General features: G+C 60.6%; 45 protein-coding genes, 1 tRNA gene and 1 pseudogene (1 of these 47 running past the window's edge). 19 read left to right on the top strand and 28 right to left on the bottom strand.

All coding sequences use genetic code 11. The features are described 5' to 3' along the window. On the bottom strand, nucleotides 1-780 hold the 5' portion of the coding sequence (locus tag RA20_RS12370; protein ID WP_039128996.1) for an alpha/beta hydrolase. The gene continues 6 nt to the left of window position 1, outside the view; 780 of the gene's 786 nt are visible here — the first part of the coding sequence; it begins with the start codon at nucleotides 778-780; the stop codon falls past the left edge of the window. 185 nt (nucleotides 781-965) lie between these two features. On the opposite strand from RA20_RS12370, the gene RA20_RS12365 reads away from it, so the two are divergent. Beyond that, on the top strand, nucleotides 966-2,438 hold the full coding sequence (locus tag RA20_RS12365; RefSeq protein WP_039128994.1) for an NAD-dependent succinate-semialdehyde dehydrogenase: 1,473 nt from the start codon (nucleotides 966-968) through the stop codon (nucleotides 2,436-2,438). An 18-nt stretch (nucleotides 2,439-2,456) separates the two neighbouring features. Here the strand turns inward: RA20_RS12365 and RA20_RS12360 are convergent, their stop codons facing one another. The 7 genes from RA20_RS12360 to RA20_RS12330 form a co-directional block, all read right to left on the bottom strand. Further along, nucleotides 2,457-2,855, bottom strand: coding sequence for a globin domain-containing protein (locus RA20_RS12360; protein ID WP_039128991.1), 399 nt, complete (start codon nucleotides 2,853-2,855; stop codon nucleotides 2,457-2,459). A gap of 239 nt (nucleotides 2,856-3,094) precedes the next feature. Continuing rightward, entirely contained in the window at nucleotides 3,095-3,559 is a 465-nt protein-coding gene (locus RA20_RS12355; RefSeq protein ID WP_039129043.1) for an Hsp20 family protein, read from the bottom strand. A 132-nt stretch (nucleotides 3,560-3,691) separates the two neighbouring features. Beyond that, entirely contained in the window at nucleotides 3,692-4,507 is an 816-nt protein-coding gene (locus RA20_RS12350) for a trypsin-like serine peptidase (RefSeq protein ID WP_039128988.1), read from the bottom strand. Continuing rightward, entirely contained in the window at nucleotides 4,504-5,313 is an 810-nt protein-coding gene (locus RA20_RS12345; RefSeq protein WP_039128985.1) for a trypsin-like serine peptidase, read from the bottom strand. Before RA20_RS12345 ends, RA20_RS12350 begins: the two co-directional genes overlap by 4 nt. Nucleotides 5,314-5,423: 110 nt before the next feature. Continuing rightward, complete coding sequence (glcF, locus tag RA20_RS12340; protein WP_039128981.1) at nucleotides 5,424-6,746, bottom strand: glycolate oxidase subunit GlcF; 1,323 nt, start codon at nucleotides 6,744-6,746, stop codon at nucleotides 5,424-5,426. 3 nt (nucleotides 6,747-6,749) lie between these two features. Beyond that, on the bottom strand, nucleotides 6,750-7,847 hold the full coding sequence (locus tag RA20_RS12335; RefSeq protein WP_039129041.1) for an FAD-binding protein: 1,098 nt from the start codon (nucleotides 7,845-7,847) through the stop codon (nucleotides 6,750-6,752). Nucleotides 7,848-7,900: 53 nt separating this feature from the next. Further along, nucleotides 7,901-9,349, bottom strand: coding sequence for an FAD-linked oxidase C-terminal domain-containing protein (locus RA20_RS12330; protein ID WP_039128978.1), 1,449 nt, complete (start codon nucleotides 9,347-9,349; stop codon nucleotides 7,901-7,903). Between the two features lie 80 nt (nucleotides 9,350-9,429). Between RA20_RS12330 and RA20_RS12325 the strand changes: the two genes are divergently transcribed. Together RA20_RS12325 and RA20_RS12320 are read left to right on the top strand one after the other, a co-directional pair. Continuing rightward, nucleotides 9,430-10,152, top strand: a complete 723-nt coding sequence (locus tag RA20_RS12325) for a DUF599 domain-containing protein (protein WP_039128975.1) — start codon at nucleotides 9,430-9,432, stop codon at nucleotides 10,150-10,152. Nucleotides 10,153-10,187: 35 nt separating this feature from the next. Beyond that, complete coding sequence (locus tag RA20_RS12320) at nucleotides 10,188-10,541, top strand: hypothetical protein (protein WP_039128972.1); 354 nt, start codon at nucleotides 10,188-10,190, stop codon at nucleotides 10,539-10,541. 104 nt (nucleotides 10,542-10,645) lie between these two features. Here RA20_RS12320 and rlmH read toward each other — a convergent pair whose 3' ends face one another. The 3 genes from rlmH to RA20_RS12305 form a co-directional block, all read right to left on the bottom strand. After that, nucleotides 10,646-11,116 carry a 23S rRNA (pseudouridine(1915)-N(3))-methyltransferase RlmH gene (rlmH, locus tag RA20_RS12315; protein ID WP_039128969.1) on the bottom strand — a complete coding sequence of 157 codons (471 nt, stop codon included), beginning with the start codon at nucleotides 11,114-11,116 and terminating at the stop codon, nucleotides 10,646-10,648. A 62-nt stretch (nucleotides 11,117-11,178) separates the two neighbouring features. Then, entirely contained in the window at nucleotides 11,179-11,541 is a 363-nt protein-coding gene (rsfS, locus tag RA20_RS12310; RefSeq protein WP_039128967.1) for a ribosome silencing factor, read from the bottom strand. A 167-nt stretch (nucleotides 11,542-11,708) separates the two neighbouring features. Next, nucleotides 11,709-13,082: a mechanosensitive ion channel family protein gene (locus RA20_RS12305; RefSeq protein WP_039128964.1), complete on the bottom strand. Its 1,374-nt coding sequence runs from the start codon at nucleotides 13,080-13,082 to the stop codon at nucleotides 11,709-11,711. Between the two features lie 110 nt (nucleotides 13,083-13,192). Between RA20_RS12305 and RA20_RS12300 the strand changes: the two genes are divergently transcribed. The 9 genes from RA20_RS12300 (at nucleotide 13,193) to RA20_RS12260 (ending at nucleotide 20,544) form a co-directional block, all read left to right on the top strand. Continuing rightward, nucleotides 13,193-13,687 (top strand): DUF3592 domain-containing protein, encoded by a 495-nt coding sequence (locus RA20_RS12300; protein WP_039128962.1) that lies wholly within the window; start codon nucleotides 13,193-13,195, stop codon nucleotides 13,685-13,687. Between the two features lie 128 nt (nucleotides 13,688-13,815). Next, nucleotides 13,816-13,914, top strand: coding sequence for an isopropylmalate isomerase (locus RA20_RS12295; RefSeq protein ID WP_241482250.1), 99 nt, complete (start codon nucleotides 13,816-13,818; stop codon nucleotides 13,912-13,914). Between the two features lie 53 nt (nucleotides 13,915-13,967). Beyond that, the gene (gene leuC / locus RA20_RS12290; RefSeq protein ID WP_039128955.1) at nucleotides 13,968-15,374 is read left to right on the top strand and encodes a 3-isopropylmalate dehydratase large subunit; all 1,407 of its coding nucleotides are present in this window, start codon (nucleotides 13,968-13,970) and stop codon (nucleotides 15,372-15,374) included. Nucleotides 15,375-15,391: 17 nt separating this feature from the next. Then, on the top strand, nucleotides 15,392-16,219 hold the full coding sequence (locus tag RA20_RS12285; RefSeq protein ID WP_152618502.1) for a hypothetical protein: 828 nt from the start codon (nucleotides 15,392-15,394) through the stop codon (nucleotides 16,217-16,219). Next, nucleotides 16,219-16,824 (top strand): 3-isopropylmalate dehydratase small subunit, encoded by a 606-nt coding sequence (gene leuD, locus RA20_RS12280; protein WP_039128950.1) that lies wholly within the window; start codon nucleotides 16,219-16,221, stop codon nucleotides 16,822-16,824. The genes RA20_RS12285 and leuD overlap by 1 nt, the downstream gene beginning before the upstream one ends. Nucleotides 16,825-17,201: 377 nt before the next feature. Next, nucleotides 17,202-18,038: a hypothetical protein gene (locus RA20_RS12275; protein WP_039128949.1), complete on the top strand. Its 837-nt coding sequence runs from the start codon at nucleotides 17,202-17,204 to the stop codon at nucleotides 18,036-18,038. Further along, nucleotides 18,035-19,078, top strand: coding sequence for an endonuclease/exonuclease/phosphatase family protein (locus RA20_RS12270; RefSeq protein ID WP_039128946.1), 1,044 nt, complete (start codon nucleotides 18,035-18,037; stop codon nucleotides 19,076-19,078). Before RA20_RS12275 ends, RA20_RS12270 begins: the two co-directional genes overlap by 4 nt. Nucleotides 19,079-19,190: 112 nt before the next feature. Beyond that, nucleotides 19,191-20,294, top strand: a complete 1,104-nt coding sequence (leuB, locus tag RA20_RS12265; RefSeq protein WP_039128944.1) for a 3-isopropylmalate dehydrogenase — start codon at nucleotides 19,191-19,193, stop codon at nucleotides 20,292-20,294. Between the two features lie 173 nt (nucleotides 20,295-20,467). After that, nucleotides 20,468-20,544: transfer RNA gene (locus RA20_RS12260), tRNA-Pro, on the top strand. 106 nt (nucleotides 20,545-20,650) lie between these two features. Here RA20_RS12260 and RA20_RS12255 read toward each other — a convergent pair. Both RA20_RS12255 and RA20_RS26390 read right to left on the bottom strand, forming a co-directional pair. Then, on the bottom strand, nucleotides 20,651-21,670 hold the full coding sequence (locus RA20_RS12255) for a tyrosine-type recombinase/integrase (protein ID WP_039128941.1): 1,020 nt from the start codon (nucleotides 21,668-21,670) through the stop codon (nucleotides 20,651-20,653). A 59-nt stretch (nucleotides 21,671-21,729) separates the two neighbouring features. Then, a pseudogene (locus tag RA20_RS26390) lies at nucleotides 21,730-21,840 on the bottom strand (hypothetical protein); the annotation flags it as partial. 396 nt (nucleotides 21,841-22,236) lie between these two features. Between RA20_RS26390 and RA20_RS12250 the strand changes: the two are divergent. Genes RA20_RS12250 through RA20_RS12235 form a run of 4 tightly spaced genes read left to right on the top strand, consistent with a single transcriptional unit; the run spans nucleotide 22,237 to nucleotide 29,955 of the window. Further along, the gene (locus tag RA20_RS12250) at nucleotides 22,237-24,948 is read left to right on the top strand and encodes a class I SAM-dependent DNA methyltransferase (RefSeq protein WP_039128939.1); all 2,712 of its coding nucleotides are present in this window, start codon (nucleotides 22,237-22,239) and stop codon (nucleotides 24,946-24,948) included. Continuing rightward, a complete protein-coding gene (locus RA20_RS12245) occupies nucleotides 24,949-27,021 on the top strand; it encodes a DEAD/DEAH box helicase (protein WP_039128935.1) in 2,073 nt (690 codons plus the stop codon). It abuts the gene before it with no gap. After that, nucleotides 27,021-28,235, top strand: coding sequence for a GIY-YIG nuclease family protein (locus tag RA20_RS12240; RefSeq protein WP_039128928.1), 1,215 nt, complete (start codon nucleotides 27,021-27,023; stop codon nucleotides 28,233-28,235). Before RA20_RS12245 ends, RA20_RS12240 begins: the two co-directional genes overlap by 1 nt. 43 nt (nucleotides 28,236-28,278) lie before the next feature. Further along, nucleotides 28,279-29,955 (top strand): DUF262 domain-containing protein, encoded by a 1,677-nt coding sequence (locus RA20_RS12235; RefSeq protein WP_039128925.1) that lies wholly within the window; start codon nucleotides 28,279-28,281, stop codon nucleotides 29,953-29,955. A gap of 214 nt (nucleotides 29,956-30,169) precedes the next feature. Here the strand turns inward: RA20_RS12235 and RA20_RS12230 are convergent, their stop codons facing one another. The 3 genes from RA20_RS12230 to RA20_RS12220 all read right to left on the bottom strand — a co-directional run bounded on the left by RA20_RS12230 (nucleotide 30,170) and on the right by RA20_RS12220 (nucleotide 38,893). Then, nucleotides 30,170-35,710, bottom strand: a complete 5,541-nt coding sequence (locus RA20_RS12230) for a DUF4011 domain-containing protein (RefSeq protein WP_052248982.1) — start codon at nucleotides 35,708-35,710, stop codon at nucleotides 30,170-30,172. A 1,054-nt stretch (nucleotides 35,711-36,764) separates the two neighbouring features. Further along, nucleotides 36,765-37,280, bottom strand: coding sequence for a hypothetical protein (locus RA20_RS12225; RefSeq protein ID WP_152618500.1), 516 nt, complete (start codon nucleotides 37,278-37,280; stop codon nucleotides 36,765-36,767). Nucleotides 37,281-38,491: 1,211 nt separating this feature from the next. Then, nucleotides 38,492-38,893, bottom strand: coding sequence for a helix-turn-helix domain-containing protein (locus RA20_RS12220; protein ID WP_039129035.1), 402 nt, complete (start codon nucleotides 38,891-38,893; stop codon nucleotides 38,492-38,494). A 564-nt stretch (nucleotides 38,894-39,457) separates the two neighbouring features. Here RA20_RS12220 and RA20_RS12215 point away from each other — a divergent pair. Beyond that, the gene (locus tag RA20_RS12215; protein ID WP_039128918.1) at nucleotides 39,458-40,831 is read left to right on the top strand and encodes an ammonium transporter; all 1,374 of its coding nucleotides are present in this window, start codon (nucleotides 39,458-39,460) and stop codon (nucleotides 40,829-40,831) included. Between the two features lie 85 nt (nucleotides 40,832-40,916). On the opposite strand, the gene RA20_RS12210 is transcribed toward RA20_RS12215, so the two are convergent. From RA20_RS12210 to RA20_RS12195, 4 genes are all read right to left on the bottom strand, one after another. After that, a complete protein-coding gene (locus RA20_RS12210; protein ID WP_039128917.1) occupies nucleotides 40,917-41,690 on the bottom strand; it encodes an IclR family transcriptional regulator in 774 nt (257 codons plus the stop codon). Between the two features lie 13 nt (nucleotides 41,691-41,703). Then, nucleotides 41,704-43,062, bottom strand: coding sequence for a TRAP transporter large permease (locus RA20_RS12205; protein ID WP_039128914.1), 1,359 nt, complete (start codon nucleotides 43,060-43,062; stop codon nucleotides 41,704-41,706). After that, the gene (locus RA20_RS12200; RefSeq protein WP_039128911.1) at nucleotides 43,062-43,730 is read right to left on the bottom strand and encodes a TRAP transporter small permease; all 669 of its coding nucleotides are present in this window, start codon (nucleotides 43,728-43,730) and stop codon (nucleotides 43,062-43,064) included. Before RA20_RS12200 ends, RA20_RS12205 begins: the two co-directional genes overlap by 1 nt. 98 nt (nucleotides 43,731-43,828) lie before the next feature. Continuing rightward, a complete protein-coding gene (locus RA20_RS12195; protein ID WP_039128908.1) occupies nucleotides 43,829-45,061 on the bottom strand; it encodes a TRAP transporter substrate-binding protein in 1,233 nt (410 codons plus the stop codon). A 108-nt stretch (nucleotides 45,062-45,169) separates the two neighbouring features. On the opposite strand from RA20_RS12195, the gene RA20_RS12190 reads away from it, so the two are divergent. After that, nucleotides 45,170-46,765, top strand: coding sequence for a GMC family oxidoreductase (locus RA20_RS12190; protein WP_039128902.1), 1,596 nt, complete (start codon nucleotides 45,170-45,172; stop codon nucleotides 46,763-46,765). 65 nt (nucleotides 46,766-46,830) lie between these two features. Here RA20_RS12190 and RA20_RS12185 read toward each other — a convergent pair whose 3' ends face one another. From RA20_RS12185 to RA20_RS12150, 8 genes are all read right to left on the bottom strand, one after another. Continuing rightward, nucleotides 46,831-47,751, bottom strand: a complete 921-nt coding sequence (locus RA20_RS12185; protein WP_039128899.1) for a LysR family transcriptional regulator — start codon at nucleotides 47,749-47,751, stop codon at nucleotides 46,831-46,833. A gap of 14 nt (nucleotides 47,752-47,765) precedes the next feature. After that, a complete protein-coding gene (locus tag RA20_RS12180) occupies nucleotides 47,766-48,809 on the bottom strand; it encodes an ABC transporter ATP-binding protein (RefSeq protein WP_039128898.1) in 1,044 nt (347 codons plus the stop codon). Further along, entirely contained in the window at nucleotides 48,806-49,801 is a 996-nt protein-coding gene (locus RA20_RS12175) for an ABC transporter ATP-binding protein (protein ID WP_039128895.1), read from the bottom strand. The genes RA20_RS12180 and RA20_RS12175 overlap by 4 nt, the downstream gene beginning before the upstream one ends. Nucleotides 49,802-49,805: 4 nt before the next feature. After that, nucleotides 49,806-50,756 carry an ABC transporter permease gene (locus RA20_RS12170; protein ID WP_039128891.1) on the bottom strand — a complete coding sequence of 317 codons (951 nt, stop codon included), beginning with the start codon at nucleotides 50,754-50,756 and terminating at the stop codon, nucleotides 49,806-49,808. Next, complete coding sequence (locus RA20_RS12165; RefSeq protein ID WP_039128888.1) at nucleotides 50,753-51,733, bottom strand: ABC transporter permease; 981 nt, start codon at nucleotides 51,731-51,733, stop codon at nucleotides 50,753-50,755. Before RA20_RS12165 ends, RA20_RS12170 begins: the two co-directional genes overlap by 4 nt. Before the next feature lie 146 nt (nucleotides 51,734-51,879). After that, nucleotides 51,880-53,445 (bottom strand): ABC transporter substrate-binding protein, encoded by a 1,566-nt coding sequence (locus RA20_RS12160; protein ID WP_039128885.1) that lies wholly within the window; start codon nucleotides 53,443-53,445, stop codon nucleotides 51,880-51,882. 203 nt (nucleotides 53,446-53,648) lie between these two features. Beyond that, nucleotides 53,649-54,575, bottom strand: coding sequence for a GlxA family transcriptional regulator (locus RA20_RS12155; RefSeq protein WP_241482249.1), 927 nt, complete (start codon nucleotides 54,573-54,575; stop codon nucleotides 53,649-53,651). A gap of 212 nt (nucleotides 54,576-54,787) precedes the next feature. Further along, a complete protein-coding gene (locus RA20_RS12150; RefSeq protein WP_039128883.1) occupies nucleotides 54,788-56,296 on the bottom strand; it encodes a trimethylamine methyltransferase family protein in 1,509 nt (502 codons plus the stop codon). Nucleotides 56,297-56,445: 149 nt separating this feature from the next. Here RA20_RS12150 and RA20_RS12145 point away from each other — a divergent pair, with 149 nt between their 5' ends. Next, nucleotides 56,446-57,651: an aromatic ring-hydroxylating oxygenase subunit alpha gene (locus RA20_RS12145; protein ID WP_052248980.1), complete on the top strand. Its 1,206-nt coding sequence runs from the start codon at nucleotides 56,446-56,448 to the stop codon at nucleotides 57,649-57,651. The last annotated feature ends 20 nt before the right edge of the window (nucleotides 57,652-57,671 follow it).

The following is a 57,671-nucleotide window of genomic DNA, read 5'->3' as shown; positions in this document are numbered from 1 at the left end:
CACTATCAACGCCACCAAGTCGCTCTCAGGGTCCGCCAGCGGATCGATCACGTTGAAATGGTGCTTGCCAAAGGCGATGACGTGATCGGCCTCCCAGGCCTCCACCAGCCAGATCGCCTGATCCAGAAACGCCGGACGCTCCTCGCCGCCGACCCAGACCGTCACCTCGGCCGCGTAGCGCTCGGTCATATCCACCGGGCTTTCGGCAATGGCAGCCGCCGAATCCATCTTGAACTTCTGGTTCATCGAGGTGCGCAGCAGCGGCCGCAGATCCGCCAGCGGCGAGATCGGGATCACCGTCTTGATCCGCTCTCCCACCTCCGCGGGCAGCAGCGCCCTATCCAGCATCCGCGCCACCAGATGGCCGCCTGCGGAATGGCCTGCCAAGGCAATCGGGCCGTTCACCTCACCTGCAATCCGGGTCACCGCTGCGGTGATCTGCCGGGTGATATCGGCAATCCGCACCTCGGGGCACAGGTCATAGGACGGCATCGCCACCGCCCAGCCATGGGATATCGCGCCGCGGGCCAAATGCGACCAGGAGCTTTTGTCGAAAGCCAGCCAGTAGCCGCCATGCACAAAGACAAACACCCCCTTGGGCGTTCCTTCCGGCAGGAACAGGTCAAACTTCTGCCGCTCCCCTTCGCCATAGGGAATGTCCAGCCGGGCGCGCTCATGCAGGCTGTTGCGGAAATCCTCCGCCGAAGCGGCCCAGCGCGGCGGGTAGCTCTCTGCATTTTCGATGTATGCCCCGTTGGCATAGGCATCATCCAATTCCATGCCCAATCTCCCCTGCAAATTTTTATTTTCGGCTACCTGACAGTCTGCCACAGCGCATGTCAAATTGCGCGGCAGAAATGTCTTGCAGGAAAAATTTGATCAAATTCTGGACTCATCAATCCTTCTGGACTTATTTAGGCACAACTGCTTTGCATTCCAGCGACAGAACACCCGGGAGGCCCGCAATGCTCGACGCAACCACAGATCTCAAATCCCTGCTCAAAGACCCCAGCCTGCTGGAGACCCGCGGCTATATCGGCGGCCAGTTTGTTGACGGTGAAAGCACCTTTGACGTGTCCAACCCGGCCCGCGGCGACGTGATTGCCCAGATGGCCGATATCAGCCGCGCCCAGGTGGCCGGTGCCATCGCCCAGGCGGAGGCCGCGCAAAAGGAATGGGCCAAGTGGACCGGCAAGGAACGCGCCGCCGTGCTGCGCAAGTGGTTCGATCTGATGATGGCGAACCAGGAAGACCTGGCGGTGATCCTGACCGCGGAGATGGGCAAGCCGCTGGCGGAATCGCGCGGCGAGATCGCCTATGGCGCCTCCTTCATCGAGTTCTTCGCGGAAGAAGCCAAGCGCATCTACGGCGAAACCATCCCCGGCCACCAGCGCGACAAGCGCATCACCGTGCTGAAGCAGCCGATCGGCGTCGCCGCTTCGATCACGCCGTGGAACTTCCCCAACGCGATGATCACCCGCAAGGCAGGCCCGGCACTGGCCGCTGGCTGCGCCTTTGTTGCCCGCCCGGCAGCTGAGACCCCGCTGTCGGCCACCGTGCTGGCGGTTCTGGCCGAACGCGCAGGCATCCCGGCCGGCGTGTTCAACGTGGTGCCGTCGTCGCGCGCGTCCGAGATCGGCAAGGAGTTCTGCGAGAACGACGCCGTGCGCAAGCTGACCTTCACCGGCTCCACCGAGGTGGGCCGCATCCTGATGCGCCAGGCCGCTGACACCGTGATGAAATGCTCGATGGAGCTGGGCGGCAACGCGCCTTTCATCGTGTTTGACGACGCTGACCTCGACGCTGCAGTTGAAGGCGCCATCATGTGCAAGTTCCGCAACAACGGCCAGACCTGCGTCTGCGCCAACCGGATCTATGTGCAGGCCGGTGTTTACGATGCCTTCGCCGAAAAGCTGAAGGCCGCAGTTGAAGCGATGAACGTGGGCGACGGCCTCAAGGACGGCATCCACTTCGGCCCGCTGATCAACATGGAAGCGGTCGAGAAGGTGCAGGAGCATATCGCCGACGCAACCTCCAAAGGCGGCGAAGTGATCCTGGGCGGAAACCCGTCCGAGCTGGGCGGCAGCTTCTTCCAGCCGACCATCGTCAAGGGCGCAACCCAAGAGATGGCCTTTGCCACCGACGAGACCTTTGGTCCGCTGGCGCCGCTGTTCAAGTTCGAGGATGAGGATGAAGTCATTGCCATGGCCAATGACACCATCTTTGGCCTGGCATCCTACTTCTACGCCAAGGACCTGAGCCGCGTGTACAAAGTGGCCGAGGCGCTGGAATACGGGATTGTCGGCGTCAACACCGGCATCATCTCGACCGAAGTGGCCCCGTTTGGCGGCGTCAAGCAGTCCGGCCTGGGCCGCGAAGGCAGCCATCACGGCATCGAGGATTACCTGGAGATGAAATACATCTGCATGTCGGTCTGATCCGGCCGCGGACGGCCTTCAGTGCCGCGTCATTGTGCCTGCCACCAGGCCGATGGCGCGGCCCCAGGCGGCTTCGGTCACGGGGTCCAGCTCCGCTCCCAAGACATCGCGCAAAGCGGCAATCAGCGACCGCTTTGCTGCCTCGGTCTCCCGCACATCAAGATTCAGATGCGCGTGCACCTCAATCAGCTTTTTTCCGAGATCCTGCAGTGTCCTGCCGTCCTCAAGATTGCCCACGCACGCGGCAATCATGGCGGTCAGCATGGTCTTCTGCTTGATGAAGTCGCCGCGAAACAAGGCGCGGGCTTCGGGCATCCGGGCAAAGAGATGCACATAGAACCGCTCAGCCAGCTCTGCCTTGCGGGCAAAAACCTTGGCAAAGCTCTGCTGAACACAATCAATTTCCTGAGTATTCATCCGCCCGTCCTGAAATCAAATTTTCTGCACCGGAAGGCAGACCCGGCGCAAAATCACGCAACTCGCAAACATTAACATGCGAAAATTAAGATATAATTTAGTTACCGAAAAATCCCGGAATTCCGCATTAATACCCCTTGAGGCCCGACACCCAACCGCACGGGGACAGGTCATCAAAACGGCAAAGCCCCCCGGGCAGGGCCAGGGGGGCAGGTGCACTCAAACCTTGCCGAAAGGGATCAGTTGACCGCTTTGGCCTCGATCTCGGCCCGGTTTGAGCGGGAGGAGGAGATTTCGATCCGGCGCGGCTTCAGCGCCTCGGGCACCTCGCGGTGCAGATCGATATGCAGCATGCCGTTTTCATGGCTGGCACCGGTCACGCGGACGTGGTCAGCCAGGGTGAAACGGCGTTCAAAGGCACGGGTGGCGATGCCGCGGTGCAGGAAGGTGCGCTCATCTTTGCTCTCACCTTTCTTGGCGGCCACCACGAGGGCGTTTTCCTTTACTTCGACGCTGAGGTCGTCCTCAGCAAAACCGGCAACAGCAATCGAGATGCGGTAGCTGTCGGCGTCGGTTTTTTCGATGTTGTAGGGCGGGTAGCTCGGCTGCGCGGCATCGGCGCTGAGCGCGCGGTCCATCAGGCTGGCAATCTGGTCAAAACCGATTGTGGCCCGGTGCAGCGGTGCAAAATCAAACGTACGCATAGTGTCATCCTCATTCATGAGCGATTTCAGGGCGCCTTCCCCGCGGGGACAGGCTGGGATTTCCGGGCCCCAATCAGCGGCTGCCCGGATACACTCGAGATAGGAATGGAAAATGCGCCTTCAAGAGGGGGATCATTCACCCACGCGCACAAATTTCGCGCCGCCTGCGGCAGAGCCGCCGCCGACCCGGATCCGTTTGATCCGCCGGTCCGGCGCCGCCACCGGGTTGCGGCGCAGCTGCGCCTTAAGTTCGGCCACGCGCTCGGGCAGTTTCATGCCAAAGGCCACCTGCCGGCCCTGGTATGCGCCGCCGCCGGAAACCAGCGCCAGGATACGCCCACGCCCGCCCACCTGGGACAGCACAGGCGCGCCGGAGGAGCCGAAGGTAACGTTGCAGTCGATCATCAGCACGTCCTGATGTTCGCCCATCAGGTTGCACTGGCGCTGCCGCGACAAAGCCTCGGCCCGGCCCATGCCGTAAGAGGTGACCGAAATATCGCTGCCGTAGTCCCGGCCCGAGTGCAGCGCAAAGGCATCCGCCTCGCCGCTCAGGATCGGCTCCGCAAGCCGGATCAGAGCGACGTCGTGGCGGATGTTTTCCAGGTCGAGCCGAGTTCCCGGTCTGAATCCCGGGTGCGCGGCGATCTGCAGCGCCTGGCGTTCGGCAATGGCCACGCCGTCGCGCAGCCCTGCGCGGAAGGTGATCTGCTCAGCCGGGCGCGGAGCGTTATTGCGGTCGTAGACGCAATGCGCTGCAGTCAGCACCAGATCCGGCGCGATCAATGTGCCGGTGCAAAATCCCTGGCGGTTCAGCTCCAGCCTCCCGACAGCCTCCCAGCCCAGCAGGTCATCCCGGTCTGTCAGCCGCCTCAGGCCGCTGTTCTGCGCCGTTGCGCTGCCTGCGTACGCCAGCATGGCAACAGCCGTCATCAGCGCCCGCCAGATCATTGGCTGATGAACTTCGCACCGGAGGAGCTGCGCCCCTCGCCCACTTTCACGCGGCCCACGCCCGGCGGCAGCCGGCCGCCGGTGGCAACGCCGGTCAGCTGCGCCTGCAGCAGCGTCAGCTCTTCAGCCAGGGCAGAGCCAAGCGACACCCGTTCGCCGCTCACTTCGGCCTTGGCCGACACCACCGAGACGATCCGCGGCACATCGCCCTCAAAGGAAAACACCGGTGCCCCGGAAGAGCCGAAATCCACGTCGCAGGACATCACCAGCACGCCTTGCTGGCGCGCCATGACTGCGCAGACCTCCTGCAGAGACGGAGCCTCAGACCGGTCATGGGCATAGGAAACCACACCGATGCTGCCCCCCTTGCGCGGGCGCTCGTCGGTTTCAAAGGGTTTTACCGTGGTGTTGCGGATCGGGCGCTGCAGCTGCAGCAGGGCAATATCGTTGCGCACCCGGTCCGTCGACAGCTCACCGTCATAGACATAGGAAGGATGCTCGACCGCACGCCGCACCGAGCGGTAGGCCGAGGCACGGCCGTTGCGCCAGCCGGCCAGGAATTCGATGGTGGCGGGGTCGATCCGCTCTTTGGTGCGGCTGTCATAAAGGCAATGGGCCGCGGTCAGCACCAGGTCGGGCGCAATCAGCGCACCGGTGCAAAAACCTTCGCCGTTCACGTCCAGGCGCCCGACGGCCTCCCACTGGCGCCCCGCATCCAGCGAATCCATCCGCTGCAGCCGGCTGTCCTGCGCTGCGGCTGCCACCGGCAGCAATGCCGCCAGCCCTGCCAGAATCCACTGCCTCACATGCGTCTCCTCTTATCCACCGGGTGGGAGGTTATTCGTTTGTTCAGGCAAAATTAGGGCAAGCGCACGGTTAATGCAGCCCGATTCTTTGAGGTTCTTTCCGGGCTGTGTCAGCGAAGGATAGGCACCTCCGGCACCCGCTTGCCCGGTGCGGTCAGCGCAGGCGGCTGCGGGCCGCCGGTGGCCCAGTCCAAAAGCTCCACCGTGTGCAAGATGGGCAGCTCTGTTCCTGAGCCGATCTGCATCATGCAGCCGATATTGCCTGCAGCGATCAGGTCCGGCGTCTTGGCTTCCAGCGTCCGGACTTTACGGTCCTTGAGCTGGGCCGAAATTTCCGGCTGCATCAGGTTGTAGGTGCCGGCCGAGCCGCAGCACAGGTGACTGTCGGCGGGTTCCACCACTTTGAAGCCCGCACGCTTCAGCAGGGATTTGGGATGGGTCTTTATCTGCTGGCCGTGCTGCAGCGAGCAGGCGGCGTGGTAGGCCACAGTCAGCCCTTTGTCCGCACCCTCCGGCAGCTCCAGCTGCATCAGCAGTTCCGAGATATCCATCGCAATTGCCGACACCCGTGCGGCATCTGCCGCCAGGGAGTCATTGCGGAACATATGCCCATAATCCTTGACCGTGGTGCCGCAGCCGGAGGTGTTGATGACAATTGCATCCAGCCCCTGCCCGTCCATCTCTGCCGTCCAGGCGCGGATGTTCCTGGCGGCCGTTGCGTGGCTCTCGTCCTCGCGCCCCATGTGATGAGTGAGCGCGCCGCAGCAGCCAGCGCCCTTGGCCACCACCACCTCGCAGCCGAGCCGGGTGAGCAGGCGGATGGTGGCGTCGTTGATGTCGGTGTTGAGCGCCCTCTGCGCACAGCCGGTCATCAGCGCCACGCGTTTCCTTTGCGGTGCGGCAGGCGCAAAACTTTGCGGATCGTCGTTGCGGCTGACCGGCGGAATGGTTTTCGGCGCCATGTCCAGCATCGCCCTGAGCCGCGCATCCGGCATCAGCCCCTTAAGGGGCCTCGCCAGCTTTGCCCCCATCAGCGCCAGCCGGAACCTTGTGGGATAGGGCAGGATCCGCGCCAGCAGCCAGCGCAGGGCGCGATCGCTCCACGGCCGGTCATAGTGTTTCTCGATATAGGCACGGGCGTGGTCGACCAGATGCATGAAATGCACGCCCGAGGGGCAGGTGGTCATGCAGGCAAGGCACGACAGGCAGCGATCGATGTGCTTGACGGTTTTTGCGTCCGGCACCCGCTCGTTCTCCAGCATGTCCTTGATCAGGTAGATGCGGCCGCGGGGGCTGTCGAGCTCATCGCCCAGCACCTGATAGGTGGGGCATGTGGCGGTGCAGAAGCCGCAATGCACACAGGAGCGCAGGATTTCATTGGCGCGCTTGGTGCCGGGGTCCTGCAGCTGCTCATCAGTGAAAGTGGTCTGCATGTCTTACCCCATCAGTCCCGGATTGAAGATGCCTTTCGGGTCGAACTGGCGGCGCAATCCTTCTGAGATCGCAGCCAAGAGGCCAGGCTGCGGCTGGAACACGCCCAGGCGTGACCGGGTGCCCGCGCTGGCACGCACCAGCGTGGCATGACCGGGCACATTGACCCGCGCCCGCAGGTCGTTGCCTTCGGCAACCCGTGCCCAAATCAGCCCGCCGCCCCAGTCGAACTGCAGCGCTTCCGCCTCCAGCCGCGGTGCCAGCTCCACAGCATCAGAGGGTTTCACCGAGATCCGCCAGACATCGCCTTCCCTCCCGTGAAAGGCGGAGACATCACGGATGCCTTGCCAGAGCGGCTCACCCTCCGCGGAAATGCTGGTTTCGCCAAAGCCTGCCAGTTCAGCCGCCAGTTTTTTACTCCGGTAGCTCACCGAGTCCGCAAAGCCTTCCACCCGGACAAAAGCGGTCTTGCTGTCCGGATCATAGGCTGCGCCGGTCACATCATAAGGTGAGCCCAAAGACGCCGACATCGCCGCCACTGCCTGGTTCAAGCCCACGTCTGCCACTGCAACCGTAGCCATCGCTTCGGCCCGCGGCAGCACCTTGAGCGACACTTCTGTCAACACCCCCAGCGCACCATGGGCGCCGCACAAAAGCTTGACCAAGTCATAGCCGGTGACATTCTTCATCACCCGGCCGCCGTTCTTCACCGCCTGGCCGGAGCCATCGACAAAGCGCACGCCCAAGAGATGATCCCGCGCCGCCCCGGTCTGGATGCGCCGGGGGCCGGAGACATTTGCAGCAATCACCCCGCCAATTGTCGGCTCTCCCTCGGTGCCCAGCAGCCCGCGGTGATCCATCGGCTCAAACGCAAGGCGCTGGTTCTCAGCGGCCAGCAGCGCCTCCACCTCGGCCACCGGCGTGCCTGCCTTGACCACCAGCGTCAGCGCACCAGGCTCATAAAGTTCTACACCCGTCAGACTGCAGGTGCTCAGAACATCCCCCTCCACAGTTCGCCCGCGGGTGCCACCGCCCTGAATGCACAAAGGCCCGCTTGCGCCAGCAATGATTTCGGCCAATTCGGCCTCGCTCTGAGGTGTCATCATTTTCATCTTGCCAAAAATACTCTGGGGGTTTGGGGGCCAGCCCCCAAGGTTCACTCAGCTGCCAGCGCCATGCTGCGGCGGCCCTCTGTCACAGACAGCGGAAACACCTTGGCCGGGTTCAGCAGCCACTTCGGATCAAACACATCCTTGATTTTCAGCTGCGCCTCCAAATCCTCAGCCGTGTACTGATGCAGCATCAGGTCGCGTTTCTCGATCCCAACGCCATGTTCGCCTGTCAGGCAGCCGCCTGCCTCGACGCAAAGCTTCAGGATCTCGGCACCAAAGGCCTCGCAGGTTTCCAGGTCGCCGGGCTTGTTGGCGTCAAACAGGATCAGCGGGTGCATATTGCCGTCGCCTGCATGGAAGACATTGGCCACATCCAGCCCGAACTCCTGGCTCATCTCGCCGATCCGGCGCAGCACAAACGGCAGTGAGGACACCGGAATGGTGCCGTCCAGGCACATGTAATCGTTGATCTGCCCCATAGCGCCAAAGGCGGATTTGCGGCCCAGCCAGATACGCCCGGCCTCTTCCGCATCACCAGCCTCGCGCAGCTCCACAGGGTTGTGCGAGCGGGCAATGTCGATGATCAGGCCCAGCTGATGCAGGATTTCCTCTTCACTGCCCTCAACCTCGACAATCAGCAGCGCCTCGCACATCGGGTAGCCCGCCTTGGCAAACGCCTCGCAGGCCTCGATGCAGGGGCGGTCCATGAATTCGATGGCCACCGGCAGCACACCCGCCTTGATAATGTCGCTGACACAGGCGCCCGCCACCTCGTTGCTGTCATAGCCGATCAGCACCGGGCGTGCGCCTTCGGGCTTGCGCAGGATGCGCAGGGTGGCCTCGGTCACCACCCCCAGCTGCCCCTCGCTGCCGCAGATGACGCCAAGCAGGTCCAATTCTCCGGCGTCCAAATGGGCGCCGCCGATCTCGACCACGGTGCCATCCATCATCACCATGGTGACGCCCATGAGGTTGTTCGTCGTCACCCCGTATTTCAGGCAATGCGCCCCGCCGGAGTTCATCGCGATATTGCCCGCAATAGCGCAGGCGAGCTGCGAGGAAGGATCGGGCGCATAGAAGAACTCTTCCTCCTCTACCGCGCCGGAGACGCTGAGGTTGGTGCGCCCGGTCTGCACCCGGATGATGCGGTTCTCATAATCCGTCTCCAGCACTTCATTCATCCGTGCAACGCCCAGGATCACGCAGTCTGCTGTCGGCAGTGCCCCGCCCGCCAGCGAGGTGCCCGCGCCGCGCGGCACCACCGGCACGCCCTCCTCATGGCAGATCCGCAGGATATCCGAGACCTCCTGCGTGGTCCGCGGCAGCACCGCCAGCAGCGGCGGGCACTTGTAGGCGGTCAGCGCATCGCACTCATAGGCCCGGGTTTCCATCTCGTCCTGAATGACCGCATCCGGCGGCAGCGCCTTCAAAAGCCGCGCTGCAAGCGCTTGCTTGCGGGCCAGAATGGCGGGGTTCGGGGATGGCATCTGCATCGGGTTCTCCTATTTGGTAAAATAATATTACCAATTTATCCCATCTGGCAAGGGGCGGATTGCCGCGCTAGGGTCGGGCCATGATTTGGCTCGACCGTTTGACCCAGTTTTCCCTCTTTGACCTTGCTGCCCTTGCCCTGCTGATCAGCGGCTGGCTGTGGATCGGCTGGCGCATCGAGAACCCGCCTGCGGGCAAGCCGTCGGTGTCCTGGCTGATGGCGGATTTCCGGCGTGACTGGATGAAGCAGATGGTGGCGCGCGATCCGCGGATCTTTGATGCCCAGCTAATCGGCAACCTGCGCCAGGGCACAGCGTTTTTCGCATCCGCCTCGATGATCGCCATCGGCGGCGGGCTGGCTCTGATCGGCAATACCGAGCAGCTGGCGGGCGTGGCCCAGGACCTGATCCAGGACAGCGCCCCTGCTTTTGTCTGGGAGGTGAAGATCCTGGTGGTTCTGCTGCTTCTGTCCAATGCTTTCCTGAAATACGTCTGGGCGCACCGGCTGTTCGGCTATTGCTCGGTGCTGATGGCAGCGGTGCCGAATGATCCCGGCGACGCGCTGGCCTATCCGCGTGCGGCGCAGGCGGCCGAGATCAGCATCACCGCCGCGCGCAGCTTCAACCGCGGCATGCGGGCGACCTATTTTGCTCTGGCTGCGGTGGCCTGGCTGGCCGGCGCCGCAGCACTCGCCGGCGCTGTGCTCATCACCTTCGCAGTGCTCTACCGGCGCGAATTTGCCTCGCACTCCCGCATCATTCTGCTGCGCATCCCGCCAAACAGCAAAGGGGACACGGTTTCGTGACTGCCGTTTGGCCTCTCCAGGGATAAGGTGCCGCTATGAAACACCTTCTCTTGCCTCTCACGCTTTCCCTGGCCGCCCCCGCCCTTGCGGAGGAGCCGGTGATCGAAAACGCCACCGCGCGCCAGTCCGGCGACAGCTGGACCTTCAGCGTCACGCTGTCCCATCCCGATACCGGCTGGAAGCATTATGCCGACGGCTGGCGGGTACTGGACATGGACGGCAACGAGCTGGGCCTGCGGGTGCTGGCGCATCCGCACGAGCATGAACAGCCCTTCACCCGGTCCCTGAGCGGCGTGCAGATCCCGCAAGGCACCACGCAGGTTCAAATCCAGGCCCGCTGCCTGGTGGATGGCTGGGGCGAGGCGTTCTACACCCTCACCCTGCCCTGATTTCATCTTGCCTTAAACACTCCCGTCCCGCTGCCCGGCAGGCGGCTATGCTGCCGAGAGGGGAGGCATGCGCCGCAAGGCGCATTCATACCCGCTGAGAAGGCTCACACCCTGTGATACGGGCTCCCGGCCAGAATGGTGGCCGCACGGTAGATCTGCTCGGCCAGCATCACCCGCACCAGCATATGCGGCCAGACCATCTTGCCGAAAGAAATCGAGAAATCGGCTTCGGCACGCAAAGACGGGTCGATCCCGTCAGCGCCGCCGATGATCAGGGCCAGGTCCTGGCGGCCGCTGTCGCGCCAGCCGGCCAGCTTGTCCGCGAAATCCGGGGAAGAGATCACCTTGCCGCGCTCATCCAAAGCGCAGATCACCGCGCCCTTGGGCAGCGCCTTGCGAAGCAGCACCGCCTCAGCCGCCATGCCGCCGTTTTTCTTGTCTTCGATCTCCACCACCCGCGCAGGCCCCAGGCCCAGCGCCCGGCCGGTGCGGTCGAAGCGGGTGAGATAGTCGTCGATGAGGGATTTTTCCGGGCCAGAGCGCAGGCGCCCGGCCGCACAGATATGCAGACGCATGAAATTCCTGAAGCAATCCGGCCCGCACCCTGGCGCGGGCCCGCATCAAATCAGTCCCGGGTTCAGCCTTCGGCAGCGGTGGAGCCGGCAGGCATCCACATCTTCTCGAGCTGGTAGAACTCGCGCACTTCCGGACGGAACAGATGGACGATCACGTCGCCGGAGTCGATCAGCACCCAATCGCCGGCGCCTTTGCCCTCGGTCTTGCAGATGATGCCGTAGTCCTGTTTCAGGCGGTCCATCAGCTTTTCCGACATGGCAGCGACCTGACGGGTCGAACGGCCGGAGGCGATCACCATGTAATCACCGATCTCGGTCTTGCCGCGCAGGTCAATCTGCACAACATCTTCCGCTTTGTCATCGCTGAGTGAGGAGAGAATCCGCTCCAGCAGCTGTTCGCTGGTGGGCTGGGACTGGGAAGCCATCACGGCTGCCCCATTAACAGCGGCATCTGCCGCTTGAGGTACGGGTGACAGGACATAGTCCTCCTTACAACGCGCCGCCAAGCCCCGGCGCCGGGCCTGTTAATAATGTAGCAACCAAGGGGTAAATTTTCAATGAAACCCCACCCTGGCGATGCGAAGACTGTGCTTTATCCGCCATCGCCGCCGGGTGCAACCCGAACCGGCACAGGGTCGTTCAATACACGGACTTCACGCTGCGGGAAGGGGATCGAAATGCCCTCGGCCTGGAACGCATCCCAGAGCGCCAGATAGACTGCGCCGCGGATATTGGTGAGGCCGCCGGTGGGGTCGTCGATCCAGATCCGCAGCACGTAATCAACACTGCTGTCGCCAAAGCCGGTGACATGGCAGACCGGTTTCTTGCCCGCGGAACTGAGCACCCGGTCGACGGCCGAGGCCGCTTCGATGGCAATCTTGCGCACCTTGTGCGGGTCATCGCCGTAGCCGGTGCCGAACCGCAGGTCGAGGCGCACGTATTTGTCGGAGTGGGACCAGTTCACCACCTGCGAGGTAATGAGATCCTCGTTTGGAATCAGGTACTCACGCCCATCGCGGGTCACCACCGAGACATAGCGGGCGCCCAGCGCGTTGATCCAGCCGAAGGTGTCTCCAAGCGAGATCACGTCACCGGGTTTGATCGACTTGTCCAAGAGGATGATCAGACCGGAAACCAGGTTCGAGACCACCTTCTGCAGGCCGAAGCCAAGCCCCACACCGATGGCACCGGACAGAACGGCCAAGCCGGTCAGGTCGATGCCGATTGCCTTGAGCCCGATAAAGAAGGCGGCGCTGTAGAACAGGATCTGCGCCAGCTTGGCGCCCAGCACCTGCATCGAGGGGGAAATCTCAGGATTGTTGCGGATCCGGTTGGCGGCGGCAGCAGAGACCAGCCGCGCCAGCGTCAGCATCAGGCCCAGAATCACAATCGCCTGAAGCACCAGCAACAGAGAGATTCGAAGGTCGCCGAAATCAATCGCGACGCTGTTCAGCAGGTCTTCGGCCTCGGCCGTAATGCCGAGGATGCGCAGCGTGATCCAAGTCCAGGCGCCGTATTTCACCAGGTTGCGCAGCAGCGCGTTGCTGACCAGCCTTGTGGCAAAGGCGACGATCAGCCAGGCCAGAGACAGGTTGGCGATCACCATCAGAACGCGGGAACGGCTGGGCCAGGTCGCCTCCTGCATGATCAGAACCACGGCCCAGATCAGAACCACAAACAGGATCGCCCGGACCCGCTTGTGCAGCACCAGCGCCACCCGCATCCGCCAGCGCGGCCAGCCGCTGCGGCTGCGCAGCCAGTCGTGGTAGGCCCGCCCCAGCGGCCGGGCAAGGAGGGTTGCCAGCACGAAGACGGCAAAGGCAATACCGACCTGATAGGCGTTCCAGGGCCGCATCAGCATCTCGCCGCCCTGGGCTGCCAGCTCCCAGATCCGCTGGCCGAATTCCAGCGCCTCGGCGGTGCTTTCCGCCAGCGCGTCTGTCTGTTGGGTCTCTTCCTGCTCCATCACGCCCCCTTTTCAAAGCAGTCTGCCGCCCTACCGCGTTTCGATCAAGCCGCGCGGCACCATCGCCAGGCCGCCAAGGCTTTGCTAAGCTGCAGAAAACGGAGGGGCATATGGCAGAAACTGTCAAACAACCGCTGTGGATGCGCATCCTGATGTTTCTGGTGCCGGGGATCTTTATCCTGTTCGGCCTGATCGCCTTTCTCGACAGCTGGCGCTTTGTGCGCCACGCGCTGCCTGCCGAAGCTGAAATTCTGTCGGTTCGCTATGTCCATGGGACCCGCACCGATACTGTCACCAAACGCACGGTCGATGACGGCGACTATTACCCGACTGTCCGTTATCAGGATGCCGCCGGCGACTGGTGGAAGGCAGAGGTTTTTCTGCCGGTGCGCTTTACGCCTGAGGTGGGTCAGACATTCGGGATCCTGTATCATGAGGAAAACCGCGGCTGGGTGCAGGAGCGGCACGGTTTCTTCTCCACCTGGATGATGCCGCTGATCATGGCCGGGCTGGGCATTGCCGGCGCCTTTGGCATGCGGTTTGCCCTGCGGTCGATGTCGCGGGCTGATGCCAGGCGGCTGGCAGAGAAAACCCGCGGCTCCTGAACGCGGCGGGCACCAGGGGCAGGGTTTCTCTATTGAAGGACCGGCTGCCCTCTTGCACCGCATCAGACGCCAGTACCCGCCTGCGAACGAATCTTGATTGCCGGCCCGTCGGGATGTATCTGACAGCCATGACCTATGTCTTGGCCCAGAAGATCGAACTGCAAGACCGCGCACGCCTGCGCGAGCGGTTCTTTGGCGCCGCCCGCACGGTCCTGGCGCGCCTATAAGGTGCCTGCCCAGCCCAAAGCCAGCTATTTCTACAAGATACGGGAGAGGACTCATGTCCCCCAAAACACTCTATGACAAGATCTGGGATGCGCATGTTGCGCATGAAGCAGAGGACGGCACCTGCCTGCTGTATATCGACCGCCACCTGGTCCACGAAGTGACCAGCCCGCAGGCCTTTGAAGGCCTGCGCATGGCCGGCCGCAAGGTGCATGCCCCGGAAAAAACCATCGCGGTTCCGGACCACAACGTGCCGACCACGCTCGACCGCGCCGACCCGGCCACCATGACCGAGGAAAGCCGCATCCAGGTGGAGGCGCTCGACAAGAACGCCAAGGAATTCGGCGTGCACTACTATCCGGTGTCGGACATCCGCCAGGGCATCGTGCACATCGTCGGACCGGAAAACGGCTGGACCCTGCCCGGCATGACCGTGGTCTGCGGTGACTCGCATACTGCAACGCACGGCGCATTCGGCGCGCTGGCGCATGGCATCGGCACCTCTGAGGTGGAGCACGTGCTGGCCACCCAGACGCTGATCCAGAAGAAATCCAAAAACATGAAGGTCGAAGTGACCGGCAAGCTGCGCCCCGGCGTCACCCCCAAGGACGTGACCCTGGCGATCATCGGCGAGACCGGCACCGGCGGCGGCACCGGCTATGTCATCGAGTATTGCGGCGAAGTGTTCCGCGACATGTCGATGGAAGGCCGCATGACCGTCTGCAACATGGCGATCGAAGGCGGCGCGCGCGCAGGCCTGGTGGCCCCGGATGAGACCACCTTTGAATACGTGAACGGCCGTACCCATGCGCCCAAAGGTGCCCAGTGGGAAGCCGCGCTGAACTGGTGGAAGACCCTCTACACCGACGAAGGCGCGCATTTCGACAAGGTTGTCACCATCCGCGGCGAAGACATCGAGCCGGTTGTGACCTGGGGCACCTCGCCCGAGGACGTGCTGCCGATCACCGGTGTTGTTCCGGCACCCGAGGACTTTGAAGGCGGCAAGGTCGAAGCGGCCCGCCGCTCGCTCGAGTACATGGGCCTGACCCCGGGCCAGAAGCTGACCGACATCGAAATCGACACCGTATTCATCGGCTCCTGCACCAACGGCCGCATCGAAGACATGCGCGCCGTGGCTGAAGTCGTGAAGGGCAAGAAGATCAAGGACGGCATGCGCGCCATGATCGTGCCGGGCTCGGGCCTGGTGCGGGCGCAGGCTGAGGAAGAAGGCCTGGCCGCGATCTTTGAGGAAGCCGGTTTCGAGTGGCGCCTTGCGGGCTGCTCCATGTGCCTGGCGATGAACCCCGACCAGCTGTCCGAGCACGAGCGCTGCGCTGCAACCTCGAACCGGAACTTCGAGGGGCGTCAGGGCTACAAGGGCCGCACCCATCTGGTGAGCCCGGCGATGGCGGCAGCTGCTGCTCTGACCGGCAAGCTGACGGATGTGCGAGAGCTGATCTGAGCCTTTAGGGGGCACCAATGGCGTCCAGCACTTCCCTTCCAGCGGTAGCGAGCCTGTGGGTCGGCGACAGCCTGATGTGGCTGCACGAACTGTCCTTGGCCAGTTTCGTGCAGCGCGGCCACGAGGTTGTGCTGTTTTACACCGGCAAGACCGCGCCGCGGGTTCCGGCAGGTGTCCTCACCTGCCCCGCGGCGGAGATCTGGGACCCAGCCGCGGCAGGGCATGGGGACGCGCCTGCTTCGATGCTGTCGGATCTGTTCCGCCTGTATCTCTTGAAGCAGACGGAGATGATCTGGATCGACACCGATATGCTCTGCTACCGGCCATTGCCGGATGTGGACTATCACGTGGGCTATGAGCCGACGCGGTCGATCAACGGCGCGGTGCTGCGGCTTCCTAAGGACTCGGCAACCCTGAACCATCTCCTGGACTGGTTCGAGGACCCCGGGTTCGTGCCCCCCTGGCTCAACCGCAAGATCAAGAAAGAGGTGGAAGCCGCCCCGCCCGGCAAACGGCTGCTGACAGCGTTCGAGCTGCAGCGCCCCTCGCTGGGCCCAAGGGCGCTGGACTACACGCTGAACGAAACCGGCGAAGTAAAGCATGTGCGCGAGCCGGATGTGTTCTATCCGATCCGCGGCGTTCTGACCGACGTCCTTTTCAGCGGCAATTGCCAGGAGGACGGCTGGCTCACCGACGATACGCTGGCCATCCACCTCTATGCTTCAATGGTGCGCCGTTACCACAAGGCGCACCGGCCCGAAAAACACAGCTTCATCGCCCGCCTGGCGGAAGAGATCGGCTTTGATCTCAGCGGTTTGAAGCACCAGAAACAAGGAAACGAGTAATGGAAAAGTTCGAGAAACTGCAGGGCATCGCAGCCCCGATGCCGCTGGTGAACATCGACACCGACATGATCATCCCGAAGGTGTTCCTGAAGTCCATCCAGCGCACCGGCTTCGGCAAGAACCTGTTCGACGAGATGCGCTTTAACCGCGACGGCACCGAAATCGAGGATTTCGTGCTGAACAAGCCGCAGTACCGCAACGCCGAGATCCTGGTGGCGGGCGACAACTTCGGCTGCGGCTCCTCGCGCGAGCACGCGCCCTGGGCGATTGCCGACTTTGGCATCAAGTGCATCATCTCCACGTCCTTTGCCGACATCTTCTTCAACAACAGCTTCAAGAACGGCATCCTGCCGATCGTGCTGCCGCAAGAGCAGGTCGACATCCTGATGGCCGACGCGGAAAAGGGCGAAAACGCCCGCATGACCGTGGACCTGGAAGCGCAGGAGATCACCACCTCGGACGGGGAAGTGATCAAGTTCGAAGTGGACGCGTTCAAGAAGCACTGCCTGCTGAACGGCCTGGACGATATCGGCCTGACCATGGAAAAGGCGGACTCGATCAAGAGCTTCGAAGAGCAGGCCGCACAGGCACGTCCCTGGGTCTGATTCCAGCCTTTCTTTTGCAAACACGTCAGAGCCGCCCCTTCCCGGGCGGCTCTGCCTTTTTGGCGGCACCGCCAGAATCGCGCCGCATTTCCGCCGCAATTCAGCCAGGGCGGCTGCCTTGTGCCGCTCAGGGGCGCGCCCACAGCATGTGGTAGAACACCCGCCAACCCCCTCAAATTCCATCACTTCGCTGATGCAATCCCGCACCAGTCCGCCTGCGAAAGTGCGCCCGGGCCTGCCGCTGCCCCTTGAGCGGAAAGCCGCCAGCCGGCAACAATGGGGCAAAAATGAGGCAGAGCACCCTGACCGCATCAGGGCGCTTCACAGCTGGAACCAGGGAGAAAAACACCCGGTCCGGTTTGAAGGGAAACATAGACGTGTTTGCACGCATCACAGGCGCGGCGTTCCGCGGCATATTAGTGGCCATGCTGTTTGCAATGCCGTCTTTGATTCTGCCGGCATCCGCCACCGATTCACCTGAAGTCATCCTGTTCATCGCGCTTCTGGGTTCGGCCCTGGCCTTTACCGAATACTACTCGCACTTCCCCAGCTTCGTCGAATTCCGCAGCGCGCCGCCGATCAACCGGATGCGCTTTGCCGCCGCGGCTGCCACTGTTGGCGCCTTGAGCCTGCTGGCAGCGCATCCGCTGGCGCCAACCGGGCTGACGGCGCTGGTGCAGCAGCTGGGCGGCTGGCTGGGCGGCCAGCTCAGCTTTGCCTATTCGCCGGTGCAGCTGACCGTTCTGATGATGCCCGCGCAGGCACCCGAAGCCACAGTGCTGATGGTGCGGGACGCCGCCGCACTGGCCTGTGCGGTATCGGGCATGGCCATTGCCCTGTTTGCGCTGGTGATCCGGGTCGGCCACTGGCCGGTCGGCAGCGGCGCCTTCAATGTCTGGATCAACCTGCCCCTGTTCGACCCCACCACCGGCGGCGATGTTGTGCAGCGGCTGCAGCGGGACGCGCGGATCAACATCATCTGCGGCGTGCTGCTGCCGTTTGCGCTGCCCGCCGCGGTCAAGCTGGGCTCCGGGCTGGTCGATCCGGGCATGCTGGCAGCCCCGCATATGCTGGTCTGGGTGATCAGCGGCTGGGCGCTGGTCCCTGCTTCGATGATCATGCGCGGCATGGCCATGCTGCGCATCGCCGGGCTGATCGCACAGAAACGCCGCGCTGCCTGCAGCGCCGCGGATGAGGCGATGCAGACCGCATGAGGCAGCTGGCGGCAGGTCTTCTCCTGTTCCTGGCCGCCGCTGAGGCCCAAGCCGAAACGCTGCGCATCGCTACCTTCAACGCCGAGCTTTCCCGGGACGGCCCCGGGCTGCTGCTGCGCGATATCGAGCGGGGCCAGGATCCGCAGATAGACGCCGTCGTGGAAGTGATCACAGCAGTGCAGCCCGATGTGCTGGCGCTGCAGGGGATCGACTGGGACTATGAAAACCGCGCCCTAGCAGCACTGGCGGACCGGCTGGCACAGTCCGGCCTGTCCTATCCGCATTTGGTGTCGCTGCAGCCTAACGCAGGCTTTCCGCCGCCAGAGCCGCTGGACCTGGATGGCGACGAACGGGCTGAGGGCCCGCGCGACAATCAGGGCTATGGCCGGTTCCGCGGTGAGGGCGGTATTGCGCTTTTGTCCCGGCTGCCGGTGGACCGGGACGGCATCCGCGACTTCTCCGGACTGTTGTGGCGGGACCTGCCCGGCGCGCAGCCGCCGCAGCACCCGGACGGCAGCCCCTACCCGTCTGCTGAGGCACAGGCCGTGCAGCGGTTGTCTTCCACAGCGCATTGGCTGGTGCCGGTCGAATTGGGTGGCGGTGGATGGCTGAATGTCATGACATTCCATGCCAGCCCGCCGGTGTTTGACGGGCCTGAAGACCGCAACGGACGGCGCAACCGCGATGAGATCCGCCTGTGGCAGCTGCTGCTGGACGGCAAGCTGGGATCTGTGCCTGAAGGGCCCTTTGTCATTGCCGGGGATGCCAACCTTGACCCGGTGCAGGGGGAAGGCATCAAGCCTGCAATCCGCGGCCTGCTGAAGGATCCCCGCCTGCAGGATCCCCTTCCCGAAAGCGCGATTGGCGGGCTGGCGACAGTGGATTGGCCCGGCATCGGGCAGATGAGGGTGGACTATGTTCTGCCCGCAGCCGGGCTGCGCGTCGCCGCCAGCGGTATCGCCTGGCCCGAGAGCGCGGACGCGCCTGCTGCCGTGGCCAGCCGCCACCGGCTGGTCTGGGTTGATATCGCGCTGGACTGACCCATTCCGATCCCAGGCAAATCCTCCTAAAACCCCATATTTTCCGGGGCCGTTATTGACCCTGCCCCGCTGTCCCGCTAGGCCCGTGCCAGCTGTTTTTAGGAGGATCCCCATGCCCAACCCATCGATTCTGATTCTGCCCGGCGACGGGATCGGCCCCGAAGTCATGACCGAGGTGCGCAAGATCATCTCCTGGTTCGGCGACAAGCGCGGCCTGCAGTTCGATGTGAGCGAGGATCTGGTTGGCGGCGCGGCCTATGACAAGCATGGCAAGCCGCTGGCGGATGAGACCATGGCCAAGGCGCAGGAAGTCGACGCGGTGCTGCTGGGTGCAGTGGGTGGCCCCGCCTATGACGATCTCGACTTCTCGGTGAAGCCCGAGCGCGGCCTGCTGCGCCTGCGCAAGGAAATGGACCTCTATTCCAACCTGCGCCCGGCGCAGTGCTTTGACGCGCTGGCGGACTTCTCCTCGCTGAAGAAGGACATCGTCGCAGGCCTCGACATCATGATCGTGCGCGAGCTGACCTCGGGCGTCTACTTCGGCGAGCCCCGCGGCATCTTCGAGGAAGGCAACGAGCGCGTCGGCATCAACACCCAGCGCTACACCGAAAGCGAGATCGAGCGCGCGGCACGTTCCGCGTTTGAACTGGCGATGCGCCGGAGCAAGAAGGTCTGCTCGATGGAGAAGGCCAATGTGATGGAGAGCGGCATCCTGTGGCGCGAGGTGGTGACCCGTGTCGCGGCGGATTACCCGGAAGTCGAGCTGTCGCACATGTATGCTGACAACGGCGCCATGCAGCTGGTCCGCGCACCCAAGCAGTTCGACGTGATCCTGACCGACAATCTGTTCGGCGACATCCTGTCCGACTGCGCCGCAATGCTGACCGGCTCGCTGGGCATGCTGCCGTCCGCCTCGCTTGGCGCGCCGATGGAGAACGGCCGCCCCAAAGCGCTGTACGAACCCGTGCACGGCTCCGCCCCCGACATTACGGGCCAGGGCAAGGCCAACCCCATCGCCTGCATCCTGAGCTTTGCGATGGCGCTGCGCTACAGCTTTGACCAGGGCGTCGAGGCCGACCGCCTGGAAGCCGCGGTCGAGAAGGTTCTGGCCGATGGCGTGCGCACCGCGGACCTGCTGGGCGAGGAAGGCGTGGAGCCGGTCTCCACCAGCCAGATGGGCGACGCCGTAATCGCGGCGCTCGAAGCAAGCCTCTGATTTACGGGCTTTTCCCGCTGGATTTCAAAGCCCCGCCCGGCCACCGGCGCGGGGCTTTTTCGTGACAGATTTTCCGCCGCTGGCTAGTGTAAAAAGAATCCTCAAAATCCGCATCTTTCTGTGGAATCGCCCTTGTCAAAGCCTGCGCCCTGAGCTATTTCGCCCTCCACGGTCGGAGTGTAGCTCAGCCTGGTAGAGCACTGTCTTCGGGAGGCAGGGGTCGGAGGTTCGAATCCTCTCACTCCGACCAATAAAACAAGGCGCCCTAAGGCGCCTTTGTTGTTTTCAGCGAAGTGGCCGCAACGATATTCGCAACGTTTCATGCGGTGGATGTGCGCATTCGTTGCCAGGGCGCGTCAAATTTTCCAGTCCATGATCCCGGCGGCCTTCTTCAGCGCATCCGGACTGTAGGATCGGTAGACGTTCTCCAAGGTCTCGCGCGAGGTGGCAAAGTAGGCTGTCGCGTCTTCCAGGGTCATGCCCCTTTTGAACGCCCAGGTTACTGCCGTATGCTTGAGGGTGTGGGGCGTTACGTCCTTCAGTTCGGCGCGCTTGACAGCGGCTCGGAAGGCCTTATCGATCCGGTGTATCGGGGTGTTCTTGAAGGACACCACGTGGCTTCCCTCCTGTGCCCAAGTTTTCATTTCCTCGTGGAGCGTGGCGGGCATCCTGACCAAGCCTTTGCGCTTCTTGGTTTCAGCCTCGGCCTTGCCGAGAAAATGGATCACACCAGTGTCAAGGTCGACCCAACCACTATCCAGGGAAGGCATCCACTTCAGTCGCGTGATCGCCGTCTTGCGGCGCCCAGTATAGAGCGCAATCTTTATGAACCTCTGGACGTGCGGTGCGGAAGCGCCCAACAGACGCTGCACTTCTTCCTCAGTCAGCCAGCGGTCATTCGCAACCCCCTTTTCCGGCAAGGTCACAATCGGAGCATAACTGATCCTGCGCGTCGCCAAGGCGTATTTAACCGCGGCATTCAGCGTCGTCATCTCGCGCCGAACGGTCCAAGCTGCACATTTTCTCCAGGCCGTGTAACCACGACACCTATCGATGTCGATTTCCGACACTTTCAGGTCACCCCAGTAAGGCGACAGAGCCTGAATTGTGTATAGTAAACGATCCTTGTCGCGCACCGTCTTCATCTTGGCTTCACCGTAGTGCACCAGGACTTCACCGACGGTGATCTCACCCGGCTCGTAAACATGACCATCCTGTCGTTTCTTCCGTGCGATGTAATCGCTCAGGACTTCTTCTGCTTCCTTATGAAATCCGTCACCAAAACCTGTCCGGATCTGCTGCCCTCCGTCGAGGATGACCCAAGCGCCATCGTCTTTGCGCTGGAAGAGTCGGGCCGGTTTGCGTTTGCGTGGCATGTGGAAACGAACCTCTCCAGTTCTTCACGTGTCATGTAAAAACGCTGCCCAATCTTGGTCGCGTTAATTTGTCCATGGTGGATCATCGTCCTAACCGTTCTGGACGAAATGGTGCGGTGCAAAGCTGCTGCAAAATCTTCAACAGTCAAAAACGCTTCGTCAGCGCTCATGCTGGCCTCCCTGGGTCGGCGAGAACATCGGCGGGGTGTTGCAGAACATGCGGATGGTAAAGGATGGTTTCTTGCGGGCCTCATGCTGGATGCTTTTGCTCATTGCGAGAACAACTCCTGTTTTCATGTTAACAGAATACTCTATAGCAACTGCGACTTCGGATGCGCACCGAGTCCCAAAGGAAAATATTAAATGCATGATTTTAATGAACAAAATTAGAGCATAGGTGTTCCAGGAAATATTTCAGAAGCTGAAAAATCTTAGCGACTATGTGCTTCCGAAACACGGTCGATGAAATCAACAATAGGTTGCGCAAACCACTATCCGCACTTAGAAATTTCCCACGCAGTCAATTTTGGCTTCGCCAAGACAGAACTATCAAGAACGGACTTTCCATGAACCCCACCGAGATCTTCGAAGCCCTGGAACAGATCTCCGACAAACCGTTCGACGCTGACGAATTCCCGTTCGATTTTGCCCAGGCCACGGATGTCGCCCAGGCGGCCATTGCTAAGCTGCGCAATGGCACGACCAACAAGTCGGATCAGCCCGGCGGCGTCCTGGTCAACAAGAAGTTCCACTTTGCGCCCGCCACGACCGGCATGGCCGATGTCACGTTGGAAGCGCTGCGGAACTCCAAGAAAACCGCAACGGCCAAGCCGGCCATCCTGATCGCCACCGATGGTGAGATGGTGGCAGCCCAGCAACGGGTCAGTGGAGAGACCCTGCATTGCCGTTTTGACGAGATCGGGGACAAATTCGGCTTCTTCCTGCCCGCCGCGGGCAAGGAACGCTATGAGGCGGCCGAAGAAAACCCGATCGACGTCAAGGTCACCGCCAAGCTGGCCAAGCTCTATGACGCACTGGTGCGCAAGAACCCGGATTGGGCCAGTGATGAGCGTCGGCATGAGATGAACCAGCTGATGATGCGGCTGATCTTCTGCATGTTCGCCGAAGATGTCGGCATCTTTCCCGACAACCAGTTCAGCCAGATCCTGTTCAACCATGCGGGCAACAAGGGCGAGGAAGCACGCGAGGTGATCATCGCGGCCTTCACCGCCATGAACTGCCCCAAGGACAAGCGAAGCGATCTTCCTGCTTGGGCGGGTGACCTGGAATATGTGAACGGCGGGCTTTTTGCGGGATCCATCGACGCGCCCGTCTTTGACGTGACCGCCTATCGCTACCTGCGCGACGCTTGCGGCGAGGATTGGCGCGAGATCAATCCGGACATCTTTGGCTCCATGATCCAGTCGGTGGCTGATCCAAAACAGCGCAGCGAGCTGGGGATGCACTACACCTCGGTGCCCAACATCATGAAGGTGATCGGGCCGCTGTTCCTGGATGACCTCGATGGCGAGATCGACAAGGTCTGGGAACGACCCAATGGCTTGCGCAGGGTGCTGACACGGATCGAAGGGATCCGGGTTTTTGACCCCGCCTGTGGGTCGGGCAACTTCCTGGTCGTGTCCTACCGCCAGCTGCGGATCCGCGAGATGCGGATCCTGGAACGGCTTGAGGAACTGACGGGTGAGAGCACGAAGGAAATGTTCTCAGCCGTAAAGATCGCCAATTTTCACGGGATCGAGATCACCGATTTCGCCGCCGAGACCGCCAAACTGGCGTTGTTTATCGCCGAGTATCAGGCCAACGCTGTGTTCAAGGAGGTCTTTGGACAGAGCCCGCCCAGCCTACCACTGCGCGAGAGCGCCCATATCGTTTGCGACAACGCCCTTCTGATGGATTGGGAAGAAGTGTGCCCACCTCCTGGCGAAGGGGAAGAGGTTTTTATCGCGGGTAATCCGCCATTCTTGGGTGCCGCCAACCAAAACAAAGATCAGAAGGCCGATTTGGCTTTCGTTTTCAAAGATCACATAAAAAATTTTGCTGCCTTCGATTTTGTCGCGTCATGGTTCTACAAGGCAGCTCTCTACATCAAGGGGAAGGCAGCACGGGCCGCATTGGTGTCGACAAATTCGATTTGCCAGGGGCAGTCCGTTCCGCGCCTCTGGCCTCATCTTCTACAGGATGGAGTGGAAATCGGATTTGCTCATCGTGATTTCAAATGGCGCAACAACGCCTCTGCCAATGCGGCGGTCATTTGTTCAATCATTGGGCTTCGAAATGGCTCCAGAGCGCCGCAGCGCTTGTTTGCCGACGGAGTTGAAACTGAAACAGATCGGATCAATGCTTATCTCGTTGCAGGTCCAAATCTCTTCGTTGAACCCCACAGCAAAGCGCTCTTCGACTTACCATTCATGACAAAAGGCAACCAACCCACTGACGGCGGCCATCTCATTCTGTCACCGAAGGAACGTGAGGATCTTGTTGCCGAGCACCCCGCCAGCAAGGCTTTCATACGCCGGTTCATGGGATCGCAAGAAATAACCAAGGGCATCGAGAGATATTGTCTTTGGATTAAACCGGATGCCATCCAAGAGGCATCTCAGGTTTCTGAAATACGTTCCCGGGCCGAAAAAGTAGAGGCCTTTCGATTGGCAAGTCCAAAATTGGCGACGAACAAAGCAGCAGATCGCCCTTTTCAGTTTGATGAAATCCGTGTTGACCCAAATTCCCACTCCATCCTCGTGCCGCGTGTCACGTCCGAACGTCGCCCCTACCTTCCAGTCGACCGGGTCGGAGCAGATGTCATTTCATCTGACCTAAACAATATACTTTACGACGCGCCCGGCTGGTGTCTCGCCTTGATCGCCTCGCGTATTCACCTGATCTGGATCGCCACAGTCTGCGGTAAGCTGAAGTCCGACTTTCGCTATTCCAACACCCTGGGTTGGAACACCTTCCCGGTGCCGAAATTCTCAGACGATCAGCTTGAGGACCTCAATTCCTCGGCGCGCAAGATCCTGAAGTGCCGCTATTCCCATTATCCAGCAACCATCGCCCAGCTCTATGACCCGGACAGGATGCCCGATGATCTGCGCGCAGCGCATCGGGCGAATGATGAGCTGTTGGAGACCATGTATATCGGGCGGCCCTTCCGTAATGACACCGAAAGGCTGGAGCATCTATTCAAGCTCTATGCCGCCAAGATCAAACAGATAGAAAAACAGGCTGCGAAAGGCAAGCGCGGCAAAAGGAGCAAATAGATGGCTCAGATGCTCAATGTGACCTACGGGCGCTCGAAATCCTCGACCAACGCCATGGGCATGCGTGAAATGCAGGCGCGTGCCTATGCGGCGCGGGCGGCGCAATTTCTGCTGCTGAAAGCTCCTCCGGCGGCAGGGAAAAGCCGGGCGCTGATGTTCATCGCACTCGACAAGATGCGCCATCAGGCCCGCGAAAAGACTATCGTCTGCGTGCCAGAAACCTCGATCGGCGGGTCGTTCCGCTCGACGGATCTGACCAGCTACGGGTTCGAGGCGGATTGGGAGGTCGAAGATAAGTGGAACCTCTGTCTGACCGGAGATGACGCCCAGGACCGCAAGGTGAAGGCCTTTGTGGATTTCATGGCGTCGGACGCAGAGGTGCTTGTCTGCACCCATGCCACCTTCCGCTTTGCTTATGACAAAGTGGTGGAAGATCAGGGGATAGAGGCGTTTGACGATTGCTTCATCGCGGTGGATGAATTCCATCATGTCTCGGCGTCGGATCACAACCGGCTCGGTGTAATCCTGCGGGCCCTGGTGGCGCGGGAAAAGTGTCATCTGATGGCAATGACCGGCAGCTATTTCCGAGGCGACGCCGACCCTGTTCTTCGCCCGGAGGATGAGGCTAAGTTCACCACGATCACCTACAGCTACTACGAACAGCTGGAGGGCTATGAACACCTCAAGGCGCTGGGGGTGAATTACCAGTTTTACAAGGGCAATTATACCAACGGACTCGCGGGTGTTCTGGACCCAGCGCAGAAGACCATCATTCATATCCCGCACCGAGTCTCGTCCGAGGCGTTCGACGACAAGAACAATGAGGTCGGGAAGATCATGGATTTCCTCGGCACGCACGTCGGGCGAGATCCGGAAACCGGGTTCGATCTGATCGAGCTGCCCGAGGGACGGATTCTGAAGGTTGCCGACCTCGTTGATGACGGTCCAGGGCGCGGCATCGTCAAGACGGCCCTGTCGCGTGAGATCAAGGGCGCGGGTGGCAAGCGCGATGACGAGGCGGATCGTGCCAAGGTAGACATCATTATTGCACTCGGCATGGCCAAAGAAGGATTTGATTGGGTCTGGTGCGAACACGCGCTGACCATCGGCTACCGTTCCTCTCTGACAGAAATCGTGCAGATCATCGGCCGCGCCACACGCGATGCACCGGGAAAACCGCGCGCGGTCTTCACTAATCTGGTGGCCGAGCCGGGGGTGGAAACCGATGTGGTCTCAGATGCGGTCAACGACATGCTCAAGGCGATCTCCGGCTCCTTGCTGATGGAGCAGGTTCTGGCCCCGAACTTCAAGTTCTACCGCCGCGAAGACGGGGACGTGCGTGAGCCCGTGCATAGCGATGGCCAGGGCAACGTCATGATTGGCATCAAGGGCTTGATCGAGCCGCCCACTGAGCGCGCCAAGGAAATCTGCGAGCAGGACATGCACGATTTGCTGGCCGCAGCCTGTCAGGCAATGGACAAGCGAGTTCTGGCGCCTGACACGGCCCCTGAGGTCGCTACCCAGATGGTTCTGACCGACATCATCGAAACGCGCTATCCGGACCTCAGTGACGAAGAAACCGAAAGCGCGCGTCAGCATCTTGCAGCCCATATGAACATCCTGACTCTTGCCCGCAAGGAAGAGGAGCGCGGGATGGCGGAGGCTGCTGCGGTTTTTGAAGGCAAGCCAACTGATGTTGACGACAACGGTGAGGAAGAACCAGAGGGCGCCCCGAACACACTTCTGCAAATGGTGAAGAAATTCATCAACGTGCGCGAAATCGACGTCGATCTGATCGACAGTGTGAATGCCTTCCAGGAACGGTTCGAAGTCGCTTCCAAGTCGCTCGACGCTCAGTTGCTGCAGCACGTCCAGTCCGCCATGGTCGCCATCCGTGTCGCCATGACCGAGGAAGAGGCGCGCACGCTTTGGCCACGGATCAAGGCGTTTCGGGCAGCAGAAGGGCGCGAACCTAATCTGAACTCGCCTGATGCATTGGAGAAGCGGATGGCCGAGGCCTTGGCCTGGCTCAAAACCCAGAAAGCCAAACGCATGCGTGAAGGGGCGCTCTGATGTCGAGACCCACACTTGATGACATCTTCGCCGAGCCGGACGAGTTTGGCCTTCTTGAGGTCGCCCCTCAGAAGCAGGTTGCGACGAAATCTGACGGCGGGACAGCAGTTCTCAGCGACGTAACACGGTTTTTCGAGCAGCACGGTCGTCTGCCGGATCCGGACGCGGAAGACCACGAAGAGATGCGCCTCGGAACCATTTGGGACAAGTTGAGGCAAGCCCCAACTCAAGACATGTTGGGGGCGGATAGGCTGGGCCTCTTGCCTGCCGCAGAACCTGAACACGCGAACTGGCGCGACGAACCTGCGGAAGAGGTCATCCCGGACAGTCTGGACGATATTTTTGCCGATGACGATCTCGAGGTGCCAACAGAATTCTCGGACCTGCGTCATGTCACGCCGTCTGCAGAGAGGCATCAGCCGGAACATCGTGCAGAATTCTTTCCCTGCTCGGATTTCGACCAGTTCGAAGCGAAGTTTTCGCAGATTCAAGCCGCCTTGGAAGTGGGCGAGCGGAAAACAAAGATCGTCGAGAAATGGGCGGTTATCGAACCTGTCGCCGGGGATGTATTCATCCGAAATGGGCTTCTGTGCCTCGTAGTTGAGCGGATGCGCAAATCGTCAGGCGGGCTTTCTCAGGAAGATCGGCTGCGCATCGTTCTGTCCAACGGCACGGAAAGCGACCCCATGGTCGCCTCATTCCGCAAAGCACTGAACGACGACAAAACCGCCCGTTCCGTTCAGAAGGTTGGATTGGGGCCACTCGATCCGGAGTGGGAGGCTGACCAGTTGACCGTCACTGGGACGATCTATGTCGCAAAGTCCTTGTCCGATGATCCGAATATCCGGCCACACCGCGACATTCTTCACAAAATCGGTGTGACCAGCCAGGACGTTAAACGGCGTGTGGCTGATGCAAAGCATGACCCCACCTTCCTGCTGGCCCCTGTTGAGATCGTCGCAACATACCGGTTGGGGAACCTACCCAGGGAAAGGATCGAGAACCTTCTTCATCGGTTCTTCGAAGCAGCGCGTCCTGCAAAACTCACTGTCCCAGATCGTTTTGGCAAGAAAGTGCACCACCCCAAGGAATGGTTCTTTGTTTTGCCAGAGCATGTGAGTCATGCCACAGCGTTGATCCGAGAAGGGCGGCTGCATGAGTTCTGGTATGATCCGACCAGCCAGAAAATTTCACCCAAAACCAAGGCATCGTAACCCGTCGAACTATAAGGCTGGTTAAAATCATTAGGAAAAACAAATGGAAGCACGAAACCGCACAATTGAGGATTGGTTTGCTTGGATCCGCGATGGTCATGTCGTGCTTCCCAGGTTTCAGCGGTTTGAGGCATGGGGATGGTGGCAGGTTCAAGGCATCCTGGAAAACATCCTACGCAAACCGGCACTGCCTGTTGGAGCTCTGTTGACCCTTGAAGTTGGAGAGACACCGCCGTTCCATGCACGCCCGATTTCCGGCGCTCCACAACCCCAAGGTCGACCTGGCTATCATCTATTAGACGGTCAGCAGCGTGTTACAGCTCTCTGGCGCAGTCTGAATGGTCTATACCCGGACTTTACCTACATGGTGAACGTTGACAGCAATGAGGAGCCCGAAATCGACGCCATTCGACGGTATGACAATAAGGGGCAAAGGTATCCTCGTTGGTGCAATAGCCCTGTAGAAACCTGGAAACGGCGTCGCATACCTGTCGAAATGCTCGCCCCGGATGAAGCAGGCCGTGGTCGCTTGAAAGTCTGGAGCAAAGAAGCGGCCGCTGGTGATATGGATTTCTATAGTGAAATCAACGAAATCGCAAACGAGCTCCGAGGACGCATTGCCAAATTTTCACTACCATTTCTTTCACTTCCCTTGGGCACTTCGAGGGATGCAGCGCTTGACGTTTTCATCAAGATGAATACCCAAAATACCGCGCTGTCCGCGTTCGACATCGTAGTGGCACAGGTTGAAGCGGAGATGGATGCATCACTCCACGAAAAGGTTGAGGCACTAAAAGCGGCTGTGCCAGGCGCCTCAAGATTTGGTGATCCTGGTGAAATAGCAATGCAGGTGGGAGCCATTCTTTTGGGTCGACCACCAAATCGCGCGACTTACCTATCCAAGGATTTTGGGGCATCCCTCGCAAAGAATTGGGCTGATGTTGAGCGAGGCTTATTAAGGGCCATCGGCTTCCTTGCCGAAGAAAAAATATTTAATGCCAAGCTTCTACCTTCGGATCCTATTCTCTCGGTGCTGGCAGCTTTTTGGGCTACCGCGGCAGAAGGGAAGGATGCCGAAGGAGCTGCTCGACGTCTGGCTCGAAAAGCGCTCTGGAGCGGTGCTTTCTCGGAACGCTACCAAAAGACAAGCGCGACCAGAGCAGCCCTCGATGTTCGACAACTGATTGCTTATCGCGATGAGAATGGACCTCTACCTGAACTCCTGGACCGTCAACGCACTCCACTGCCGACAGTTGGGGAGCTCAAGACCGGTGGTTGGCCGAAGACGAAAGATCGTCTTGGGCGCGCCATCCTGACTGCTTCGCTACGCATCGGCGGGTATGACTTTGCCGATGAAGCACCCTTTGGCCAAGAAAGTTTCGAAAAACGCGAATACCACCACTTGTTTCCTAAAGCTCTACTTGAGAAGAATTTCGAGAAACGTGACATATTTTGTGCATTGAATTGCGCACTAATTAGCTGGCGAACCAATCGCTCGATTGGAGCAAAACCACCGGCAACCTATATCGCCGAACGTGCTAAAGAAATCGATATCGACGAAGCCGAAGTAAGTCGCCGCCTCAGCTCACATGCCATTCCTGTGGAAAAGCTGACAACTGGTGACTTCAATGAATTCCTTGAGGCACGAGCCAAAATGATAGAAGGCGTGATGTTGAAACTTTGCGATGGTGAAAACGTAGGATTGCACGACGTATTTTAACCACGCACAGCAGGAGCAGCCGTGTCTTTGTAGCTGGTCAGAGCGCCGTGCAGATACAGGCCAGGGGCTCTGCATCTCCTCCGGTTCGTTGTGACCATCGATATTGCACGCGTCGAAACATCATTCTCATGACGATCCCAGCAGGAACGCACAGCCAACGCCGCGGTGAAGGCTGGCAGTGCACCCCTAGTGACTAGACTAGCTCACTCCAGGCTCAGTTGATCTCGAGGACCCGGACTTCCTTGATTTGAACCCCGACCTGGTATTCGACCTCGTCACCGACTTGGGCATCAATCAGGGCCTGGCCGAGAGGTGTGTGAACCCCGACCTGGCCATTCTCGAGATCATTGCCCTCTTTGACGAGCGTGAAGGCAAGCTTACGCCCCTCCTCCGAAAGGTTCTCAATCCTGACGTGGCTGCCGAGACCGATCATGGTGACGACGGATTCGGGTGCCATGCGGGTCGCAGCAGAAATCTCTGGGTCTTTGTCGACTGAGTTTGCTACTGCGTCCCCCTCGGTGTCACCCTGCATACGGTTGAAGAGTTCATCCTGGAAGAGATTCTCCTGAACGGCCTTTCTCCGGGAGGTTAGCGAGTTAGCGGCGCTTTCGGGTTCCTCAGCGATCTGGGTCAGAAGGGCAACCGGACTATCTTTCTCAACCCGACTTCTAGGGAAGTCGGATGCCTTGGCGCGCTCAAGCGCGACATTGATTGCCTCGCGCAGGCGCTCGACTTGGGTGCGGGTGTCATTGAACCAGTCCGTCGACCAAATCCGGTGGAAATGCCATCCAAGATCTTCGAGAACTTCCTGGCGAAGCCGGTCGCGATCACGGCTCGACTTTGAGGAGTGGTAGCTCGCTCCATCGCATTCGACGCCGAGTATGTAGCCGTAAGGCCAGTCCGGGTGCCGCACACCGATGTCTATCCGGTAACCAGCGGCGCCGACCTGAGGCACCGCCTCACAGCCTATTGCTTCGATCTGCTTAGCCACGTAGTCCTCGAAGGGGCTTTCAGTCTCGCCGCCGCTCCGCGCGCGGTCCGGCACCCGCCCTGAGCCACAATACTCGAGCCAAGCCCGGAACATATGCACGCCGCGGTTCTTACCTTCGTCAACGAGGATGTCGGTGGGCTTGAGCGAGGTGAAGGTCACGATCTTTCGTTTGGCCCGGGTAAAGAGCACGTTGAGGCGGCGATGGCCGTGGCTCGAGTTAATCGGGCCGAAGCGTTGGTGCGGGCGTCCGCCCGCTTTCTCAGGTCCGTAGAGTGTCGAGATGAACATGACATCGCGCTCGTCGCCCTGGATCGTCTCAAGATTTTTAACGAAGAACTCCTCAAGCGCGTCGTTGCGCTCCTCCCAGTTTCGGACATAGTCTTCGACATGTGGGTTGCGTTCGCGCTCCCGCTCGAACTCCTCGAGAATGAGCTCTTTCTGGTCGGTGTTCATCGTGCAGACACCGAGTGAGAGCTTGGGATATTCCCGCATGTGGCGGAGCACGGCGGCAACCACCGCGCGCGCCTCCGTCTCGTTTGTCTTACCACGATAGGTCCCGCTGGTCTCGACGAGGTGGACACCGAACTCAGAATCGTTCTCCCTGGCGGAAGGGAAGATCGTGAGTTTGCCGTCATACATCCACTCGTTCGAGAATGTGATCAGCGCTGAGTGTCGAGAGCGGTAATGCCAGCGCAGCTGACGCACCGGGCGAAAGGTCATGTTCGCCATGTCGAGGATGCTCTCGCTGTCCTCGCGCAGGTCCTCGTCTGTATCAGACTCGTCAAGCATTTTCTTGAAGAAGCTGGTCGGCGGCAGCTGCTTGGTGTCGCCCACGACAACCGCCTGATGGCCACGACTGAGCGCACCGACGGCGTTCTCGGGCGTCATCTGGGAGGCTTCGTCGATAACTACGAGATCGAAGGTCAGCCCGTCATGGAGATACTGCGCCACCGCGAGCGGTGACATCATCCAACAGGGCTTGAGCTCGAGAAGCGCCCGGCCGGCACGACGGGTGAGGTCGCGCACACCGATACGATTCCGCTTCTTTCCCATCTCATTGCGGATGAGGCTCATATTGCTGAACTGCGACTTCGGGCCGACGTTGATGCCGGCAGGTGGCCGGGCGTCAGCGATAAGTTGGCTACGCACGACCTCGCGCGACATTGCGATGAGCTCGCGATCCTTTTCCGCAATCTCCGCCCGGATGCGGTCGAAATCCTCACCATCGTAGCCTTGCAGGTGGTCAGCATAGATCTCAAATGCGCGATCAGCCATCGCCTTAGCGATGATGGCTCGCGAGATCGGCCCCAGGCGCTTGGGGTCAAACGCGGCGCCCTCTTGGAGGACCCAGTCGACGAGCGTGCCGAAGCCTTGCTCGCGAAGGGTTGCTTCGCTGCGACGTAGGCGAGCGCGCTCCATTAGCGAGGATGGGTCGCCCGCCGCGTGCCGAAGATCGTCCGCACGCACCGCGAGCGCGGCAGCCCCCCTCGCTTCCTCAGGCAGATCGAGACGCTCGCAGAAGGCAGCGGCCTCGATCGAGATCGCGTCGTGCTGCTCTCTAAGCTCAGATAGTAAACCGAGAAGAGCCGAAGCCCGCCCGGACTTCAGAATTGAGATCGCAAGGCCTGGATCGGGTGCCGCGACAAGCGTCTCGGCGAGACTACATTCCAACGTGAGCGTGTCGGTCTGTGTGCTCACTCCCCGGAATCGGTCGCCAATGATCGCCGATGCAGGCGAGACCTCGATTGCTTCGGTTAGCTCGGTCTCACGGCGCTTAAGCAAGAGCGTCTCGTTGATCTCGTCGAGCGGGACGGTCTCTCGCTTCCCGAAGAGAGTAATATGACCCTCAGCTTCATGGAGCCGCGTCTTCTCAAGGTCGAACTCTTCCCGCAAGGCCGCCTCCTCACGCACAAGCTCCTCGAGAGATTGTTCAGGCACGTGAACAAGTGCCGCGAGGTGTTCAAGATCTGCTATGTCACCGCCCTCGAGCGAGGCACGCAGCGCTTCGTCTTCCCCGGCAATTTCCGTGCAAGTGGCATAGAAGCTCCCAATCTCTGAAATCATCGCAGGTGTCGTGGCCAAGCCGCGGAAATGTTCGCCGAATACCGCCTTAAATGTCTCATCGGCTTCGAACGCGCGACGTTCCTCGAGCCAGTCGGCGTAAGCTCTCAGCCGACCGGCCATGGCTTCCCGAGTTTCGCCCACCTTTCCACCTAGCGTATCGACGTAGACACTGCGGGCGATCTTGTAGGCGCTCGACATGAATCGGAACACACCAGCATCGGCGATCGTGCGCCCCGCCTGCCTCACGATAGCGGGATCGTGTTGGTCGGCATGGGGCAGAGCTTGGCGGATACGGCCGAGTGACGCCGATAGCTTGGCATGCCGTATCTGAAACTGCGCCACCGCGGCTCCGACTTGACGCATGGGGTCCTTTTTGCGCAGTTCCAAGACGGCGCCGGAAGTATCGAGGATACGTGCCACATCCTCCTTAAGTTCGGAGAGAGGTTTCCGTGTGCTCTTGGCCCAGTCCGCCGGAAGAGCACGTGCGGCATCGAGCACTCTCGCCGTCCAGCATAGTCTGTCTTCGCTCTGAGCGATGCGCTCGCGATGGGCGGCCGGGTCGAGGACGGCGCTGTTCCGGGCGGCGAACTCCTTCGCCTCATGAAGGCGGCTGTTAAGATTCCAGCCCTCAGGGTCAGGCAGCGCGCGCGATAGCCGGGCAACAACCGTCTGGCGCTCCTGAACTTGGCCGCAGAGGTCGCGCACCGAGCGTCGGCGAACAGGGTCGGAGAGGGTTTCTACAAGGGCGGGATCGAGAGAATCGCCATATTCTGTCATCGCGGTGAGCAGAGCCTCGAGGCTGGCGAGATCTACCTCGAAGACAGAGGCGCCGAGAAGCGGCGCAAGCTCCGAACCGCGTGCATCTCGCTCGAAAGTATCTAGACTGTCAGCGAGGCGTCCCGCGAGTTCGCAAGTGTCCTCTGCGTCGTCGCGGTTGAGGATAGCAGCCCGGGCATCAAGCCAGAGCCTTGGCATGCGGCTGATCTTGCGTAGCCGCTCGGCAAAAGCTTCCGCGTCAGCAACTAAGGCGTCGATCTGTGCCGAGTTGAAGGCTTCCGGTGAGGCGAGTCGAATGCGGCGCACTTCGCGCGGGATCTGCTCGCGGATCTCGCTCGTGGCGATGCCGTGTCCGATAATATCATAGACAGAATACCCTGAGGTGCCGAAATCGGCACCGAGGGCATTGAGGTAATCCTGCAGAGACTGACGGCGACGCTCAAGCGCATCCTGGCGGCTGGCGAAGTTACAGCGAACGCGGTCGTCGGGTCGCTCGACCCCAAGCCGTTCCTCAAGACTCTGGTATACCTTGTCGCGTGTGCCGCGCCCCGCCTGGAGGGGCAGGATGAACTCACCGAGCTCGACGGCCTCAAGGCGATTTCGCACGACATCGAGCGCGGTGAGCTTCTCAGCGACGAAGAGGACCTTCTTACCGCCAGCCAGCGCCGCGGCTATCAGGTTCACAATGGTCTGGCTCTTGCCCGACCCCGGCGGCCCTTCAATGCTGAGATGTTCGCCATTGGCCACGTCGACGAGGGCCGAGAACTGGGACGCGTCAGCGTCCATAACCAAGTGCGGCACCTTGCGGGCGACCTCCGGGGTGTCGGTGCCGTAGACATCTGCATAGGCGCTCTCGCCGGAGCCCGTGGTGACGAGGAGCGACTTCACGACCGGGTTCTCGGCTAGTGGCCGCCTCGTTGGGTCAAGGTCGTGATACATGGCGATCTTCGAGGACGGGAAAATGCCGAAGGCGACTTCGCGACGAACTTTCCAGTCCCAGCCCTTGGGCGCGGCCTTGGAAACTTCAGCGAAATACTCCTCAATCGAGCCGGACTCGTAACCTGGCAGCTCGAGACGGTGCTCGGCGGCAAGTTTCTGCTTTAGCGTGGTGTTGACGAGAACTCGGCCTTCGCCACAGATCTTGAATTGTGCGCCCTGCGGCGATTTCTTCCGCTCGATCCGAATTTCGAGAAGGAGGAGTGGGCTAACGTATTTCTCCCGTTCGCCAGGGTTTTTCCATTCGAGGAAACCGAAGGCTGCGTGGAGCACATTGACGCCGGTTTCCCGCTCAAAACCGCGCCCTTTTTCGAGCAACCCTTTCGCAACACGGCTGAGCTTGTCGGGAAGCATCAGTGTCTGGATGTCGGTGTCGTTGTGCCGCCCATCTTCGTGCTCGTCCTCCGGATAGGGGAGCGCGAAACCCGGTGAAATGCCGTGGGCCCGCGCGTGCTCAGCGAGCGAAGGGCTTTCCTTCGTCTGCCGCTCGGGCAGGCCGAGAGCCGCGCGCACCCGATCTTTGAGGGCACGCTCGATTTTCAGCTCTTCCTCCGCATAGGACTTCGATCCGGGGTCGAGCGCTTCGAGTTCATCCAAGTAGGTCTGGTCCTCGTTGCGAGCGAGGTGCAGAGCGTCAAGGAAGTCGTCGGTTTGCTCGTCAGGCAGCTCCTCCTCGAGTGGCGGCAACGAGACTAGGCGCATCGCCGTGCCATTGGTAAGGTTATAGCGAAGGATGTCGGGCAACTCATCAACTACGCGGAGGACATTCGTCGAATTCGGCTTGAACTTGATGTTGATAAGCGGGTTACTGCGGGAGGAATCTAGCAGACGCTTTCGAAGTTCTTCCAGGCGATCCGCAGCGAGTTGGATGATCTCAGGACTGGAAAGCGGATCATCAGAAGTTTCGGTATACGTAGTGTTTGGCATGTATCCTCCGTATGACTGGCCGGTCGATCCGAGCTCCGCCCATTTCGATCAACCTATGGCGGAAATTTCGCGACGACAATGCTTTAGAGATACCGAACCCTAGAAACGCAATAACGAAAGCCAATCTCGATAACGGAACAGCTCTTCGCCTAAACTTTGAAGTTTCCATTGAATGCGCAACACCCGTTTCCGTGCGCGTGGAAAAAGCCGAGACAGCTGTTTTCGAACCAAGCCTGAGCGCCGGTGATTTAGCTACCTGCGGCTGCAATTTCTGCTCGACCGCTAGGGCTGGAAGCTGAACCGGAAGAAGCCGTATCGGATCGACATCAAACTTGGCAGCGACGGTCTCCTATACTCCGGCCGCCCCCAACAGCCATTATTGTTCGTCCTGTTTTTTAGCAGCAATTGCGCTACGCCATCACCTAGGCGACCAGAATCGCAATTGTAGCGAACGTCAGATCAGTCCCGAGTATTTGCGATCCGTGAGGCTAGGCGACTTAAAGGCGGCGGCAAAAAGACCTACTTTCTCGTTCTTGGAATTGAGGTTCGTCATAAGAAGAGCTTTGTGATGGCGCCCGTCACCCCCATCAAACACGCTGCTATGAGAAAAGGCACCAGAAACGTGTCCACGTCGATCCGATACCGCTTAGATTGAATCCTAGCGATTGCAGCACGCATCTTTTCGTCAGCGAGCTTCAGATCAGTGGAGCATGTTTCTGTCATGATCTCGGTATCTCCTCATGTTCATTTTGACCATTGCCATCGCAAACACCAAACATCATTCTCGTGGCAACCTCTGCACGCTGGCCTCACCCTAACAGCTATCTTCTCCCTCGTTCGGCCTAAGGCCTCTCTCAGTCCGATGAGCACCTCCCTTTGGTCGGCGCTCAACCAAGTCGTGTGCCTTGTTTTCAAGCGTTGATCGCCTACACATTGTGCTCCAGTTCGAAACCATAGAACACCATTACGGCCCAAAAGTAGGCCGCATAAGAAGTCGTCTGTAAAGGAAATTGCCGGTCACCTGTAGCGTTGCAGACAGGCCCCTGGCGGTCACCTAGATGTTCATGAACTCTCGGAAGACAACGAACTTATTGAAATGTGTCTCCTCGGCACTCATTTTCGTAATATATTGGATAACCCCAGCAGATTCAACGCCCTGGCAGTCAAAAGATCCCTGACGCACTAGGCTCAGCCAGTGCATGTGCCCTATCTCCGGCAAGCGCTCAGTGCGTTCAGCTCGTGCGGAAGAAACGATATCCGGATCCACCTGCACAATCATGTGCCAATGGGGATTCACATCCAACTTTTCAGGGAAAGCAAACCAGACCAGCCGCTCGTCCGGACGCTTACCCCACTTTGGTCCGTTGATCTCGCGGTTCACGCGTGCATCCCATTCTTTCAGCAACTCGCGCATGCGCGGATACCCTAAAGGCTGGTGGTTCGATGCTAGCGTGATGAAATGGGTGAAATCATAGTCGAGCAACTTGGCGCGCAGTTCCTGGCGCATACGCCGGTGCAGGGAGTGGCACCTTCCACGAAAGTTTGCTGCTCTGCCTGCCCAGTCTTCCATATATTCGGTTCCTTAGATGATGTTGTTCCAGAAGTTGTTATAGCAAGCTCATTCTCGGGATGCGGAATCTCGGAGGAAAAATCTCGTCCTCATGAGGCACCTGAACTGTCCTGGTAACCTGAAAGCTCACTGGGCTTGCTGGGGCGCTTTCTGACGAGCGCAATGAATGTCAACAACGTCGCGCAGCACAAAACTCAATATTCCAGCCATGGAGCCATTGAGCAGTTCTGTCGATCAACGAGTTGGGCATAGGAGCTTCCGAGACCAGGTTGTTGGCGGCGCCAGAATGCATCCCCATCGTCTCGGTCGGAAAAACCTAGGACAACATCTTTCCGAGGATGGCACCAACCGCGGTTACCGACATTTCGCGCCTTTCCCCAACATTAAGTCACGCTGCACGGCGCTATGATAACCTTGGTATGCGATTTCCATAACCACACCGGCAATATTCAACCTGAGGAGCTTTCTAACCTTAGGAAACGGACTGGATGTCGTTGCAGTGGCGCGCCCAAAACCTCCTATGGACGATCTGCCGCGCCAAGCCGCCAGTTAATCCTTGCCAGTGTGATGAACACTCCTTCAAACCACGTCTGCGCTCTAGACCAGATTTGCTCGGGCCGGAGCGTGGTAGAGACACTGATTTCGTTCGTTCTCAGGCGCATTGTGCATATTTCAGAATGTGCCCCTTGCTCAGACGTGCATTACATCTCTGGCCCACTTCTAACTACCTGAGTGCATTTCCACCGCCTTGATGTCAGTGCGTTGGTCCATAAAGCCTTTGCTTTCAGGGGCTATTCGTAACGGTAGGTTTACATTCTCCGCAAAAAACACGCATTTGAGTTCGGATTTGTCAACTTCATGTAAACTTTGGGTAAACCTCCGGCCTGAGATCGGGATGATTTTGATGCCATAGAGTTTACATGGACCCAAGTTGAGGCTGCCATCTGTCAACCTATGTAAACCCCATGACAACCCGACCGGGCACCATTCCAGGTCTTTCCGGGACTCGTCGAAACTCGGCACTCCGGCCATTCCTCACCGCCATCCCACTTGATGTATCCCTTACGCTCTCTGGGAAGCACAAAGGCGCCGCAAGAGCTGGACACGCCGCAGGGTGGGCCTGGGGTCGCTGTCGGAACTCACCTCGCGTAGAAAGCTCAGCCAGGCTCGCTCGTTGGGTGTGACGACCTCTTCCTGGTCACTCATGGTGCCTACCTCCCGAAAATCGCCATAATCGCCGCCTGCGACCTGCTAGTCAGCCGCGGATCGGAATTGTTGGAAGCTTCACGGATCGCCTGCAGCCAGCCAACTTCGTTCGCGGTGACTGGCTCGCCGAACACCTCCACAACTGCCTCCGCTGCCGTCCGCCCAATCGCCTGCTCTAGAGCCAGTTGCATCACGAAAGCAGGATCTGCGTCCAACGCAACAGCCAGTGCCGGAACTCGATCCAGTGCGACCTTGGAGCGGCCCTGCTTAATCATTGTGATCATGTTCTGGTTAATGTAACCGGCCTTCGCTGCGATCTCAGCCTGGCTCTTTGTCGGTTTCAGTTCGAGCACCCTACGCTCGACATACTTTGCCATCCGGGTGTCTACATGCGGTTTCTTGGTCATCGCTACCCTCAAAAAGTGACGCAGCGCTCGCTGCATGTCTTTGATATAGCGATGGCGAGAATGGGGATGCGCGGCAGGATTTCCACGCAATGAAACCGCAACGTTATGCTGGCTTTTACTGCCACCGAAGCACAACCAGCGACGCAAAAAAACCTATTTCGTTGACTTTTACCCTGGGAGCTCGCCTTCGGGAGGCAGGGGTCGGAGGTTCGAATCCTCTCACTCCGACCAAAAAATCGGCGCCCCTGGGCGCCTTTTTTGTTTCAAAGCCAGCACGCCCTGCCTAATATCCAAGCAAGCCAAGCGCTTACCCTCGTGAGATGCGGCATCAACTTGGCCATATGCGTACTGAGAGTGAACATTTTTTCCACAAGTGAAAAAATGTCTTTGTAACGCACATCAAATTCCCCATCATTCCTCCAAGCTAGGCTTGTCACTCCTTTTGACTCTGCCTGGCGCACTTCGGACCGGCGCGGCGTGCTTTCAGGCGTTGCCCGCGGGCCAAACCAAGCCGATGGAACAAAAAATCGGTGCGATGACAAATAAACCGGGAGGAAATTGGTAATGTCATTGGACGTGAGCGCAATATATGCTCAGCAGGTCACCCTGAATTCGCTGGTGCAGAACATTCTGTACGCTTCGGGCGTTGTCGGGGCACTTCTGGTGGTTGTCGGGCTTCTGCTGATCGACGCGGGCACCGCACGGCGCAGGAATCTCTTTAATTCCACAATCGAAAAGACGCTCGGATTTTTCTTGGGCTTTGCAACCTACTATGTGATCGGCTTTGGCCTGTGGGCGGGCCAGTACTACATCATGGCCGATGCAACCATGATGGATTCGATCAAGGATTGGTGGCTGGGCGGCGCCATGACCAATTCGGTCGCGCACCATGTTGATCCGGCGATCTTCCCGGGGCTTAACACCTTCCAGATCTTTGTGTTCTTCCTGGCGGTGTTTGCAGGCATCATCAACATCCTGCTGCATTTCGCCGTGTCCGAGCGGATGAAGGCTTCGGCCTATTTCATCACCTGCATCGTCGCAGCCGTGGTTTCTTCGGCGCTGAGCTGGGCCACCTGGGGTTCGGTCGGCCCCCTGACCAACGCAGGCTTCCACGACTTCTTCGGCGTGGGCTTCGTCTACCTGTTCCCGGCCGGCATGGCGCTGGTGTTCACCCCCAAGCTGGGCGCCCGACCGGGCATGATGACCCCGCATCCGCGAGTGTCGAAGTACCTGGCACCGAGCATCGGCCTGTGCGCCCCTGGCCTGCTGCTGATCTTTGCCGGCCTGCCGATGGTGATCCTGTCCTGCCTGTTCTTCTTTGATCCGGAAGCGCTGGCGGTCAGTGTGACCATGGCTGATACCAGTGTTGGCATTGCCATCAACAACTATGCCCTGGTCTGGGCCGGCGGCGCGGTGACCGGCCTGGTAATTGCCTATGTCTCCGGCAACTACGCCTATACCCTGCTGGGTCCGCTTGCGGGCTATGTTGCAGGTGCATCCGGCTTTGATGTCTATCTGCCCTGGCAGGCCTTTGTTGTCGGGCTGGTGGCGCCGTTTGCAGCCTTCATCGTCTACGAGTTCACCCTCAAGCGCGGCATTGACGAGCATAAGCTGTTCCCGCTGTTCCTGGGCTGCGGCACTCTGGGCATGGTGATGCTGGGGCTGTTCAAGGCCGGCACCCCGCGCGGCGGTTTCTTCGGCATTGAGGAAGGCGCCTACGCGTTCCAGCATGGTGAAATCTCACTGGTGATGCAGCTGGCGGGCACCGCGACCTGCATCGGCACCGGTGTGGTCACCGCGCTGATCCTGAGCTTCATTCTGGAACGGACCGTAGGCTTGCGGGTCTCTGAGGACGACCAGATTGACGGTCTTGACGGCAAAGTCTGGGATCTGGAGCCCGACGTCATCACCCACGCGGACAACGTTCAGAACGCCTGATCCAGCGGAGAAACAAAGATCGGCCCCGGTATCTGCCGGGGCCTTTTTTTTGAGGAACTCCAGTGGAATTGCCGGGGACGGCCGGTCAGGAAAGATTGGCCAGTTCAGCGGCGGCCTTCTGCAATGATGGAAGAAACCCTATCAGATCCTCCAGGCTGCGGCGCTGCACCGGGGCGTGGATTGACAAAGTGGCCATCAGCCGGCTGCGGGCATCCCTGACCGGCACTGCGATAGCCACCATGCCGGCAATGAACTCCTCTTCGTCGGTGGAGAAGCCGCGGCTGCGAATCTCGTCCAGCTCACCGATTAGCGCATCCGGATCCGTTCGTGTCTGCTCCGTCATGGAGGACAGCGGGCGCGAGCGCAGCACCGCCTCCAGCGAACTGGCTTTCAGGGTGGAGAGATACATCTTGCCGCTGGCGGTGCAGTGGAAAGGCACCTCGGTGCCAATCGGCAGCTGGATGCGCAGCGGCCATTTGGTTTCGACCCTGTCGAGGTAGATCATCCCTTCCCGGTCCGGGGTCGCCAGGTTGCAGGTTTCCCCGAAATCCTCAGCCACGCTTTTGAGGATGCTGAGGCGGGCCGTGCGCAGATGTTCCGACGACATGGTATTGAGCGCCAGCTTGCGCAGCCGGGGGCCGGGCCCGTAGGCCCGCCCATCAAGGTCGCGCTGCAGAAAGCCTTCGGCTTCGGCGGTCTGCATCAGGCGGTGGACGGTCGGCTTGGGCAGCCCCATGGCCTCGATCATCTCGGCCGGTTTCACCGCCACCCCGCGCCTGGCCACTTCTTCCAGCAGCACCAAGAGGCGCAGGTTGGTGGGGATTTGCCCCTCTTTCTTATCCGGCGCGTCCTCTGCCATGGCCGCTTGTTCCCTACTTGTTGGGCAGCAGCACCAGGGCGAAGTCAGGCACCAGCGAAACCAGCACCCAGACCCCGATCAGGGCTGCAAGGTAAGGAACTGTATAACGAAGCAGGCGGAAATACGGAACACCGGTGACGCCGGATGCGACGTAGAGGTTCAGCCCGTAAGGCGGCGTGATGAAGCCGATGGATGCACCAACCAGGAAGATCACCGAGAAATGGATCGGATCAACCCCGACCGAGGCCGCAATCGGCGCCAGGATCGGGGCGAGAATGATAGTGACCGGCAGGCTTTCCAGCACCATGCCCGAGAAGAACACGATTACCATCGAGGTGAACAGCACCGCATGGTAGCCGCCCATGGAGGTGACGAAATCACCGATGGTCTGCTGCGCGCCCAAGAGCGACAGGATCTGCTGCATCACCACCGAAATCGCGATCAGCGGCGCCAGGATGCCGGTGATCTGCGCCGAGCGCACTACGATGGAGGGGATTTGCGGGATGGTGAAACCTTCGACCACCAGCATTTCTGCATAGGATTTCTCCTCCCAGGTTTTGTCAGACCTGGCGCCGGTGATTTTGGTCACCACCCAGGACAGAACGCCCGCGATGACGCAGAAGCCGACGGTGACGCCTGCGGCCTCAGTCGGGGAAAACTTGCCGGTGTAGATGCCCCACAGCACCAGGCCGATGGCAAAGAAGCCGAGCCAGGCGCCAAAGGCGGTTTTCAGCACCCGGGTCAGCTGCAGCGGGATCAGGAAGCCCCAGCCGTTGCGATAGCAGATGATCCAGCAGGCGAGCTGCATGCCGACGACCATCATTGCGCCCGGCAGGATGCCGGCCACAAACAGGTCCGAGATCGGCAGGTTCATCAGGAAGCCGTAGACGATGAAGATGATCGACGGTGGGATGATGATACCAACGGTGCCGCCCGCAGCGGCGGTTGCGGCCGAGAAACGCTCGTCATACCCGCCCTTGACCATTTCCGGGTGCAACATGGAGCCAATGGTGGCGGTGGTGGCCGAGTTGGAGCCGGAGATCGCAGCGAACAATCCACAGGCTCCCAATGAGGCCATCGCCAGCCCACCGCGCATCCAGCCTAGGCAGGCATAGGCGAAGTCCGAGAGCCGCCGCGCAATGCCCGACTGGTTGATCAGGTCGCCGGTCAGGATGAACAGCGGCATGGCCAGAAGAGCAAAACCCTTGTTGAACACGTTCAGCAGCTCCGCACCCATGTTGTCGAGCGTCAGCCCCAGCACAAAGGAGCAGCCGATGACCCAATAGCCGATGACCAGCAGCACAGGCACCCCCAGCATGAACAGGAAGGTGACCCCAAGCGAGATCAGCGTGACCCAGGTTCCGGTATCCATTACACGTCTCCTCCGATCACGGCCTGTTTGATCAGCTGTTTACCGCTGCGGTAGTTGCGGATGTCGTCGGCCAGGTTTTCAAACACCCGGGCGATCATCAGGACAAAGGACAGCGGAGCGGTGATCAGGAACCACCACTGCAGCACGCTGTCGGTGCCCAGCACGATCTGGAAGTTGGAGGCCGACAGCGCGGTCAGCCGTGTGGTGGTCACAAAAACAATGACAGCAAAGCCGAACCACAGCACCGCGTCCAATGCCAGGCAGCCCATCTGCGCCCAGCGGGGCATGATGGTGCGGAATTCAGAGAAACTCAGATGCGTGCGGAGCCTGACGTTAAAGGCCGCGCCGAACCAGGCCATCACCATGAACAGCAAGGGCGGGATGGTTGTGGACCAGGGCTCCTGGTTCTTGAAGACGAAGCGGTCGATCACGCCCCAGAAAATGATGAAGGCAATCGCCAGGTAGCTCCACACCATGATGGTGCGCTCCAGATGCCGGTCCAGCAGCGGTACCAGCTTGTAGATCAGCATCACCACCAGGCCGCCGATGGCGGCGGCGGCGGTGCCCAGCACCCAGGCTGCATTGCTTTCCAAGGCGTTGCGGATTTCCCAGCTGTCCTGCGATGCAAACGCGCTGAAAATCGCACTGATATCAGACCAGAGCGTCATTCGTTCCTCCCATGAAACCTCCGGTCTCCCGTCCGGAGGGGCGTTCCCCGGCGCCGGTTGCAGCGCCGGGGAACGGATCGTTTCAGCCTAAGTGCCGGTCAGCCTTTCCACCAGCGGCGGGGCTCCACGTTTTCGGGCTTCATGTCTTTGTCGACTTCGCGCGCGATGTTGTAGATTTCCTGGTAGGTGTCGATGCCGCCTGCCCATTTGTTCAGGCGGTCGCGCCACTGTTCCCACAGCTGCGGCTGGAACTCGGGCGAGCACATTTCCTCGGCCATGCGGATCTCGCTGTCCGGCAGGAAGGCCGGCCGCACGTCGTGCTCGACAAACATTGTGCCGGGCAGCTGCGGGTCCGAGAAGCCGACCGTCTTGACCAGCGCCGCCTCGTTGGCCGCCTGCACATGGGCCTGGGCCCAATAGGCGCTCTCCATCACCGCGTCCTGCAGGTAGCCTTCGAGACCGTCAAAGACCTTGGCTGACATCGAGGTGTGCTCGGTGCCGCAGAAGAACTTGAGGTCGACGGACTGGCTGACCACCGGCGACATGTTGGCATAGGCCACGGCCGAGGCCCAGGTTTCGGCGCCGTCGATCAGGCCCTGTTTCAACCCGTCCAGGGTTTCCTCCCAGGCCACCGGCACCGGGTTCAGGTTCAGCGCCTTCATGGCGATGCGGCCCAGCTGGGTGCCGGTCACGCGGTTCTTGGTGCCGAACAGCTGCTCCAGCTTGGTGATGGTCGGCTGGTCCTTGTATTTCAGGCCCAGCTGGATGCCGCGCAGCTCGCAATGGCTGAACAGGAATTTCAGCCCGTGACGCTTCTCCAGCGGGTCGCGCAGGATTTCCTGGCTCTTGGGGTGATAGAGGAAATGATACTGCGAGGCGCGGCCGGGGAACATGAAGGCATAGTCCAGCACGTTCAGGTAAGGCGCGCCGCCAGCCGAGTTCTGGGTCGAAGCTGCGTAGATGTCGACAATCCCCTGCTGGGTTTTCTCAACACAGCTCAGCTGGCCGCAGATCTGGTTGTCGCCGATGAACTCGATCCGGATCTCCCCATCCGTCCGAGCTTCCAGGTCGCGTGCGAACTCCAAGGCGCCGGCCCGCTCGATCAGCAGGTTGCGCGCATTAAAGCCCGAGGCGCCGAACTTCAGCGTGTGCTTGGCAGGCTTGGAAAAGCGCCGCTCGTAGGTCGATTCGGCTGCCGAGGCGAGATTGGCCAGGCTCATCGCACCGCCAAAGCTGCCTGCCGCAAGCAGGGTCGAGCTCATCCCGTAAGTCCCTGCTACGCGGAACAGATCCCGCCGCGAAATGCGGCCCAATTTATCAGTAAGCCCCATAATTCTCCTCCCTAAGATCAATTATTGAGACGTTTCGTATCAAAAATATCTAGATTATTTCCTGCGATCTGTATAGAAGTTTTTTCCACACAAGCCGGAGAGAAGGTCGTGGAAGCAGATTTCATTGTTATCGGAGCGGGGTCATCGGGGTGCGTCATCGCCAACCGGCTGAGCGCAAACCCTAACAACAAAGTGGTGCTGCTGGAGGCAGGCGGGCGGGATATCAATCCCTGGATTCACATCCCCGTCGGCTACTTCAAGACGATCCATAACCCTTCGGTCGACTGGTGCTACAAGACGGAGCCGGATCCGGGCCTCAATGGCCGCTCGATCGAATGGCCCCGCGGCAAGGTGCTGGGCGGTTCCTCCTCGCTGAACGGTCTTTTATACGTGCGCGGCCAGCCGCAGGACTATGACCGCTGGCGCCAGATGGGCAATGCAGGCTGGGGCTGGGAGGATGTTCTGCCGCTGTTCAAACGCTCGGAAAACAACGAGCGCGGCGCGGATGATTTTCACGGCAGCGGCGGCCCGCTGTCGGTCTCCAACATGCGCATCCAGCGCCCCATTACCGACGCCTGGGTCGCGGCGGCGCAGGCTGCGGGCTATCCGTTCAACCCTGATTACAACGGCGCCAGCCAGGAAGGCGTCGGCTTCTTCCAGCTGACGGCCAAGAATGGCCGCCGCTGCAGCTCGGCCGTGGCCTTTCTGAACCCGGTGAAGAAGCGTGAGAACCTGCAAATCATCACCCGGGCCATGGTGCAAAAGGTCGATATCCAGGAAGGCCGCGCTGTGGCGGTTCTTTATAAAGACCGCGCAGGCCAGATCCAGCGCATCACCGCACGGCGCGAGATTGTGCTGTCAGGCGGCGCCATCAACTCGCCCCAGATCCTGATGATGTCAGGCATTGGCGAGGGCGCGCAGCTGGCCGAACAGGGGATCGAGGTCAAAAAGGACCTCTATGGCGTCGGCAAGAACATGCAGGATCACCTGCAGGCCCGGCTGGTCTACAAATGCAACGAGCCCACTCTGAACGACGAGGTCCGCACCCTGTTCGGCCAGGCCAAGATCGGCCTGAAGTATGCGCTGTTCCGGGCCGGGCCGATGACAATGGCGGCAAGCCTTGCCACTGGGTTCATGAAGACCCGCGACGATCTGGAGACCCCGGACATCCAGTTCCACGTGCAGCCGCTGTCAGCCGAGAACCCCGGCAAAGGCGCTGATCCCTTTTCCGCCTTCACCATGTCGGTTTGCCAGCTGCGCCCCGAAAGCAAGGGCGAGATCCGGATCGTGTCCTCGGATCCGAATACTTACCCCAAGATCATTCCCAACTACCTGTCGGCGGAAACCGACTGCCGCACCGTGGTGGCCGGGGTGAACATCGCCCGCAAGATCGCCCGCCACGCGCCGCTGACCTCAAAGATCTCGGAGGAGTTCCGCCCCAGCGCGGACCTGCCGATGGATGATTACGAGGCAACGCTGGACTGGGCGCGCAGCAACACCGCCTCGATCTACCACCCGACCGGCACCTGCAAGATGGGCCAGGGCGAGGATGCAGTGGTCGACGCAGAGCTGCGCGTGCATGGCATTCGCGGTCTGCGGGTGGCCGATTGCTCGATCATGCCGGAAATCGTCTCGGGCAATACAAATGCCCCGGCGATCATGATCGGCGAAAAGGCCAGCGACCTGATTGCCGCGTCCGGCTGAGTTTAACCGCTGAAAGTCAGGGCCTTAACCAGCCCTCTCCATCAACCAGGCGCCCAGACCAGAGGTCAGGCGGTTTCCAGGGCGGAGCGTTTCAGCTGCTTCCACAGAACGTCCAGCGTCTGCTTGGTGCTTCGCGGATCGCGGTAGAGGCGGATTTCCAGGTCGGTGGCCAGCCGTTCGTCGACAACCCCGAACCGCCCTGCTGAAATCTCCTCGCGGCACAGGCTCAGCGGCAGCCAGCCCATGCCAAAGCCCTCCTGAATCATCGCCTTGACGCTGTTTGCCAAAGCGTTCTGGTTGACCACAAAGACCTTCTGCCCCGGCAAGAGCTGATCCAGCGCAAATTCCTGCACCGAGCGCAGGGCCGAGACCGCGCCATAAGACAAGAGCGGCACGGCGTCCTTTGAACCTTCCTTAAAGCCGAATTCCGGCGCGCCGTCCGGGGTGGTGCGGGATACCGGCACATAGCGGTCGGTGGAAAGGGTCAGGTATTCGAAATTGGCGACCTCCAGCGGCCCGAGGAAATCCATCGACGGGTGCCAGTAGGTCAGGATCACGTCGCAATAACCCTGCTGCAGCGCGCTGACGAACTGATCGGCGGCCCAGGAGGTGGAGTTGAGGTCGGTGTCCAGCCCCCCTTCGCTGGCCAGGGGCGCGATCAGGGTTTTGTAGTGGGTCATGTAGAGCGACTGCGAGGCGGCAAAGCGGATCACGTTCTCGCTGGCCGCATCGATAGTCTGGCAGCGCTCGATGGTTTCCTCGTAGGTGCGCAGCATGATGCGGGACTGGGACAGGAACACTTCCCCCGCCGGGGTCAGCGTCAGCGGCAGGGTTTCGCGGTTGATCAGCCGCACGCCGATCTCATTCTCCAGCGCCCGGATGCGGCGGGAGAAAGCCGGCTGGCTGACATTGCGTTCCTCGGCCGCGCGCGAGAAATTCTTGCACGCGACCAGGGCCTCGAAATCTTTGAGCCAGATGATGTCCAACTGGGCGTCCCGTCTTAACCGGCGGCCACCTCATCCAGCCTGTCTTCTTCGACAGCATGGCAGGCGACAGTGCTGCCATCGGGCTGGTGAATGGCTTTGGGCTTTTCACTCTTGCATCGCGCGTCCGCAAAGGCGCAGCGGCTTTGGAAGGGGCAGCCTTGCGGCAGGTTGATCGGCGTCGGGATCTCGCCCTTCAGGCGGATATGGTTCGGCCGGTCGTCCTTGAGCTGCGGCACCGCGGACAGCAAGGCCCGAGTATAGGGGTGTTTGGGGTTGGAGAACAATGTCCGCGTGTCCGCCACTTCGCAAACCGACCCGAGGTAAAGCACTGCGACGCGGGTGCCGAAGTGCTCCACCACGCTCAGGTCATGGGTGATGAACAGATAGGTGAGGCCGCGGCTTTCCTTGGCTTCCAGCATCAGGTTCAGCACCTGCGCCTGGATCGAGACGTCCAATGCGCTGATCGGTTCATCGGCGATAATGAATTCTGGGTCCACCGTCAGGGCGCGGGCGATGGCAATCCTCTGGCGCTGGCCGCCGGAGAATTCATGCGGGTAGCGCTTGGCCCAGCTGGGATCGACGCCGACCGACATCATCACCTCGGTCACCTTGTCTCGCACCTCGCCCGCCGAGGCGCCGGGGTTGTGATGGCGCACCGGCTCCTCCAGCGCCTGCCGGATGGTCATGCGCGGGTTGAGCGAGGCGTAGGGGTTCTGGAAGATCATCTGGATCTTCTTGCGCAACGGCTGCATCTCGCCGCGCGACAGGCTGTCGATACGCTGGCCGCCATAGTGGATTTCGCCTGCGGTCGGGGTCAGCAGACCGGCCACCAGCCGTGCCACAGTGGACTTGCCGCAGCCGGACTCGCCAACCACGCAGAGTGCTTCGCCGCGGCTGGCCTCCAGCGAGATGTTGTTCACCGCATGGACCGAACGGGTCTCGCGCACGATCCGGCCCTGCTTGAACTTGAGCGTCTCCAGGAAGCCGTGGTCGAGATCGAACCGTTTTTCCAGGTTCCTGATCTCCAGCAGCGGGCGGTCTGTCTTGGCGTCCTTCATGCCCGTGCCTCCTGACGGTCTTCATCGCTGTTCAGGCGCTGCACCTCGTGGCAGGCCACCTCGACCTCGCCGTAATGCACGGTTTCCGGCACCCGGCTGCGGCAGAGGTCGGTTGCGTATTTGCAGCGCGGGTTGAAGGCGCAGCCGGTGGGAATGCTGGCGAGGCCCGGCATGTTGCCCGGGATCTGCTTCAGCCGCTGGCCCGGCAGGGTCTGCTGCGGCAGCGCGTTGATCAGCCCTTGCGTATAGGGGTGCTGCGGGTCGTTGATGATCTCGCGCGTGCGGCCCGATTCAATGATGCGGCCCGCGTACATGACCAGCGTGCGCTCGGTCATCTGGCTGACCACGCCCAGATCGTGGGTAATCAGGATCAGTCCCACTTGGTTCGACTGGCACAGCTCCAGCATCAGCTCCATGATGTCGGCCTGGATGGTCACGTCCAGCGCCGTTGTCGGTTCATCCGCGATGATCAGCTGCGGGTCCAGCAAGAGCGCAATTGCAATGATGATCCGCTGGCGCATGCCGCCGGACAGCTCGTGCGGGTATTGCTCCAGGCGTTCCTCCGGCGAGGGGATATAGACCTCGCGCAGTTTGACGATGGCGATCTGGCGCGCCTCTTCGCGGCTGAGCTTGCGGTGCGCCATCAGGGTTTCGATCATCTGCTGGCCGATGGTCAGCACCGGGTTCAGCGTCACCATCGGATCCTGGAAGATCATCGCCATCCGGTTGCCGCGCAGATTGCGCAGGCGCTTGTCGTTCATTTGAACGACATCCTCGCCCTCGAACAGGATCTGGCCGTTGTCGATGTATCCCGGGCGGCTCAGCAAGTTCATCAGCGAGAACCCGGTGATCGACTTGCCGGCGCCGCTTTCGCCGACGATGCCGAGGCGCTCGCCCTTGGCGAGGTCGAAGGAGATGCCGTTGAGGGCGGTGACCGTCTGGTCGCGCATGGCGAATTTGACGGTGAGGTCGCGAACGGAAAGCAGGCTCATCGCGTTACCCCTTGTAGAGTTTCGGGTTCAGGACGTCGCGCATCCAGTCGCCCAGCAGGTTGATGACAAGGACCAGCACCACCAGGACCACGCCGGGGATGGCGGTGATCCACCAGCTGCCCGAGAAGATGTAGTCAAAGCCCGAGGAGATCAGCGAGCCCAGCGACGGCTGGCTGGGCGGCATGCCCAGGCCCAGGAAGCTGAGCGAGGCCTCGGAGATGATCGCATTGGCGACCTGCACGGTGGAGATCACAAAGATCGGCGACAGCGAGTTCGGCAGGATGTGCCGCACCATGATCCGCATCGGGCCAAAGCCCAGCACCCGGGCGCTGTCGACATATTCCTTCTTCTTCTCGGCCAGCACGGTGGCGCGGACGGTGCGGGCATATTGCGGCCATTCGGCCACGCCGATCACCGCGATCAGGAAGACGATGGCATAACGGTTAAAGGTCTCCGAGCCGAACATCGCCTGGGTTACGGCCAGGAAGATGATCGCCACCATCAGGGTCGAGAAGGACAGCTGGATATCCGCAAGCCGCATCAGCAGGCTGTCCAGGCGGCCGCCGACATAGCCGGCGATCAGGCCGATGGAGATGCCCAGGAAGGCCTGCAGCGCAACCGCGCAGATGCCGATCAGCAGCGACAGCCGGGTGCCGTAGAGGATCGTCGACAGCAGGTCCCTGCCCTGGTCGTCGGTGCCCAGCAAGAACTCGGGCAGCGAGTCGTTGATCCACACAGGCGGATACTCGGAGTTCATGATGTCGATCTGCGCCGGATCGTAGGGGTCGTAAGGCGCGATCAGCGGGGCCAGGAAGGAGGCCGCAGCGATCAGCAGGAAGACCACCATGCTCACCACTGCCACCGGGTTACGGCGGAAGCTGTAGCCCATGTTGGAGTTCCAGGCCTTGGACCAGCGCGAGGGCTGCTGTTTCGGGTTCAGCATTTCGGTGCTCATGCGCCCATCCTCGCGATGTTCACGGTCGGATTCACCAGGCCGTAGATCAGGTCGACGATGGTGTTGGTGACCACAAAGATGAAGCCGACAACGATCAGATAGGCGACGATCAGCGGGGTATCGACGCGGTTCACCGCCTCAAGGAACATGAAGCCCATGCCCGGCCACTGAAACACCGTCTCGGTCAGGATGGTGTAGGCCACCATGGTGCCGATCTGCACACCGCCGACGGTGATCACCGGCAGCAGCGTGTTCTTCAGCGCGTGGATGAAATAGATCCGCCAGGGTTTAATGCCTTTGGCCTTGGCGTATTTGACATATTCCGACTGCAGCACTTCCATCATTTCAGCGCGGATCAGGCGGACAAACAGCGGCAGCATGATCGAGGCCAGCGCAAAGCTGGGCAGGATAATGTGCAGCCAGCCGTCGGCGGTGGCGAAATTGGTCTGCCAATAGCCCCAGACATGCACGGTGTCGCCGCGCCCGTAGGAGGGCAGCCAGCCGTATTCCACCGAGAACACAAAGATCATCAGGATCGCAGTCAGGAAGACGGGGATCGAGATGCCGATGATCGACAGGCCCATGATGATGCGGCTGAGGATGGAGTCCGGCTTGATCGCGGTATAGACGCCCAGCGGCACCGAGAAGCCGACGATGATCAGGGTGGCGCCGAACACCAGTTCCAGCGTCGCGGGCAGTTTCTTCAGGATCACATCCAGTGCCGGTTCCTTGAAGAAATAGGATGTGCCCAGATCGCCCTGCAGCGCATTGCCGGCAAAGCGCAGGTACTGTGTCACGAAGCTGTCGTTCAGCCCCAGTTCATCGCGCAGCTGCTGGCGCACTTCTTCCGAGACCGACTGCCCGACCAGCTCGCGCAGCGGGTCGCCCAGGTTGCCCTGGATGGCAAAGGCAATAAGCGAGATGACAAACATCACGGCTATCGCCTGAATCACTCGCTTCGCGAGATAGGCAAACATCTTCCTGACCTTTGTAGAGTTTGATGACAGCGCAGGGGCCATTGTTCCGTGGAACGGCGCATCCTGCAAGCACGGCTTTGGCAGCCGTTTGTTATATGAGTGTCCCGGGCCGGCCGGGGGAGACCGGCCCGGGTCTTTCGCGTGTCTTAGCTGCCGGTCTCGACAACCAGGTCACCGAAATAGGGGAAGTTCAGCGCGTTCACGATGTCGGCGGAATTCATGCCGGACTTGGCGCCCCAGGCCAGGTTCTGCCAATGCAGCGGGATGAAGGCGGCCTCGTCGTACAGGATGCCTTCCAGCTTCTGCAGCAGGTCCGCGCGCTTGGCCGGGTCGGTTTCCGCGTTCGCCTGGTTCATCAGCGCATCTGCCTCGGCGTTGCAGTAGTTGCCCGAGTTGTACTGGCCGTTGCCGGTAGCATCATCCGGGCAGGCGGTCAGGAACTGGTGGAAGTTGGCCGAGTCCTCGGTATCCGCATGCCAGCCGATCATCATCATGTCTGCTGCGCGCTCGTCGAAAGTCGGCCAGTACTGCGCCTTGGGCATGGTCTGCAGGTCAACGGTGATGTTGATCTTTGACAGCATCGAAGCCACTGCCTGGGCGATCTTGTCATCGTTCACATAGCGGTTGTTCGGCGCCATCATGGTGATCGAGAAGCCGTCGGCATAGCCTGCTTCAGCCATCAGCGCCTTGGCTTTCTCCAGGTCGTAGCGCGGTGCAAAGTCTTCGCTGTAGCCCAGGTAGCCGGCCGGGCTCGCCTGTGCGCCCACGGTGCCGAAGCCGCGCATGATGCGGTCAACGATGCCTGCGTTGTTCACAGCATAGTCGATTGCCTTGCGGACGCGGGCGTCCTTGAAGGCTTCAACCCGGTTCTGGTTCATCTGGAAGGTGATGATGCGGGTGCCGGGCATGGTGATCAGATCGACGCCGTCAGCATCGGCCACGCGCTTCAGATCGGTCGGCGGCACCGGTGCGATGAAATCCACGTCGCCGGACAGCAGGGCCGCCACGCGGGTCGGGTCTTCCTTGATCGGGGTCAGCACGATCTTGTCGACGTTGCCGCCGCTTGCGGTGTCCCAGTAGCCGTCGTAGCGGTCGAAGACCACGCGCACGCCCTGCTCACGCTCGGACACGACAAAGGGGCCGGTGCCGGAGACATTGCGCGAGGCAAAGCTGTCGCCGTGCTTGACGATCTCGGACTTGTCTTTGCCGTCCGCGGTGGTGCCGGTGTAATAGGCGCTGTCCATCGGGAAGATGTAGGTCGCGGTGTGCAGGACCAGCGGATAAGGCTCTGCGGTCTTGAGGTCGAAAGTCATGTCGTCAATGACTTCGATATCGGTGAAGGGAGCGAAGATCGCCTTGAAGTCGTCGCTTTCCTTGAGCCGGTCAAAGGTCCAGTCGACGTCATTGGCGGTCAGTGCGTTGCCGCTGTGGAAGGTCACGCCGCTGCGCAGCTTGAAGCGCATGGTGGTGCCGTCGATCTGCTCCCAGCTCTCGGCCAGGCGCGGTTCGAACTGCAGGTCCTGGGTCCAGCGCACCAGCGGGTCAAAGACCATGTGCGACAGCTGCAGCGTGCCGCCGGACAGCTGCTCATGCGGATCCAGCGAGACCGGGTCGGCGTCATAGGCAACGCGCACGGTGGTTTCGGCATAGGCCATCGGTGCCATTGCCGCCACAACGGCTGCGGCCGCCAGGCTTCTGACAAATTTCGTCATTAGGCATACTCCCCTGTGATTATGGCGGAAACGCTATCCTGTGCAGCCGGCACTGTGAAATGCCGATATCGCATAGGGTATGCAGGAACCACATTGGAGCCATGCACAAGCCGAATAACTGTTCCGTAGCAGAAGCTTAGCGCCGAACGCGTCAATTTCAGGCGGTTCCGCCGCAGCAAAGCAAGCGCGCTATCCCTGTGCTGCTACCTTGCTGAACCGCCTTTTCTGCCGCTGCGCAGCTGGTGCGGAGTGACTCCGAATTCATGCCGGTAAGCCTTGGCCAGCGAGGCCGAGGACGGGAACCCGCAAGCCAGCGCGATATCGACAACCGGCAAGCTGGTGTCCGTGATCAGCTTGCCTGCCAGCTTCAGCCGCACCCGCCGGTAGTGCCGAGCCGGCGTGGTATCGAGATGGGTGAGAAACAGCCTCTCCATGTGGCGGACGGACAGCCCTGCCTTTTCGGCAATGACTGCCGTGGGCAGCGGTGCCTCGACACTCTCCTCCATGATGGCAATAGCCTTGGCCAGCTTGCCCCCCAGAAAATTGAAGTTTCCGCCTGCCCCTTTGGGCTGTTCACCTGAAAACCCCCGGGCGGTTTCCAACACCATCGCACTTGTCAGCTCGGCGCAGTCCTGCGGCGACAGCACTTCCGACAAAAGCCGGATGACGATCTCTGCCGTATGCCCGTGACCGGCGCATGTGAAGATCCCGGCGTTGTTCTCGGCCAGCCGGTTTGTCACCGTCGGGTAGTTCCCGGTCTCGGCCAAAGCTCTTGCGTCCTGCCAATGAGTGGTCACCGGACCGGACAATGGCGCCGACGCCCGGATGTAGGCAGTGGCAGCATCCGACAGCAGCAGCACCGGACGGCGCAGTTTCTGCATCGCCCTGGCCCGCTGCATCCAATTGCCGCCGCTGCAGTTGCTCCCGCCCGTGACAAAAAGATAATCCTTCAAATACTGATCGCCGATGGCCGGTTCAGCCCGCACCAGAACCTCGGAACTGCTGGAAACCAGCCCTGGCAAGTCCGAAGCCACCTGCCAAGTGAACTGCACCCCGGTTTCCAGCGCATTGGCCGCCTGAAGCACGCCAATCACCGACGACAGCTCGAGATGCGAAAACCCTGGGCGCACGTAAATTTCAAAGCTCAGGGTTTTCCTGAACTTGCCGGGTGGAACCGGGGATATAGGCGGGCGGACTTGCACGGTTTCCTTTCCATGCTAACGGCGTAAGCGCAGCCACCAGAATGGAAAACACGCGCGCAACTTTCAAGCCGCCTCTCGCCCTGCGGACACAGCTGCCACCGCGATGCGGCAACTGGCCTCAGCAAGGCGGATGCCGGCAGTCAGGCAAGATCCGGCATGTGCGTCTTGTACCTGTCCAATACTTCGGCAACTGCCGCCTTGATCTCCGGCGGCAGTTCAGGCTGCTTCAACTCTGCCAGCATCGCGTTGAGGTCGCTGTCAATCCGCTCAAACAGATCCTGATCCGGGTTGCCTGCGTTGCTGAGCGGAATGTTCGGCCCGAAGTAGCGGGAATTCCAGACCTGTGTACGGCAATTGTCGACTGTGTGCTGATGGGCCAGGAAATTTCCGGTGGGGCCGACTTCGCGGATGAGATCCACCGCCATCTGGCTGTCAGAAACTTCCAGCCCCTGCCACATCTTGCGCAGCAGCCCGGCCAGGTCGTCGCACAGGAGAAGGGCGTGCAGCGAGAATGTCAGCCCCTGGTCGAGCGACCCCATGTAGTCGATCGTGGCAGGCCGGTTGTAGAACATCTGGGTCATGTTCGAGGAGATTTCCCAGACAGCATCCTGATTGAACCGCCGCGCCACCGAGCAGCCGCCTATGCCGGTCAGCGAGGGGAAGCCCAGCGCGCGGCGGATCTGGCACATCGCCATGTCGCCGACCGAGGTCTGGGAAAAGCTGCCGATGGCGCCGGTGGCCGGCTCCATGAAATTCACATCAGAGCTGCCAATGCAGAAACTGCCCTCAGCCGCCAGCTGACCAAGCACGATTGCGGCAAAATCCGTCATCAATGCGTGGGTAATGCAGCCGGCCAGAGTGATGGGAGACGACGCGCCGCCAATCGGCAGGGTGCCGACACTGACGGGGATGCCTGCCCGCGCCGCGGTGATGATCTGCTCCGAATGGATCCGGGCCAGATTGACCGGCAGCGGTGTGATCAGATGCAGGAAATAGGGCTTTTCCCTCAATGCCTCCCGCGAACCGCGCAGCGCTGCTGCCATCTCGATCACCGCATCAAGGGACGACGGGTGTTCGCAAAGGTATTCAAGCGGTTTGACCGTGTTCTCCATCAAGCAGGCGAATTCGTCGATTTCTCCGAACTGGTTCGACTCTTCAACGTTCTTCGCTGCGATGCAGACGGCATCAACGTGCGGCAGCTGGTCGGCAACCCGGGTGATCAGCGCCAGGTCCTCGCGCGTTGAGGGGCGCGGCTCGCCGGTTTCCGCGTCGTAGACGGCAATGCAGGTCATGCCGGGCATGAACCAGGTGTGATCGCAATCAATCGTTATGGGGTTTTCGCCGTTGCGGTCCCAAAGTGTGGCGCTGCGGGCGGCGGTTTCCAGTGCCCGGCGGGTGACGGCCTCGGGGATCGTGACCACCCCGCCGTCCGACAGCGTGCAGCCTGCCTGGCGCAGCAGGCCGTCCGCCTCGCCGCCCGGCTCAAACACCACGCCCGAGGTGGCCAGCAGTTCCACCGCCGTGTCCAAAATCCTGTCCGCCTGCGCCTGCGTCAGCGGTGCGTAGGCAGGCGTGGCCCGGGAGTGCGGCCCCTTGCTGACCGGGACTTCTTGTGAGGCGGTTTTTCTGCGGCTTCTCGCGCGGCGCATTGGCTCTACCCTGATTTTTGAGTGATTGCTCAAACTTTACGCCAGGCGGTGGCCATGTCCAGCTTTAAAAGCGCCCTCTTGCCAAATTTTTTATTTGAGCGCTCAAATAAAAAATGATAGCGGTTCCTGCCAGAGGGAAGGAGAGCCTTATGAAGGACGAAATCACGTTTCAGTCTGACCCCAGGGCCGGCCGCACCGGGCTGCCCGCCTGGAGCTATACCAATCCGGAGATGCTGGAAGAAGAAAAGGAGCTCTTGTTCCGGCGCCACTGGCAGCTGGTCTGCCATGTGAACGATGTGCCGGAACCCGGAGACTTCATGGCAGCTGACTACACCGGCGAGCGGGCTCTGGTGGTAAGAGGTGCAGACGGCGAAGTGCGCGCCTTTCACAATCTCTGCCGCCACCGCGGCAGCCGCGTGGTGGCCGAAGACAAGGGCCATTGCAAACACGCCATCATCTGCCCCTTCCATGGCTGGGCCTTCAACTTGGACGGCACCTTGCGCGGTGCTGCGCGGCCGGACACCCTGCCAGACCTGGATCCGGTGGAATGGGGGCTGAAGCCGGTCGAGATGGACATCTGGCACGGTTTTGTCTTTGTGCGCTTCAAGCCGGGGCCGCAGCCTTCGGTCTCGCAGGTGATGGCGCAGTTCGAGGACGAGCTGACGCCCTACGGCCTGGCAGAGCTGCTGCCGGATGGCAACGGGATCAGCACCACGGAAATCGCCGCCAACTGGAAATGCGTCCGCGATGTGGACAACGAGGGCTACCACGTGCCGCTGGCGCACCCTGGCCTGCATGATCTGTTCGGCAGCAACTATGAAGATCAACCGTTCAGCAATGGCGCCGCACGCTCGTTCGGCGGTTTCCGCCCCGGCAGCGGCCGCCTGTGGAGCGTGCGCAACTACAAGAAGCTGCTGCCCAGGGCCGCGGCCCTTGACGATGCGCACCAGGCGGCCTGGCTGTATCTGGGGCTGTTTCCCAACCTGGTATTTGGCATTTACCCGGACTCGGTGATCTTCTACCACGAGTTTCCGGTGGAAAACGGCCGCACGATCCAGCGTGCCGCCTGCTACAAACGCCCGGCGGAGGACCGCCAGCTGCGGGCTGCGCGCTATCTCAGCGGGCGGATCGACCGGATCACTTCGAAAGAGGATGAGCAGCTGATCGAATGGTGCTGGGAGGCGGCCTTCTCCAGCGGCTATGATGGTGTGATCCTTTCGGATCTGGAGCATGGCGTGCGCAGCTACCATGATGAGCTGCGCAAGCTGTTCCCGGTGCTGGAGCATGAGGAACCCGCGCCGGGGAAGCTGAAGGCCCGCAACGCGGAATTGCTGGCGCAGCTGGACAAGACATGAAGGCGGGCGCCGCCCCCGCC

It is taken from the genome of Leisingera sp. ANG-Vp, assembly GCF_000813725.1.
Lineage (GTDB): Bacteria > Pseudomonadota > Alphaproteobacteria > Rhodobacterales > Rhodobacteraceae > Leisingera.
Note: the sequence above shows the minus strand (reverse complement) of the source record. Positions and strands in the feature narration are given on the sequence as shown.

Excerpts from the sequence above, each read along its gene's own strand:
- glcF (WP_039128981.1), bottom strand. The coding sequence starts at position 6,746 with ATGCAGACCACTTTCACTGATGAGCAGCTGCAGGACCCCGGCACCAAG.
- leuB (WP_039128944.1), top strand. The coding sequence starts at position 19,191 with ATGCCCAACCCATCGATTCTGATTCTGCCCGGCGACGGGATCGGCCCC.
- RA20_RS12360 (WP_039128991.1), bottom strand. The coding sequence starts at position 2,855 with ATGAATACTCAGGAAATTGATTGTGTTCAGCAGAGCTTTGCCAAGGTT.
- RA20_RS12245 (WP_039128935.1), top strand. The coding sequence starts at position 24,949 with ATGGCTCAGATGCTCAATGTGACCTACGGGCGCTCGAAATCCTCGACC.
- RA20_RS12255 (WP_039128941.1), bottom strand. The coding sequence starts at position 21,670 with ATGCCACGCAAACGCAAACCGGCCCGACTCTTCCAGCGCAAAGACGAT.
- RA20_RS12270 (WP_039128946.1), top strand. The coding sequence starts at position 18,035 with ATGAGGCAGCTGGCGGCAGGTCTTCTCCTGTTCCTGGCCGCCGCTGAG.
- RA20_RS12235 (WP_039128925.1), top strand. The coding sequence starts at position 28,279 with ATGGAAGCACGAAACCGCACAATTGAGGATTGGTTTGCTTGGATCCGC.
- RA20_RS12350 (WP_039128988.1), bottom strand. The coding sequence starts at position 4,507 with ATGATCTGGCGGGCGCTGATGACGGCTGTTGCCATGCTGGCGTACGCA.
- leuD (WP_039128950.1), top strand. The coding sequence starts at position 16,219 with ATGGAAAAGTTCGAGAAACTGCAGGGCATCGCAGCCCCGATGCCGCTG.
- RA20_RS12175 (WP_039128895.1), bottom strand. The coding sequence starts at position 49,801 with ATGAGCCTGCTTTCCGTTCGCGACCTCACCGTCAAATTCGCCATGCGC.
- RA20_RS12170 (WP_039128891.1), bottom strand. The coding sequence starts at position 50,756 with ATGAGCACCGAAATGCTGAACCCGAAACAGCAGCCCTCGCGCTGGTCC.
- RA20_RS12250 (WP_039128939.1), top strand. The coding sequence starts at position 22,237 with ATGAACCCCACCGAGATCTTCGAAGCCCTGGAACAGATCTCCGACAAA.
- RA20_RS12205 (WP_039128914.1), bottom strand. The coding sequence starts at position 43,062 with ATGGATACCGGAACCTGGGTCACGCTGATCTCGCTTGGGGTCACCTTC.
- RA20_RS12165 (WP_039128888.1), bottom strand. The coding sequence starts at position 51,733 with ATGTTTGCCTATCTCGCGAAGCGAGTGATTCAGGCGATAGCCGTGATG.
- RA20_RS12295 (WP_241482250.1), top strand. The coding sequence starts at position 13,816 with ATGACCTATGTCTTGGCCCAGAAGATCGAACTGCAAGACCGCGCACGC.
- RA20_RS12230 (WP_052248982.1), bottom strand. The coding sequence starts at position 35,710 with ATGCCAAACACTACGTATACCGAAACTTCTGATGATCCGCTTTCCAGT.
- leuC (WP_039128955.1), top strand. The coding sequence starts at position 13,968 with ATGTCCCCCAAAACACTCTATGACAAGATCTGGGATGCGCATGTTGCG.
- RA20_RS12320 (WP_039128972.1), top strand. The coding sequence starts at position 10,188 with ATGAAACACCTTCTCTTGCCTCTCACGCTTTCCCTGGCCGCCCCCGCC.
- RA20_RS12210 (WP_039128917.1), bottom strand. The coding sequence starts at position 41,690 with ATGGCAGAGGACGCGCCGGATAAGAAAGAGGGGCAAATCCCCACCAAC.
- RA20_RS12300 (WP_039128962.1), top strand. The coding sequence starts at position 13,193 with ATGGCAGAAACTGTCAAACAACCGCTGTGGATGCGCATCCTGATGTTT.
- RA20_RS12285 (WP_152618502.1), top strand. The coding sequence starts at position 15,392 with ATGGCGTCCAGCACTTCCCTTCCAGCGGTAGCGAGCCTGTGGGTCGGC.
- RA20_RS12225 (WP_152618500.1), bottom strand. The coding sequence starts at position 37,280 with ATGGAAGACTGGGCAGGCAGAGCAGCAAACTTTCGTGGAAGGTGCCAC.
- RA20_RS12365 (WP_039128994.1), top strand. The coding sequence starts at position 966 with ATGCTCGACGCAACCACAGATCTCAAATCCCTGCTCAAAGACCCCAGC.
- RA20_RS12200 (WP_039128911.1), bottom strand. The coding sequence starts at position 43,730 with ATGACGCTCTGGTCTGATATCAGTGCGATTTTCAGCGCGTTTGCATCG.
- RA20_RS12215 (WP_039128918.1), top strand. The coding sequence starts at position 39,458 with ATGTCATTGGACGTGAGCGCAATATATGCTCAGCAGGTCACCCTGAAT.
- RA20_RS12355 (WP_039129043.1), bottom strand. The coding sequence starts at position 3,559 with ATGCGTACGTTTGATTTTGCACCGCTGCACCGGGCCACAATCGGTTTT.
- RA20_RS12240 (WP_039128928.1), top strand. The coding sequence starts at position 27,021 with ATGTCGAGACCCACACTTGATGACATCTTCGCCGAGCCGGACGAGTTT.
- RA20_RS12305 (WP_039128964.1), bottom strand. The coding sequence starts at position 13,082 with ATGGAGCAGGAAGAGACCCAACAGACAGACGCGCTGGCGGAAAGCACC.
- RA20_RS12325 (WP_039128975.1), top strand. The coding sequence starts at position 9,430 with ATGATTTGGCTCGACCGTTTGACCCAGTTTTCCCTCTTTGACCTTGCT.
- RA20_RS12330 (WP_039128978.1), bottom strand. The coding sequence starts at position 9,349 with ATGCAGATGCCATCCCCGAACCCCGCCATTCTGGCCCGCAAGCAAGCG.
- RA20_RS12335 (WP_039129041.1), bottom strand. The coding sequence starts at position 7,847 with ATGACACCTCAGAGCGAGGCCGAATTGGCCGAAATCATTGCTGGCGCA.
- rlmH (WP_039128969.1), bottom strand. The coding sequence starts at position 11,116 with ATGCGTCTGCATATCTGTGCGGCCGGGCGCCTGCGCTCTGGCCCGGAA.
- RA20_RS12145 (WP_052248980.1), top strand. The coding sequence starts at position 56,446 with ATGAAGGACGAAATCACGTTTCAGTCTGACCCCAGGGCCGGCCGCACC.
- RA20_RS12150 (WP_039128883.1), bottom strand. The coding sequence starts at position 56,296 with ATGCGCCGCGCGAGAAGCCGCAGAAAAACCGCCTCACAAGAAGTCCCG.
- RA20_RS12220 (WP_039129035.1), bottom strand. The coding sequence starts at position 38,893 with ATGACCAAGAAACCGCATGTAGACACCCGGATGGCAAAGTATGTCGAG.
- RA20_RS12160 (WP_039128885.1), bottom strand. The coding sequence starts at position 53,445 with ATGACGAAATTTGTCAGAAGCCTGGCGGCCGCAGCCGTTGTGGCGGCA.
- RA20_RS12180 (WP_039128898.1), bottom strand. The coding sequence starts at position 48,809 with ATGAAGGACGCCAAGACAGACCGCCCGCTGCTGGAGATCAGGAACCTG.
- rsfS (WP_039128967.1), bottom strand. The coding sequence starts at position 11,541 with ATGGCTTCCCAGTCCCAGCCCACCAGCGAACAGCTGCTGGAGCGGATT.
- RA20_RS12195 (WP_039128908.1), bottom strand. The coding sequence starts at position 45,061 with ATGGGGCTTACTGATAAATTGGGCCGCATTTCGCGGCGGGATCTGTTC.